We start from the raw sequence: 55002 nt of genomic DNA, 5'->3' as shown, positions 1-55002 counted from the left end.
AGCCACCGCCGACCAGGTTGAACAGCCCCTGGGCCCGCGCCACGAGCACCGGGTTCATCGCCGTCTCCTCACTGCCCGCCGCACCGGGCGCGAGACGCCGAAGCGGACCTTGTGGATCCCGTCGGAGAAGTGCACGAGCGGCTCCTGCGCGGGCGGCGGCAGCCCGGCCGCCCGGGTGAGGGTCTCCTCGAGATCTTCCAGGTGCGCAGCCCGCAGCGGCCAGGGTTCGTGCTCGACGGGCGTCTGCCAGAGCACGCCGCAGCCCCGCGTGAAGGCCCGCCATCGCGACGTCAGCCACACGTCCCGGCGGCTCGGCCGGAGCGGCTCACCGGGACGGACCACTACGCGGTACGACGGCCCGCTACGCCCCCGCGCCCCGGTGTAGGTCAATGCCTCACCGCCGTGCGACAGCGTCAGGTTGCCGAGGTGGTAGGGCGCTCCGATCGCACGGGCGGCCAGCATGATCGGGTGGCCCACCTCGATGGACAGGAACCACAGCCCGTCCCGGCCGTCCCGCTCGCGGACGTACGTGCGCAGGTTGGTCTCCGGGAAGGCGGGCAGAGCGGCAGGGACGCCCGGCGGGCGCACGCCGACCATCACGAACGGTGTCAGGCTGACCCACGCCCGCTGATCACAGGTGTCCACCGTCAGCCCCTCCGGCAGCAGGCGCTGGACCTGGTCGGCCGAGTAGGCCCAGTGCACGAACGTCTGGGTGAGCCAGCGGGCGTGCAGTTCCGGCAGGTACACGCGCTGCTCGGGTCCATACGACACCACGCGCACCGACTCCCCAGGACGTCCGCGCCGAAACTTGGCATGACACCGAGCGGTCCTCGCCCTGTGTCTGGGAGCGATGGCCAAGCCGTACGGTGGGCCGGTAGCCGGCCGCCGCATTTCAGATCGTGTTCAGTTCCAGCCGGTGCTGGAACGCATCCGGGTACCGCGCATGGGCGTCGGCAGGCCGCGCTGCCGACCGCACGGGGTCGAGGCCGTCAAGGCCTACGGCTCCCGAGTCAAGCGCGGCCACCTGCGCAGTCGCGGCACCCGCTGCACGATTCCGGCGACAGTGTCCTGCCAGGCCAGCGGATCCCACCAGACGACGGGCTGTCCCTGAGGTTTCCGGTGGAGGTGAGCTTTTTCGAGGGCGGGGTCCAGCAGGCCGGCCAGGTGCGGACAACGGTCTGGGACAGCGTGGTGGGCCGGCGGCGTTCTGGACCCGACGGCAGCATCGATTTCAGCGCCCTCGGCCCTCACCATGGCGAACCGGCCGACCTGCCCCTTCCGGCCCCAGACCGGCTCCCGGCCCCGCTGTCCGCGGGCAGCACCCAGTCCCTCTCCAGCGGTACGACCTCGACCCCGGCCACGCCTTGTCACGGGTGTGCGCCCGCACAGGCAGGTCCGGCCGGGGCCCAGCCCAGTGGCAGACGTACGTTCCCGACGCCGCGTACCGGGGGTGTGCGACAGATGAGCCCGGAGGGGGTCGTGCGGACGCCGTAGCTCCGGCCGGCAGTGGTGGACGCGATCCTCCCCGATCACCGCACCGGCGGCGCCGGTCTGCTACTCGCTCACCCTCACGCGCTGCCACGGTGCGCGGGACGGTAGTGCGGACCCGTCCCGCACATCGCGGGATGTCCGGGGCGCAGTCCCGGACGGCTGCTGAGGTGCGGTGGCGTCAGCCGAGTTTCCACTGCTGGTTGCTTTGGCCGGTGCAGGTCCACAGTTCGAGCTTGGCGCCGTCGGCGGTGGACGCCCCGGTCACATCGAGACAGAGCCCTGACTGCTTACCGGTGATCGTGCCGTCGGCGTTGAGGATCCACTGCTGGTTGGCGCCGCCGTTGCAGTCCCAGATCTCCACCGGGGTGCCGGGGGTCGTCTGGTTGTTGGCGGCGTCCAGGCACTTGGCGCCGCCGTAGACCGTGAGCTGGTTGCTCGCGGTGTGCGTCCAGGTTTGGTTGCTGCCGCCGTTGCAGTCCCATGTCTGCGCCACTGTCCCGTTGGTCTGCGTTGCGCCGGGCACGTCCAGGCACTTGTCCGCGCCGACCGCGTGGAGGGGGCCGGTGGTGGCGCCGCCTGCACCGCCTGCGCCCCAGCCGTACTGAAGCCGGTCGAGGCCGGATTGGTTGTTGATGCTGAGCGTGTAGTTCGGCGCGCTGCCCTGGAGGGAGGTGATCGCGCAGGAGGCGTTTTCGCACGGGCCTGGGCCCTGGGTCTGGTCGGCGAACTTCACGCCGGCCCACAGGATCGAGCCCATGCCCTGCTTGCGCACGGTGTCGGTGAGCGCGTAGAGGTAGGACACGTCGTTGACGCCGTCGCGTGGACCGTTGTAGTTCACACCGGTGTTCATCGGGACGCCGAACTCGGTGAGTACGGCGCGGCTGTCGTACCCGCAGACGTTCTTCTCGAAGCTGGTGACCCATTCGGCCTCGGTGGGGTGCGTCTCTCCGCCGAGGGTGTAGTCGTGGAGCGACAGCAGGGTGCCGTCGAGGCGGGAGTCGGCGCCGACGGCGCACAGGTTCCCCTCCCAGGCGCCGGGCACCAGGATCCGCCCGCGGGGTACCTGGGAGAAGTGCGCCACCCAGGCCGCCGCGATGTTGTCCTCGTCGGTGGTGCTGTAGCCCCATGGCTCGTTCATGATGCCGAAGTACACCCGGCTGTTGCCCACGTACTTGCTGATCACTGTGTTCCACATCGCGTAGAACGAGTTGGTGTCGCCGATCACACCGTTCTGCAGCCAGGGGGTGAGCACGACGTTCATGCCCAGCGCGGTGGCCGCGTCGAACGCGGCGGTATAGCTGTTCCACCACTTGCCGTTGACGGTCGCCTGGTTGAACGCCATGCGCACGGTGTTGGCTCCCAGCGCCTGGAAGCCCTTGAGGATGGAGGTGGCCTTCGCGTACGTCGTCGAGTAGCTGTCCGTGTTCGACAGGCCGACCGGCGTGATGTCCCCGGTGACGAAGTTGTCGTTGGGGTCGGCCCAGTTCACGCCGTGGAACTGGTCGGTGGCGGCGTGCGCTGCGGTCCCGGTGGCCGCCTGCAGTCCGAGCAGGCTCAGCAGCATCGCGACGACCAGGCCGACCGGGGTTAAGCGCCGGAGCTGGCTTCCACAGGTTTTCATGCACTCTCCTTCGGAAACAGGGTTCGCATTGCTCGGTGCGGGCTCCACTGAAGGCGCGGCTCACCCACCGTGTCGTCGCAGCGGCCGGGCAGCGGGACCCGGACCCGCCCACGTCACCGCGGCCAGACCTGAGCGCCAGGAGATACTGCTGCCGGAGTGTCGGCGCCTGGGCGGGCCCGGCCGCGGGCCGCGTCGAACGCGCAGAAGTGGGTCTGGCAAGACCCTCGGAGTCGACTGCCCGCAGAGCCACGCTTCCGCAGTTGCGTCATTGCCATCGGGGCGCTGGGAGCCTGCCGTGCCGAAGCGGACAGCGAATGCCCGCGCGGGCCAGGACCCGCGGGATGCCGGTCATGCCTTGCACCGGTCGGCATAGCGCGTAGGTACCCGCCCCATCGCTCGCATCTCCGCCGGCGCCGTGCCGCTCCGATCCGGACTCGCCCCCGGGCCCCGGACCGGGGGGCTGACTCTGTTGAAACTCCTGTTCTGCGCGGGACAGCCGGTTCCGTCGGCGAGGCCCTCGTGGACACTGCGCCCGGACTACTGTCATGTTGTCTCATGTTTGATTTTGTCTGTCGCGTTGCATTGCTTCTTGACTGGCACAGCCGAGATGCATGGCGTGGATGACGAAGTCCGATACATGGGATGAATGCTGCGAGGGCCGCTCGGGCAACCCTCCGTGGGCGGTTCGGCCTGCCAGGCGCTGGGACAGCTGAGAAGCAGGATGAGCATGCCCCGATCAAACGAGACGGTCAAGGGGTGCCGCGCAGACTATGGGACCTATACATGGGGTGTCTCGCTCACTGAGGCGTTCGCGGCTCGTTGTTCGCCCGACACGGAAGAAGGGCTTCCGAGACCCTTGACTGTGCGCTTCTGGAAGCAGTTCCCTGTCCTAGCGTTTGATTGTGAGACATGGTGATCGAATGTGGTTGGCCGTACGGCTTGATCATCGCAACCGCCCAGGTGGTTCCCTGCGATCACCAGCGTGTGTCCGCGTCGTCGGCGAAGGCGTGGGCCGGCAACCGGGTGCCCTTCTGTCGCTGGCACCCGGTGCGCGAGCACCGGGCGCGGTGGCTTGGTCAGGTGGGCTGGGGGCGGCCGAAGAGCAGGTCGTAGCCTGCGGGGAGCTGGAGCAGTACCTGGCCCAGGAGGTCATCGCCTGCGGCGTCCGCGACGGTGCTGAGGACGGCGCTGACATCCCAGGCCGCGGTCTGCTCGGTGGCACCCTCAATCCAGGCTGCCGTCGCCCGTACGAACCTCTCCGGCGACAGCGGCTCCGCGCTCTGCAAGGGGTTGAGCAGGATCAGGGCGAAGTCGTCGGGCAGGCGCGCCGCCAGCTGGGCGCGCACTTCGCCGACCAGATGCGCGCCCAGGAGGGCGAGGACCACGCGCGCCGCGCGCTGTGCCTCCTGCTCGGTTTCGTACTCACCGCGTTCCTTCACCAGGCCGAGGAACGCCTCGCGTCGCAAGGCCACGTCGGCTACCACCCTTCTTCGGCTTCTTGGCTGCGGTGCGTGCGGGCGGGGGGGAATCAGATGCCCGGGCAGGGAAGCCTCTCAGCTCCGTGCGGCAGGCAACGGTGGCTTCTTGGCCGGGGCCGATACCCCCCGCATGCCGCGCTCCGGCGCCGATCCGCTCCTCGCCGGGGAAGCCGGCCCGGTCACCTCCACCGTGGCCGGGCGCAGCAGGCTCTCGCCCAGGCGGTAGCCGGGGCGCAGGACCGTTGAGCACACCAGGCGCTCCGCATCGGGGGCGGCATGGTGCGTCAGGGCCTCGTGGCAGGCCGGGTCGAACTGATCGCCCACCTCACCGAACGCCGTGACGCCCAGCGAGCCGAGCTGCTCCCGCAGGCTGTCGGCGATGCCCCTCAGACCGGGCGTCAGCGGCTCGTTGGCCAACGCCCGGTCGACGGCGTCCAGCACGGGCAGCAGCGCCTTGAGCACATTGGCCACCGCGATCTCGCGCACGGCCAGGCGGTCCCGCCGCACCCGCTTGCGGTAGTTGTCGTACTCGGCCTTGACCCGCTGTAGGTCGGCGGTCCGCTCCTGAACCAGGCGCCGCAGCTGCTCCAGTTCGGCGCTTGGCGGCCCGCTGCTGGTCATATTCAGCCAGCCTCCGGCTTGTCGTCGTCGACGATCTCGGCGTCCACCACTTCGTCCTCGTGCCCGCCGGCCGCACCCCCCGGTGACGCTCCGGGCGTGCCCGCCGGTTGCTCCGCCTGGGACTGCTGATACAGGGCGGTGCCGATCTTCTGCGCGGCCTGCGCGGTGCGGTCGATGGCCTGCCGGATCGCGGCGCTGTCCTCGCCCTTCAGCGTCTCCTTCAGCTCCGTCAGCGCCGTCTCCGTCTCGCTCCTGGCATCGGCCGGAATCTTGCCGTCGTTGTCCTTCAGCAGCTTCTCGGTCGAGTAGACGAGCTGCTCGCCCTGGTTGCGGGTCTCCGCCGCCTCACGCCGCTTGCGGTCTTCCTCGGCGTGCTGCTCGGCCTCGCGAACCATGCGGTCGATGTCGTCCCTGGGCAGCGCGGAACCACCCGTGACGGTCATCTTCTGCTCCTTGCCGGTGCCGAGGTCTTTGGCGGAGACGTGCATGATGCCGTTGGCGTCGATGTCGAACGCGACCTCGATCTGCGGTACCCCGCGAGGCGCCGGCGCGATGCCGGTCAGCTCGAACATGCCGAGCTTCTTGTTGTAGGCGGCGATCTCCCGCTCGCCCTGGTAGACCTGCACGGTCACCGAGGGCTGGTTGTCCTCGGCGGTGGTGAAGATCTCCGAACGCCGGGTCGGGATCGTGGTGTTGCGCTCGATCAGCTTGGTCATGATGCCGCCCTTGGTCTCGATACCCAGGGACAGCGGGGTGACGTCCAGCAGCAGGACGTCCTTGACCTCACCCTTGAGCACACCGGCCTGGAGAGCGGCACCCACGGCGACGACCTCGTCGGGGTTCACGCCCTTGTGCGGGTCCTTGCCGGTCAGGTCCTTCACCAGCTCGGTCACGGCCGGCATCCGGGTCGAGCCTCCCACCAGGACCACGTGGTCGATGTCGGACACCTTGATCCCGGCATCCTTGACCGCGTTGTGGAACGGCGCCTTGCACCGCTCCAGCAGATCGGAGGTCAGCTGCTGGAACTGGGCCCGGGTCAGCTTCTCGTCCAGGTGCAGCGGCCCTTCGGCCGAGGCGGTGATGTAGGGCAGGTTGATGGTCGTCTCGGTGGACGACGACAGCTCGACCTTCGCCTTCTCCGCCGCCTCCCTCAGGCGCTGGACGGCCATCTTGTCCTTGGCCAGGTCTACGCCGTAGTGGTTCTTGAACTGCTTCACCAGGTGGTCGACGATCCGCTGGTCCCAGTCGTCGCCGCCCAGATGTGTGTCGCCGTTGGTGGCCTTCACCTCGATGACGCCCTCGCCCATCTCCAGCAGCGACACGTCGAACGTGCCGCCGCCCAGGTCGAAGACGAGGACCGTCTGGTCGTTCTCCTTGTCCAGGCCGTAGGCCAGTGCGGCCGCCGTCGGCTCGTTGATGATCCGCAGCACGTTCAGGCCCGCGATCTCACCAGCCTCCTTGGTGGCCTGCCGCTGAGCGTCGTCGAAATACGCGGGCACAGTGATCACCGCGTCGGTGACGTCCTCGCCCAGGTAGGACTCCGCGTCCCGCTTCAGCTTCTGCAACACCCGCGCGGAGATCTCCTGCGCGGTGTACCGCTTGCCGTCGACGTCCCCGGAGTCCGGGAACCGCCAGGCGTGGTCGCCGATGTGCCGCTTCACGGACCGCGCGGTGCGCTCCACGTTCGTCACGGCCTGCCGCTTGGCCACCTCGCCGACCAGCACCTCGCCATTCTTGGAGAACGCCACCACCGACGGGGTCGTCCGCGCGCCCTCGGTATTGGTGATGACGGTGGGCTCGCCGCCCTCCAGGACCGAGACCACCGAGTTCGTCGTACCCAGGTCGATGCCAACCGCGCGTGCCATCTTTGGTCTCCCTCCTCGCCCTCACCTCGTTCTTCGTCTCACCGGCCCGGAATCCACCGGACCGGACCCGCACGCAGCGGCGGCTCGGGGCGGACGTCCCCGAACACCGCGGCGTGCCTCCACGCGGGACGCGCGGCCTCCGAGGGGGCCTCGTCCCGGCAGGACACCGGCGCCGGCTGGTGCTCGTCGCGCTGGTCGTAGGCCGCCCGCAGGACCGGATCGCGCAGTGTCTCGTACGCCGCCCGCACCTCGCCGAACCGGGCTGCGGTGGCCGCGTCCACGTGGGTGTCGGGACGCAGTTCCCGCACGCGGGCGCGGAAAGCGGAGGTGATCTTCTCGGCCGTCGCCGAAGACTGCACCCCAAGCACTGCGTAGAGGTCGGGTTCCGGTTCCCGCACCGACACGTCCGGCCACCTCCTCGCCCAGGGTGAGCTGTGGTTTCTCCCCTGACTTGCCTGTCTTCTGAGATAAAACCTGAGCCTTGTCCTGTCAAGTCGGGGCGAGGTATATCGGGAGGTGCCCGGAGTGCTCCGAGCACCCGGGACTGACCGGGGGCCATACCGGTGGACGCCGGGGTCGGACGAGACAGCCGGCCGCGGGCGTGGGCGGTCCGCGCGGGTACGGAAAGAGGGGGTGCGGGTGATATGGAGCGGATGCTGCGCGACAGCGGCGTCGCTTCCGCCGTGCCCGTTTACCCCTCTCTGGACGCAGCCCTCTCAACCGCCCCGGACCGCGCCCGTAGACCGGATGGGAGGTGCAGTGCAGTGATCACCGAACTCGCTGTCGAACGCGTGGAGTTCACCTGCGGCTCGTGCTGGCACAGCTGGAGCGTCGACTACGACGTACAGCGCTACCGAGACGCTCTCGACGCCGAATGGGAGGTCTTCTACCGCGACATCACCGCCGTACCCTCCCCCTACACCCCGCAGGGCGCACCACCGTGCGAGCACTGCGGCCGCCGCTGGGTGGGGCGCCTGGTGGCGCGCCGACCCGTGCCGCTGCCCGGTGACACCGAGGCGCCCCGCAGCCGTGTCCCGGCCGAGGGCGGCCACCGTCACGAGCGGCACACCGCGCCGATGCTGCACGCCGACGGTCACCCACAGCCTCCGTCCGGTGCGCAGGCATCCCAGGCGACTGAGCCGCCCGGTTGATCGGCGTGGCCACGCGCCCTCCTTGCCGGGCGTGCGCGCACTGTGTGCCAGAAGGCGGAGCGCGGCGTTGTACGGCCCGCGGCGCCATGGCGCCGCGGGCCTTTTCGGACAATGGCGGACATCACGATCGACCCTGGTGTGAGCTGCGACATTGTCGGCTCCCATGACCGGCCCCACCATGACCCGATCAGCAACGTGAGAGAAAGCAGCTCCTCATGGGTGAACATGTGCACGTGCGGCTCAGCCAGGGGTTGAGTGTGTCGGCCGACGGAGAACTGATCGAGCACTCCCGCTGCCAGTGCGGGGCCACCTTCACCAAGGTGTTCGATGCCGACAGTGGGGAGCCCGAACGCCCTGCCGGCTCGTGATGCGATGTGCGTCCGCTGCGGCGGGCCTGCCGGACGGCGTCCTCGGTGGCCAGGCTGGAGCCGGGCGCGCCAAGAAGGCCAGGGGCGGCTTTCAGGGCCCCGGGCTGATGCCCGAGGCCCTGGAGCAATGGTGTCGCTGTGGGGTCAGCCGCCCAGTTCCTTGCGGTCGCTGCCGCCGCTGATGGCGATCTTGCGGGGCTTGGCCTTCTCCGCGACCGGGATGCGCAGCTTCAGCACACCGGCCTCGTAGGAGGCTTCGATCTTCTCGGTGTCGAGAGTCTCGCCGAGGAACAGCTGCCGGCTGAACGTCCCCGCGGGCCGCTCGGTGACCACCGTCTCGGTGTTCTCGCCGTACGCCGGCTTGCGGTCGGCCTTCACCGTCAGGACGTTCCGCTCGACATCGAGATCGATGGACTCCGGATCCACACCGGGCAGGTCCAGCTCCACGAAGAACGTCTCACCCTCACGCCAGGCGTCCAACGGCATGCCCGCCGGATGTGCGGCCGTGCCCCAGACCCGCTCGACGAGCCGGTCAAGCTCGCGGAAGGGATCCGTACGCATCAGCATCTGTCGTCCCTCCTTCACGTCGTTCCCGCATCGCATTTCGCTGCTCTTCTGATGTACCACTACGCCGGAAAGTTGACAACCACCGACTCAAGCTTTTGGCGCGCTTCGGACGCGCGCGACGGCGAAGCCGGGCACGACCGCGGCGCGGGAGTTGGGTGTGGCGAGGAGGCGGTCGGTGATCGTCGTGACCGCTCGACGACGGAGCCAGCGTGCTCCGCACCCCACGCCACGCTGAAGACCTAGAGCTCGTAACGCGATGACGAGGCTTCGGCCACCAGACCTGTCGGCGCCGATGATTCCCGGCCCGTGCGGGAGTCTGTCGTTCGACAGCAATCTTCTGGAAGGCGGCCTCATGACGACCCTGCACGACTTGCTCGAAGCCCACGTCCGTGCCGGTGCGCTGCCGGGAGCAGTTGGCCTCGTGGCCCGGGGTGACCAGGTCGAGGTGGCGGCCGTGGGCGCGCAGGACGCCGGCGACGGCGCCCCCATGGCGAGGGACTCCATCTTCCGGGTCGCCTCGATCACCAAGTCCGTCACCGCCGCCGCACTGCTGATCCTCGTGGAGGAAGGCAGGATCGCACTGGACGACCCGATCGGGACGTGGCTGCCGGAGCTGGCGAAGCCGGTGGTCGTACGCACGCCGGCGAGCCCGGTGGACGACGTGGTGCCGGCCGACCGGCCCATCACCGTATTCGACGTGCTGGCCTCCCAGGCCGGGTACGGATTCCCCTCCGACTTCACACTGCCGGCGGTGCAGGAGTTGTTCACGGTGCAAAAGGACGGCCGGGTGCCGAGCAACTTCCCGCCGGCCGACGAGTGGATGGCGGCGCTCGGCCGCATCCCGCTGCTGTACCAACCGGGCGCCGCCTGGCTGTACGACACCTGCTCCGTCCTGCAAGGGGTACTGATTTCGCGGGTCACCGGTCAGCCGCTGCCGGGGTTCCTGACGGAGCGGATCTTCGAGCCGCTGGGCATGGTGGACACCGGTTTCGAGGTGCCGGCCGCCAAGCGGGGCCGGTTCACCAGCTTCTACAGGCCAGGGGACGACGGCAGCCTGGAGCTCGCCGACGGCCCGGACGGCGAGTGGAGCAGCCTGCCCGCGCTACCGCTCGGCAATGGCGGGCTGGCCTCGACCGCCGACGACTGGCTGGCCTTCTGCCGGATGTTGCTGGCCGGCGGGGTGGCGGCCGACGGCCGCCGGGTGCTGTCGGCCGACTCCGTGCGCATGATGACGACCGACCACACGAATCCGGCGCAGCGCGACATCGGCCGGCTGTTCCTGGAGGGTCAGGGCTGGGGCTTCGGCGGCTCGGTTGACATCGTCCGGACCAACCCGTGGAGCGCACCCGGCCGTTACGGCTGGGTCGGCGGCACGGGCACAGCGGCGCACGTCGTCCCGGCCACGGGTGCGGTCACCATTCTGCTGACTCAGGTGGCAGCGATGGGTCCCGTGCCGGCACCGGTGATCAGGGAGTTCTGGCGGTACGCGGCGAACGCCTGACACACGCATCTCACGCCCTAGATCGGCAGGTGAAGGGCTGGCCGAGCCTGGTGGCGCGGGTCGTGGCCGTCAGCGGTGACCTGCCGGGACACTCTCGCGCCCGTCGAGGGTTCAGGCAGGCCAGACCCGATTCGCCGTCATCCGCCAGAACCCGGTGCCCTGCCGATACAGGGTCCGTCGCTTACCCGTCATCATGCCAACACGCCATCCGCCGCCCTGACCTGGTCCTCGCACAGGCCACGGGCGGCCGAGGGGCCCACTTCACCCTGGCCCCAAGTGTCCCTGCCGCGCACCGACTCGGTGGCTTAGCCTGGCCCCGGATCAGGTCAACGCCGACGCGATGCGAGGAGAGGTATGCCGGAGCCTGTCATCGAGGTCCTTGCGGACGCCGACGACGCCGTGGTCGGGGCGTTCCGGCGGCTGCTGCCCCAACTGGGGAAGGAACTGCCCGAGTTGACTGCGGAGTACGTCCGGGGTGTCGTGACGCATCCGGCGAACCTCGTGCTCGCGGCGCGTACCGGAGAAGGTGTGGTCGGGCTGCTCACCCTGGTCGTTCTCGCCCTGCCGACCGGGATCACCGCCCGCTTCGAGGACGTGGTCGTCGACGAGTCGGCGCGCGGCGCAGGCATCGGTCTCGCCCTCGTACGGCGGGGACTGGACCTGGCGCGGTCACAGGGGGCCCGGCAGGTCGACCTGACGTCCCGGCCGAGCCGTGCGGCCGCCCACCGTCTGTACGAGAAGGCCGGTTTCGTGCGGCGGGAGACCCATGTGTTCCGCCATCACCTCGAGCTCACCGCCGCCGCGGTTCAGTCCGTCACGGGAGTCAGTTCGAACAGGTAGCCGTTGGGCGGAACGGTGGTCGGCCGGACCGTCCGGCACTCCCAGCCGGACTCCTGGAAGGCCTCCCGCCACTGGTCGAGGGTGGGGAGGTAGTCGCCCATCAGCGCGTGTACGGCCTCGAAGCCGAGGGTGAAGAGGGTCGTGTCGGGACCGGGCAGTTCGCTGGTCCGTACGACGTCGCAGATGAACAGGCGGCGGGCCGCCGGAAACGCGGTGCGCAGCCTGCGCAGGGTGCGCACGCAGCTCTCGTACGGCCAGAAGTCGTGTCCCATGAAGACGCAGGTGACGGTGTCCACGTCGGCGAACTCGGGGCGCGGTTCGAGATCGAGGACGTCGCCCTGGAGCAGGGTGATCCGGTCGGTGAGGCCGGCGGCCTCGACGGACTCGCCGGCCAGTTGCACCGCCGCGGGGGATATGTCGACGCCGACTCCGCGGGCGCCGGGGTGGTTGCCGAGGATCCGGATGAGCCGCTGCCCGGAACCGCAGCCGAGGTCGGCGACCTTGCCGACGGGCGGGTCGGCCAGGATGCGGTCGAACAGCGGCTCGACCTCCTCGTCCCCGATCAGCCGGGAGCCGATGGCCACGGCCCGCATGTCGCGTTGGTAGAAGTCGCCGGTCCTGCGCTCCGTGCGGGCCACGTCCGGGGCGATGCTGAAGAGTTCGCCGCAGCCTTTGACCAGCCAGTAGAAGTAGCCGCGGGCCGCGTACGCCTCGGCGAAGAGCGCGCCGGGGATCACCACCTCGTCGTCCTTGACCTCGACGACCCGCGCCCAGTGCAGGGTGCGGTGCACGGCGCGGACCACGGTGTCGGAGAGGCTCTCGTCGCCGCCGTTGCCGAACGGCGCCTGGCCGTGCTCGGCGAGTCGGTCGAGGATGCCGAGCTGGTGGGCGGCGGACAGGGCGGCGGTGGCGACGTAGGACGAGAAGAGATCGGCGACCGGTCCGCGGACCCAGTCCGCAGCACCGCGCCAAGTACGGCCGCCGCCCCGACCCCTCAGGCGAGCGGGACCAACTGACCGTGCTGCGAAATCACTTCGGTGAAAGGGCGGAGGTCGTGGCTGCGCTGGCCGACGACCGGATCATCGGGTTCTGTCTGTTCCTCGATGCCGGAGACGTACGGCACGCGTGGTCGAACGGCACCGACTACACCGACAGCCGTTCCAAGGACACCCACTTCGAGGTGTGTTACTACCGGCCGGTCGAGGACGCCTATCGCACCGGCCGCAAGGAGCTGTCCTTCAGCTACGGCGCGGAGAGCACCAAACTGGAGCGGGGCTGCCGCCTCGACGAGGTGAGCGGCTTCGTCCTCCCACTGGACGACGGCGGCTTGGAGGCGGCGCACCGCGCGGCGCAGGCCCTCGCCGGGGGGCTCGCCCGTCCGGGCACGGGGACGCACCGTACGACGACAGGAGAGTGATGGACGCCGACGCCGGCAACGCCCGCAAGCGGCTGGGCATCTTGCGGGAGCGGGGCTTCCGGTACTACTGGACGGCCCGCGCCCTGTCCCTGATCGGGGACTACGCCTTCCGCACCGCCTTCGCCACGTACATCATCAGCGTCAGCGGCTCGGCGTCCACGCTGGCCACCGCGACGGCCGTGCTGCTGGTGCCCTCACTGGTGTTCTACCTGGTGGGCGGCGCCGTCGGAGACCGTACGGGGTCCCGGCGGGCGGTCATGGTCGGGGCCGACCTCGCCCGGTTCGTGATTCTCCTGCTCATCGCGGGGGTGACCTACTGGACGTCCGGCGTGACGCTGCTCGTCGTCCTCGCGGTGCTGATCGGCGTGGCGGACGGCTTCTTCCAGCCCGTGTCCTTCGCGTACATGCTGGAGATCACGCCCAAGGAGAAGCTCGTCGCCGCGAACTCGGCACTCTCCGTCGGCCAGCAGATCGGACTCATCGGCGGCCCGCTCGTCGGCGGGTTCATGGTGAGCATGGCGGGTGCCTCCGCGACGTTCGCGTTCGACGCCGCCACCTTCCTGCTCTCGGCGGTCCTGCTCCTGCTCGTCCGCACGTCCCGGCAGACCGGCGGGGAACGCGGCTCCGGCACCGCGCGGCCGGACCCCGTGGCCGAGGACGGCGCGGCTGGCGAACCGGTGACCGGTGTCCACCGGCTACGGCAGGTCGGCGCGGACGTCGCCCAGGCGGGCCGGTATGTGGCCGGGCTGCGCTGGCTGCTGGTCTCCCTGGTGGTCGGCGCCTGCACCAACGCCGTGTACGCGGGCGTCCTCGATGTGTCGGTGCCGCTGATCATGGCACCGGGTGGGACGTCCGAGGGCCGGTCGCTGGGCATGTTCTACGCGCTCCAGGGCATCGGCGCGCTGGCCGGGGCGGTGGTACTGGTCAGGCTGACGGTGCGCAGGGCGGGTCCGGCCCTGTTCCTCATGCTGGCCCTCATGGCGCTGTCCCTCGCGGCGACCGGCGTGCTCGGCGCCGGGGGCGCGCTGGCGATGGCCTTCGTCTACGGCATCGGCCTGCACTTCTTCAACTCGCTCTTCCCCAGCCTGTTGCAGGAACAGGTGCCGGAGTCCCTGCTCAGCCGCGTGGGCAGCCTGGCGTTTCTCGGCTTCAACGGCCTGATGCCGCTCGGCGCCCTGCTGATGGGCCCGCTGGTGGCCGCACTCGACGCCCGTGGCGCGGCCACCGCGGCGGGTCTCGCCGCCGCTGTCGCGAGTCTTGCCGCCCTGCTGTCCGGAGATGTACGCAGCCTCACCGCACGCGGCGCGAAGCCGGACACGGATGCGCGGCCGGGCCCTGCCGACGGCGACAAGGACGCCGTCGGCAGGGTCTGAGCCCTCCGTCCTCAGCTGCCGAACCCAACGAGAACAGGAAGATCATGCACAGGACGGAAGTGACCCCGCTGTCCGGGCCGTTCGACGGCGCCGGATGGGACCGGCTGGGCCCGGGCGCTGCGGTCCAGGGCAGCCGCTGGCTGCGGTCGATGATCAGCCGGCTGCCGGGCGAGCCGGTGACGGTGCGGTACGACGGCCCGAACGGCGCCCTCGCCTTCACCGGTGCCGTGGTCCGCGACGGCGACGCGTACGAGGCGTACAACCCCTGGGCGATCCTGCGCCGCAAGGATCCCGTCTTCCCCGAGGCGGAGTGCTCCGCCCGACGCGTCCTGCCGCAGCTCGGCGACGGACAGGAGGAGATACTGCCGGGACTGCTGCTGGTGGCACCCGGCTACCTCGGGGATCCGGTGGGGCCGGCCGCGCACCACCCCGAGAGCATGCAGCAGTGCCTCGCCGACGTCTGCGCCTGGGCACGCGGGGCGGGCCTGGCCACCGTGTCGGTGCTGTACACCACACCGGCCGCCTCCCGGGTCCTGGCCCCGGCGGTCGGCGCCCTGGGCGGCGACAGCTTCGATCTGACGACGCGTTCGATGATGCCCGTGACATGGGACGACGAGGAGGGCCTCGCAGCCGTCCGCTCCAAGCGGCGGCGCTTCGAGGTGCAGCGTCAGCTACGCCGCCTCGCGGAACACGGTTGCGTCATCGGGACGGGAGACCCCGACGAACTGTTCGACGAGGTGGTCGAGGGCAGGTGTGCCCTCCTGCGCTGGTACGGGCAGCCTGCCGACGAAGCGGCCGAGCGGCGCCGACTGCGCACCCTCATCGACTCCTTCGGCAAGGACCTGTTGCTCTACACCGCCCACCATGACGGCCGGCTGATCGCCCACGCGCTGTTCGTGTCCGACATGAGGACGTTGCAGAACGTGTACACCGGCACCACCGAGGCCGGCCGCACCATCCCGTACGCGCCGCTGGCCGTGACCTATCACGAACCGATGCGGTGCGCTACGCGGGAGCGCTACGACTGGATCGACTACGGGGTCGGCCATGGAGACACCAAGCGGTTGCAGGGCTGTGGCGCCGTACCGCTGACGGGACATGTGATCCCGCTGTAGTGGCGACCGTCAAGGTGGTGGACGTTCACACACCGACAGAGCTGCCCCCGCGGGCGAGTTCCCCGACCGGCGCCAGCACGTGTCCACCGTTGCCGGCGCACCACCACACAACCTCGCCGTCCCGCTCCGCGCCATGGGCTCCGAGGCCATGCCGGGGGCACACCGGCCAGACCTGCCATGTCAGTTCGAGCAGACTCTCCTGAACCAGGATCGTCAGGCTGGTCAGTGCCGTGGTCAGGTCGTCGCACATGTTCGGCAGGATGTGGCCGCCCCAGTTGAGCCTCGTACCATCGGCGAGTCGGACACCGGCTCCCGCCGGAAACAGATCATCCAGGACCTCGATCTCCGGTTCGCCTTCGATGCCACGTGTGGGCAGGTCGCGGGCGACGATCCGCAGCGCGTCGCGCAGCGTCTCCAACCGCTCGGGGGCGAGGTCGAAGCCCGGCTCGAAGCCCACGTCGTCCAGGATGCGCCAGGCCAGCGCCGTCATCTCCGTGCGGGACACCTCGGCCGGATCCCGCTCGACGACCTCCAGGATGGCGTCGGTGCAGTGGAACCGGTCGAGCAGTTCGCAGGCGAGAGCGACGACGTGGTGTGGATCGAGGCGGTTCTCACGCAGGCCGAGATAGACCCTTTGCATCAACTGCTGTGTATTCGCTTCGTGCTCGGCCATGGTGTCGCTCATCGGCCCAGTATGGAGGCGGCATCCTTGCGCGCGGTCGTCGGCGGAGGGGTGGACCACGACCTCCACCCCCGGCCCTCAGATCTCCACCCGATGATCAGCCCAGGGCCGAGGTCGGGGCACCGCGTCGCGGCGAAGGTGGATGCATGACAGCGAACATCGTGATCATGCAGTTGGCGATCCTGGCCGTGGTGCTCGAGTCGGATCTCGGCCGCCGCAAGATCGGCTGGTTCCGGGTGGGACGTCCGATCATCGGCGTCGCCCTGATCGTGCCCTTCTTCTTCACCTCGCTTCCCACCGGCGGCAACGACCTGCTGCTGCAAGGTGCCGGCGCGGTGGCCGGAGCGGCGCTCGGCCTCTTCTCGGTCTGCCCGCTGCTGGTGTCCGTCGACTACGCCCCGGAGTGGCGGCGCCGTTGGCCGCGCACCTCGCCCGCCCCGGGCAAGCCCGTCGCGATCAGCCGCTCGGGGGCCGGTTACGCCACGGTCTGGATCGCCGTGACCGCCGCACGGCTCGGCTTCGCCTACAGCGCTCAGCACGTTTTTCCAGTAGGGCTCGGCGTGTTCCTGACCACCCATCACCTCAGTGGCACCGGTCTGTCGAACGGCTTCATCTTCCTCTCCGTGAGCATGAGTCTGTGCCGCAGCCTGGGGCTGTGGATGCGAGGCCGCGCGCGCCTGGCCCGGACCATGACAGTCCTGGACACCACGCGGGCGACGGAAGCCGCGCGGTGATCCTCATCGCGCTGCTCCCCCCGGTCACCCGAACCCTCCGCAGCCCCGCGCCAACCCCGTCCTTCGTGCCGAAGCTTCTGGCACGCGTCCTGGATAATCAGAGCCGATGAGCATCGTCAGAAGGTTCAGCCCGACTGCGGACCACCCAGGGGTCGGCCTGAGCGGCATGATCCAAGCCCCCCGGGCGCGCGCAGTGGCCATGCTGGTAGGCCTGGGCGTGACCGTCCTCATCAACGTTGCCGCGCTCCCCACCGACCCCGGAATCGTGGCGCCTGTGGCCCTGGCCGCCGCCGCGCTGGCCTGGCTGGGCACGATCGCCGGCATCAGAGGTACCCGGGTGGCCGGGGTCGTCGCCGTGATGGGCGCGGCCGGGGCTGTGCTCACCGTCACGGATACCAACGGGCTGATCTTCACCGGCGTCGCGGCGAGCACGGCCGCCGTCGCATTTGATCCCGTGGCCGCCCTCGTGCTCTCCACCGCCGGCCCCTTGGCCTACTGCCTCGCAGCGATCCCTCGCGGGCCCTTCCCTGGGCACCTACTCGCCACCGCCACCGTGGCCCTCGCCGGACTGGCGGCCGGTGCGAGCCGACGCGAGATCGATTTACGAGCCCGGCACAGGACCCTGGTCGCCACCGAACGCCGGCGTGCCGAGCTCGCCCGAGCCGAGACAGCACTCGCCAGTGAACGCAACCGCCTCGGCCGCGAGCTGCACGATGTGCTTGCCCATACCCTGGGCGCCCTGTCCATCCAGCTCACCGCGATCGACACCCTCGCCCGCACCGACGCGCCGCGCGAGACGCTCCTCACCCAGATCGAAGTCGGTCACGAACTGGTCGGCACCGGCCTGGACGAGGCGCGCCAGGCGGTGCGCGCGCTGCGCGGTGAAGGCGAACCACTGGCCCAGCGGCTCGGCCGCCTCTGCGCACTGCACCAGGCTGAATTCGCGTTGAAGGGTGACAGTCAGGAACTCGATGCCGACACGACGCTCACCCTCTACCGACTCGCCCAGGAAGCGCTGACCAACGCGGCCAAACACGCCCCCGGCGCACACGTGAGCGTGCACATTGGCTTCGGCCCCGAAGAGGTGACCGTGAAGGTTGCCAACACCCGCCCCGCACCGGCCCCGTGTCCGGATGCCCCGGTGCCGCACGCCTCGGACCCGGAGACTGCCGCGGCGCCGCGCACGAGCGGAGGGCGGTTCGGGATCCAGGGCATGAGGGAACGCGTCCAGCAGGCGGGCGGCGACCTCCAGATCGGCCCCACGCCCGACGGCGGCTGGCTGGTCGCCGCACGCGTTCCCTACCGACACGGCAACCGGGCCCACCACAACGCCGAGAGTGACGGGAGTGACCGATGAACCCCACGCCGATCTCGGTGATCATCGCTGACGACCACCGCGTCGTACGCGAAGGCCTGGCCACCATCCTCGGCGCCGTCGAAACCGTACACGTAGCCGGGTTGGCAGCGGACGGCGCCCAGGCCGTCGACCTCGCCGTGGCGCACGACGCGGACGTGGTCCTGATGGACCTGCACATGCCCGGCGCCGACGGCGTCGAGGCCACGCGCCGGCTCAGGACCGAACGCCCGGCCACGGCCGTCGTCGTCCTCACCACCTATACCGACGACGACTCCATCCTCGCCGCACTCGAGGCCGGCGCCACCGGCTACCTCACCAAAAACGCCTCCGCCGCCGACATCCACCGCGCCATCGAGGCCGCCGTCTCCGGCCACGCCATGCTCGACCCGCTCGCCGCCGACCGCCTGATCCACGCCAGCCGCCGCAACGACCCAGGCCACCGCGAGAAGGACGCCCGCCTCCCGGACGGCCTCACCGAACGCGAGGGCCAAGTACTCGGCTTGATCGCCCAAGGGCTCTCCAACGCCGAGATCGCCTCCAGGCTGTACCTGAGCCGCTCCACCGTGAAGACGCACATCAACCAGATCTTCACCAAGACCGGCAGCCGCGACCGCCCACAGGCCATTGTGTACGCCCACCGTCACGGTATCCACGCCGAGGACGACCCACACCGGGCAGACAGCTGATACGCCGAGCCTCTCGAGGGCCGCCGGTCCGAGGAAGTCAGGCGGTGGCGAGGCCGGCGTGTAGCAGCAGCAGTTCCTGAGAACCGGAGGCCCAGGCGGTCAGGCCGCCCCGGATCACGCCGCGCTCCATCCTTGCCCGCCAGTCACGGCTTTTCCGCCAACCGTTGGATCTCCCTCCACCGCGGGGCGTCGTCGTCAGGGACATCCGGAGACGCGAAGTGGAAGGGCACGTGCAGGTGTTCGGCCAGCTCCCGGCCGGCCGTGGCGGCGGCAACGCCCGGTGGAGGGCCGTCACGTCGGTGGTGGACGGTCGCCAGGTGGCCCTGCCCCTCGGGGGCATCCAGGACCGCGACCAGGAGTACGAACCAGTCGTGGACCGTATCGCCGTCCCAGAACGCTTCCACGGCTGCCACACGGCCGGGGAGAGCCGTGGCGCGGGCTGCGAGCGAGGGGAGGTCCAGCGGATCGGGCGGCGTGCGCTGCACCCGGTCGCCCAGAGCCTCGTATCGCGCCTGGACCACGCGTTCTGCGTCGTGCAGGCCCACCCCCAGCGGTCGCAGCGCCTCCACAACGGTCCTGATCGCAGGCAGCCGGCGGTCGCGCAGCACGTCGGCATCGACCTCTCGGCAGGTTCGTTCCTCCAAGTAGTCCCACCAGCCGCTCACTCGGCCACCAGCCAGGACTTCAGGGTGCGCGTCATAGGTGCGAACGTACGTCATGGGTGTTGGCCGTAGACCAGCTGGTTGTGCATCACATTTTCAGCGGCAATCCCGCACGCCGAGGCTCTCCACTGGAAGTGGACATTCCGGTCCCTGTGGCGAAGGCGTTACATCTCCGTGACGCCCATAACGAACGAAACCGGCAGGTTTTGTGGCGTCAGTTATTCGGGGCGCGGCCCCACCGACCACAGCCAGACACGGAGAGTCGACCATGGGTAAGGCCACCACGTTCATGATGTCAGTTGCCGGCGTCGTACTGGCGGGAGTCGCCGGTGCGGGTGTCGCACAGGCATCCACCATCGCGCATCCGGCCGGCTCCGGCGCACCGTCCTCATGTCGCCCCGCCAACCTCACGACGAAGATCACGCCGGACGCCGGCAGCGCCGGGCACCGCCACTATCGGGTCACGCTGACCGCCGCCCCCAGGACCAGCGCCTGCCAGCTGGCCGGCTCTCCCCGCGATGTGAAGTTCTACAACCACAGCTCTCTGAAGGGCATCACCGCGAAGCCCTACGGCTCGCAGGGCACCAAGGTGACGTTCGGCCCCGGCCACCCCGTCCACTTCGACATCCAGGTGCCCAGTGCGTCCAAGGGCACGGCCGCCAACCGGGTCGTCTTCACCCTCAGGACCCCCGGCGGCGGGATCATCCCCGGTGACCAGGAAGCCGACGGCAAGCTGTCCGTGGGCTCCGGCACCCGAATCGGCCCCGTACAGCCCGGCGCCTGACCAACGCCTCAGAGCGAGGACGTGCCGGCCGAGGGGGCGGTGACGGGCGCCTGTGGCCGTAGCAGGTAGCACGGACTCGGCCAACGCCTCGGAGCACCCGGCAGCACACCCGGAAATCCGCCAGAGATTTTCCTTCTGCCAGCGGCAGAACACTGGTTCCACCGGGCTCGACGATCACTAGAGTCCAAGCTCATGACGACGGTGACAACGCGCACGATCGAATACGCGGCCGACGGTCTGACAATGGTCGGGCACCTCGCGCTCCCGGCCGGTGTCGACCGCCGGCCCGCGGTTCTGGTCGGGCCCGAGGGGACAGGGCTCAGCGACGTCGAGCGCCGCCGGGCCGATGCGCTCGCCGAACTGGGATACGTGGCGCTGGCCTTCGACCTCCACGGCGGACGCTATGTGGATGACCCCGAGGAGATGCTGGCCCGTTGCATGCCGCTACTCGCCGACCCCGACCGAATGCGAGGCATCGGCCACGCGGCGCTCGACGTGCTCCGCGCCGAGCCGCGGACCGACCCCGACCGGATCGCCGCCATCGGCTACGGCACCGGAGGCGCAATCGCGCTGGAACTCGGGCGCGACGGCGTCGACCTGCGCGCGATCGGGACAGTCAACGCACTGACCACGGGCCGGCCAGGCGAGGCGGCGCGCATTCGCTGCCCAGTGTGGGCCGGGGTCGGATCGGAAGACCCCATCATGCCGCCCGCTCAACGGAGCGCATTCACCGCCGAGATGCAGGCTGCGGGCGTCGACTGGCGCCTCGTGGTCTACGGCGGCGCCTTGCACGCCTTCCATCACCCACCGGTCGACCACACCGTGCGCCCCGGCGTCGGCTACCACGCCCGGCACGCGCAGCGAGCTTGGCGTGACATCGTCGACCTGCTCGCCGAGTGCCTGCCGATAACGGAGTGATCCGGTCAGCAACGGGGATCTCGGACCGCAGACATGCTTGCTCGGCTACGGCCGCTCCACGCACGAGTTTCGACGGCGGCAAGGTCGGCAGGACAGCGGGCGGGCGCTCGGGGCCGTGTAGGGTGGTTGTGTTCGTATTTGATCAGGGACTGGAGAGGGGAGGTGAGGTTGATGACCGCGTTCATGGCCACCGTGCGTAGCGTCCAGGTCTTCCTCACGTCCCGGGCCGTGGCCTGACTCTCTGTCCTGCCCTCGCTGAGAGCGTGAGCTCGCGGGGCCACCACACGAACGTCTCCCGAAACGGATCTTTCATCGTCATGGGCACTATGTGGTTCTCGCGCGCCGAAACCAGCGCCGACATCCCCATCATCCGCGACATCAACATCGCCGCTTTCCCCACCACTGCCGAGGCTGACCTCGTCGACAGCCTGCGCGCCGACCCAACCGCCTGGATCGAGGGCCTCTCCCTCGTCGCAGCGGACGAGACCGGCCGCCCGGTGGGCCACGCGCTGCTGACCCGCTGCCACATCGACAGCACGCCGGCCCTGTGCCTGGCCCCGTGCGCCGTCCGACCGGAGCAGCAGCAGAGGGGTGCGGGTACGGCGGCGATCCGCGCCGCCCTGGCCGCAGCACGCTCCCTGGGAGAGCGCCACGTGGTCGTCCTCGGCCATCCCGCCTACTACCCCCGGTTCGGGTTCACCCGTGCCTCCAGTCACGGCATCGGCCTGACCATCGATGTCCCCGACGACGCCCTGATGGCACTCAGCCTCGACGCCGGCCATCCGCTCCCCAGCGGGACCGTCCACTACGCCGCCGCGTTCGGTATCTGACCCAGCCCGTGCCGCGCGGGGCAATCTCCCGCGCGGCGCGCGCACCGGGCGCTGATCTCAGGGCTGCTCAGGGCTCCGCAGGGCTCCTCACCGTGAGGCTGCCCGTTCTCATGAACATCGAAGACGGCTCGATGATGGTGCCTCCCGAAGCCGGATTCGCTCGTCCTTACCGCGCCTGGCATGGGCGGACAGCGCTGGTCTGCCTTGCAGGCGTCACGCGGCGGCTGCCGCGGCGATCTGCTCGATCTCGGCGGGGGTGCCCGCCATGATGGTGCGCAGGTGTTCGGTGACCAGTTCCACCGGCCAGTCCCACCATGCCGCGCGCAGGAGCCGCTCGATGTCCGCGTCGTCGTAGCGGCGGCGGATCGGGCGGGCGGGGTTGCCGCCGACCACGGTGTACGGCTCGACGTCGGTGGTGACGACCGCGCCGGCCGCGATGATCGCGCCGTCGCCGATCCGCACGCCTGGCATGATCAGCGCCTGGTAGCCGATCCAGACGTCGTTGCCGATCACGGTGTCGCCCCGGCTGGGCATGCCGGTGACCAGGTCGAGGGTCCGTTCCGTCCAGCTGCCGCCGAACATGGTGAACGGGAAGGTGGAGACACCCAAGGTGGGGTGGGCGGCGCCCGCCATCAGAAAGCGGGTGCCGGCGGCGACCGCGCAGTACTTGCCGATCACCAGCCGCTCGGGCCCGTAGCCGTAGAGCACGTTCCTGCGCTCGAAGTCCGTGGCGCCGTCGGGGTCGTCGTAGTAGGTGTACTCGCCGACCTCGATCCGCGGGTCGGTGACCAGCGGGCGGAGCAGGACCACCCGGTCATGCCCGGGCAACGGGTGCAGCGCCTCGGGGTTCGGGATCGACACGGTCATGGCTGGGGTCCTTCCTGTCACCACACCACCTAATGCGACCGGAGTCGCGTTAATATCCTGGCAGTAGATCCACACCCCTGGCAAGCCTTAACGCGACTGGAGTCGACTTTGACTGGGAATCCGGAGACACCGCAGAGCAGGACGACGGGCACCAGGCCGGGAGGGCGAAGCGCGCGGGTCCGTGCCGACGTCGTCGCCGCGACCCTCGCCGAACTCACCGAGCATGGATACGACCAGCTCACGGTCGAGGCGATCTGCCACCGCGCCGGCGTCCACAAGGCCACCGTCTACCGACGCTGGGGCGGCATCGACGGCCTGATCGCCGACGCCCTCGCCCTCTCCGCCGACCAGCCCTGGCCCATCCCCGACACCGGAGACGTCGACGAGGACATCCAGTCGCTGGCCCACGAGGTGTACGCCACCTTCACCGACCCCGAACAGGGCGCCACCCCGACGGCCCTCATCAGCGCCGCGCTCCGCTCCGACCAGGGCGCGAAAGCACTCCACACCTTCTTCACCGCCCGCCACCAGCAGGCCGCCGAGGTCGTCACCCGCGCCATGGCACGGGGCCAGCTCCCCGACGACGTCGACCCGGCAGAACTGATCCGGGCCGCCACCGCCCCGCTCTACCACCGCCTCTTCATCACCGGAGAACCCCTCGACGAGCACGCCGCCCACCGCTCGGCCGCCGCAGCCCTCCTCGCCGCCCGCGCCGGCCTGTTCCGTGCGCCGGCACCCTGACCCCTCCCACCAGGACCAGCGACCGATGGCGATGCCGCCGGCGGCGACCGCGTCTCCGGCCGATCCCGGCACCCGGCCGGCACCGCAGGACGATCGACAGGCCTTGCGGGACGGCGGCGCCCGGCGCATACATTGGTCGCCCGCGAGGTGAACTCGCGCGCACCGCACGAGGGGGGAACGGATGATCGGAACCGTATTCCGCAGCCAGGACGTACCCGCGGCCGACCGGCTGGAGCACTGGCGGCGGACGCTCGACCGTATCCGCCCCAGTGACGTCACCAGCCCCCACGGCGCCGACTTCCGGGCAGAGGGCCGCCTCATGGAGATGGGGCCGGTGACCGTGCTGCCCGTGTCCTTCATGTCGTCGCGCTACCGGCGCAGCGCAAAGGCGGTACGCAGGTCCGATCCCCAGCACTACCACCTCACCCTGCTGCTCCAGGGGGAGATGGGCCTCGAGCACGCCGGGCACAGCGCGACCATCCGTCCGGACAGCCTGCACCTGGTCGACAGCTCACAGCCGTTCAACCTGTCGGTGACGGGTGCCGGACCGGACGGCCACGCCAAGGGAATCGGGGTGGACCTGCCGAAATCCCTCCTGCCGCTGCCACCGCACCGAATGCGCGACGTGCTGGGCCAGGCACTGCCGGGCAGGGAAGGCGCCGGGGCCCTGCTCACGGAGTTCCTCCTCAGCCTGCACCGGCAGGCCGACACTCTCCGGCCGGCCGATGCCCCGCGCCTGGGGACGGTCGTACTGGATCTTCTCTCCACCTGGCTCACGCACCTGCTGGACGCCCGGTCGTCCCTTCCCGCGCAGAGCCGCCGTACAGCGCTGCTGCGGTCGGTGCTGACGTTCGCCCAGCAGAACCTGCACGACCCGGAACTGTCCCCCTCCGTGATCGCCGCCGCGCACCACATCTCCCTGAGCTACCTTCACAAGGTCTTCCAGGAGCAGCTGCCGGGCCAGACGGTGGCCGCCTGGATCCGCGACCGGCGGCTGGACGGCGCCCGCCGAGACCTGGCCGACCCGGCGCTGCGCCACACACCCGTGCACTCCATCGCCCTGCGGTGGGGACTCCCGGACGCCTCCGGCTTCAGCCGGGCGTTCCGCACCGCCTACGGCCTGCCTCCCGGCCAGTACCGACGCCGGGCCCTGTCCGGCGGCGACTGAAAGCACGCCGCCGGCGCGCGCTGGAGTGTGGACGCACCGACAAGAGGATGTGCACTCCATGCCTATGGCCGGCGCGCCATCTCAGGGCATTCTCGATCACGCAGCAGACCGGGAGACCGGGCGCGCTCAGCCGGTACGGACCATACGGCGGTGCAAGGCCCCGGAGCCACGAGCGGCCTCGGCCACCGGGGCACGCGATCGGCGTCCCACAGATGCGAACGATGGGGGCAACAGCATGAACAAGCACCTCAGGCTAGGTGCCGTCACCACGGTCACCACAGCCGCTCCGGCACTCGGCGCGACACGTCGACAGCCGCCCCCTCGCCGGCACTTCGGAAGCAAACTCCAGGCGTACTGACGTACCGCCTTCTGCCACCCTGCGGAGCGACCGACACCCGGCCGTGGTGCTGGCTCCACTCCTCCGACGGTGGCACATGTGACTGTCTTCTCGCCCGGACCCGCGCAACCGGACGAGAGGTGAAGCTGACCGGCGGGACCAAGGGGATGTGACATCCCGTCCCGGCCTCACGGGGGTGGGCCAGGAAGACGTCCCGCCGGTCACCGGAACACATCCGACCGTTGGGGGCCCAACTCGTGGGCGCCGATCCGGTCTTCCAGGCGCTCGGTCGGGCGAGGTCGGTCCGGCCGCGGGCGGTGTCCGGGAAGGCGACGTGGTCGGCCGTGCGGTTGCCTTTTCCGGGCCGCCCGGGGGTCAGCCGTTGAGGTTCCGCATGAGCTCGGGGGCGTAGCGGTCGCCGGAGACGATGCCGCGCGGGGCGACGGCTTCGAGGGCGGCCACGTCCTCATCGGTGATCGTTACGGTGGTGGCGGCGATGTTCTCCTCCAGGTAGCGGCGGCGCTTGGTGCCGGGGATGGCGACCGCGCCCTGGTGCAGGACCCAGGCGAGGGCCAGCTGGGAGGGCGATACCTGCTTGGCGGCGGCGATGCGGCGGACCTCGTCGACCACGGCCAGGTTGCGGGCGAAGTTCTCGCCCTGGAAGCGCGGGTCGGTACGGCGGAAGTCATCGGCGGCGAAGTCGTCCGGGCTGGTGATCGCACCGGACAGGAACCCGCGTCCGAGCGGCGAGTAGGCGACCAGGCCGATCCCGAGCTCGTTCAGGGTGGCCATGACCCCGTCGTCCTCGATGCCGCGCTCGAAGAGCGAGTACTCGGTCTGGACCGCCGTGATCGGGTGGACGGAGTGGGCGCGGCGGATGGTCTGCGGGGCGACTTCGGACAGGCCGAGGTAGCGGACCTTGCCGGCGGCCACCAGCTCGCCCATGGCGCCGACGGTCTCCTCGATCGGCACCTGTGGGTCGACCCGGTGCAGGTAGTAGAGGTCGACGTGGTCGGTGTCCAGGTGGCGCAGGGAGCGGTCCAGGGAACGACGGATGTACTCCGGGCGCCCGTTGTGGCCGACGAGCGTGCCGTCGTCGGTGAACTCGATGCCGGTCTTGGTGGCGACGACGGCCTGCTCGCGGCGGCCGGCGAGGGCCTTGCCGAGGAGCTGCTCGTTGATGAAGGGGCCGTAGCTCTCGGCGGTGTCGAGCAGGGTCACGCCCAGTTCCAGGGCGCGGTCGATGGTGGCGAGGGATTCGGCCTCGTCGGTGCTGCCGTAGAAGGCGCTCATGCCCATGCAGCCGAGTCCTTCGGCGGAGACGGTCAGGCCCTGGCTGCCAAGGGTGCGGAGTTCCATGGTGATCTTCCTTGCTGGTGCGGGTCGTCCCGCGGGGTGTGGCTGGTTGGCTGTGTGTCCGGTCCGCTGCGTGGCCCTCTGCCCGGGACCGGGTACGGCCCGACGCCGGGTGCGGTGGCGGTGGGGCCGGGCAGTCAGGGTGCTGGTGCGGTCGCCGCGCCCGGCGTCGGCGGTGCACCCGGTGCGGGCCGCGGGGCGAGGCGGTCAGCGCACCCAGGAGCCGGTGAGGGCCTGGACGGCGGAGCCGTCGAGGTCGGCGAGGGTGGTGGCGACGAAGTCGCGGGCCCACTGCGAGGTCTGGATGCGGAAGGGCGGGTGGGCGACGGTCAGGGCGTCGACGATCGGGGCGGCTGCCTCGGTGGGGGTCTGGGCGTCGGCGAACGACTTCTGGGTGCGGGTGATGTAGGCCTCGAGCGCCGGGCCGTAGGGACCGGCGGCGGAGAGCAGCGCCGGGACGTCCAGGCCGAGATTGGCGACGAACTCGCTGGCCACCGCACCCGGCTCCACCACGGTGACATCGACGCCGACGGTGGCGGCGACCGGCGCGAGAGACTGCATGAAGCCCTCGACGGCGAACTTGGCCGCGCAGTAGGCCTCGTTGAAGGGCTGGCCGACGACGCCGCCGACGCTGGTGACGGTGATCACCCGGCCCTTCGACGCGCGCAGGTGCGGCAGGGCGGCCCGCGTCACCGCCACCACGCCGAAGAAGTTGACCTCCATGGCCGCGCGGACGTCGTCGACGCTGCTCTGCTCGATGGTGCCGACCTGGGCGGCGCCGGCGTTGTTGACCAGTGCGTCCAGGCGGCCGTGCTCGGCGACGACCTCGTCCAGGCAGGCGGAGACGCCGGCGGCGTCGGTCACGTCCAGGCGCTTGACCTGGATCCGGTCCGCGACACCCGCCTCGGCGGCGGCCTGGAGCAGGGCCTCGGCCTTGCCGGTGTCACGCATGGTGGCGATGGTCGTCCAGCCGGCCCGGGCGGTGCCGATGGCGGCGGCCAGCCCGATGCCGGAGGACGTACCGGTGATCAGAACCGTCTTCGGGGAGGTCATGCGGGTCTTCCTTGCCTGGGGAGGAGAACGGGTCCACACCCGTAACCGGGGAGTTCCCCGGTTATCTGGGGACGGTAACCGGGGAACTCCCCGGTTGTCCAGCTAGACTGGTCCCCGATGAAGGGAGCAGCCTTGACCAGCAAGCCGAGCGTGTTGCGCGCCGATGCCCGCCGCAACCGGGAGCGCATCCTCGAAGCGGCCGCGCGTGCCTTCTCCGAGAAGGGCCCGGACGTCGCGATCGACACCATCGCCAAGGCCGCCGGCGTCGGCTCGGCCACGCTCTACCGCCACTTCCCCACACGCGAGGCGCTCGTCGAGGCGGCCTACCGCAACGAGCTGGCCAGGGTCTGCGACAGCGCCGCGAAGCTGCTCGCCGACAACCCGCCCGACCGGGCCATCCGCCTGTGGATGGACGACTTCATCGACTATGTGGCTGCCAAGCAGGGCATGGCGGACGCGCTTCGGGCCGCGGTCGCATCGGGCGCGGACCCCTTCGCCGAGACCCTTGACAAGCTCGCCAACGCGATCGGCACCCTGCTGCGCGCCGGCGCCGACGCCGGTCTCCTGCGCCCGGACGTCGACCCCATCGATGTCGGCTTCAGCCTGGCGGGTGTCGCGCTGATCACCAGCGCTCCCGACCAACGCGAACGGGCCGGCCGCCTCCTCGACCTGCTCCTCGACGGCCTCCGGTACGGAGCGGACGGACCGACGTCCAGCTCGTGACCCGACTCCGGCCGTATTCACCAGCCGCACCATTGCGCAGCATCGAGTGCCGTGACCGGGAAGGTTCAGCGCCCCCAGTCACGGCTCTGGCAGGAGCGCCCGCCCCTGGGCAGCCCGCGCGAACGGCTTCCGGGGCGACGGACGTACGACCCCGGCCCCACGTCGCCCCGGTGTTCCAGCCGCCCCGGAACCACCTCACTCGTTCGCCCGCCGGAGAATCGGTTCTGCCTGAGCTGGGCCGGTGACGCTACGGGACTCCGTCGAGGGGCGGGGAAGAGGTCCGGTGCCACCCCACCTGAGCACTGGAGTCGACATGAAGCGTTTGGGGTTCTCCGTCCTGGCCACCGCCGCCGCCCTTGTTGTGGGCGGAGCCACGCTCGCGACGGCGCAAGGCGGTGACGCCGACAAGCCCGGCACGTCCGGCTCGCACGTCTCCGGCCGCGCGAAGCAGGCGACCGTCGGGCGCTACTGGGGTGACGACGTGATCGTCCAGCCTGGCAAGTACGGGACGGCGAGTGCGTCCTGCCCCGCGGGAATGGTGAGCACCGGCGGGGGCGGCTCCGAGGGCAACGCCAGCCAGAGCGGCGGCGAACCGTTCATGCTCGCCTCCTATGGCGGTCCCAACGGCTGGACGGTCGGTGTGAAGAACACAGACACTGTGGCGCGGCCGATCATCGCCTTCGTCGTCTGCATCACCCCCTGAGCCGCCCGGCGGCTGTACAGCACACGGCGGGGGTCTACCGAACTCTCGCGACATCCGGTGCGGCGCCTCGCAAGACGCCGGATCGGCCTCGTACTGGGCCCACTCGGTCGATACCCCGACGCCGCAACGCGTCCTGTCGGACCTCCCGCGATGAGTACGCCTTGTCCGCGATGACCGTGTCGGGTCTTGGCCGCGGCCGCCCGGCGCCGGTCCGAGGCACCCGCGCAGATTCCAGCACCGCTTTGAACACGGTGCAGTCACTGACGTTTCCGGGGGTGAGGACGACAGCCAGGGGCAGGCCCCGGCCGTCCCAGGCGAGATGGACTTTGGTAGTGGGCCCAGGTCCCGTTTTGCTCCCAACGGGCGAACCGCTCATGAACCGTCTGCCACGGCCCGTAGCGTTCCGGCAGGTCACATAACGCGCCGTTGATCACCGTCCGGTGGTCGCGCCACGGACGGCCGGGTCCATCGGCAGCCGGCAGCAGGGGCTCAGCGCCTCCCACGCCGCGTCCGTCAGCTCGCCGCGTCGTGTCACGTGATCGGTCACGAACTGGGCCTCATGCAGCCGTGGGCGTCTGCGTCTTGGCCTGGCGCACCCCGCGCAGGGCGCCGGACCAGGCGATCACTTGGTCGAGCATGGTGTCCACGGCGGTGTCGAGGCCCTCCTGAGGGACGAAGGTGCCGGTATGGAACGAGGGGTGTGTCGAGATGGTGGGCTGGGCGCGGACCGTGGCCACCTGGAGTTCGGCGAGGACGAGCCGCAGCGCTTCGGCGGCCCGGGCCCCGGCGACCCAGCCGCCGTAGCTGATGATCCCGGCGGCCTTGTCGTTCCACTCCCGGTAGACGTAGTCCAGGGCGTTCTTCAGGGCTCCGGGGAAGGAGTGGTTGTACTCGGGGACGAGGAAGACATAGCCGTCGAAGCTGTCGATCAGTGCGCCCCAGGCGCGGGTGTGGTCGTGCTGATACTGCTGGAAGTTCGGGTTGCCAGGCTCGTCGAGGTTGCCGAGGTCGTGGTCAGCGAGGTCGATGAGTTCGTAGTCGGCACCACCATGGGCACGGGCGGCCTCCAGTGCCCAGGCGGCGATCTGGTCGCCGCGGCGTCCGGGGCGGGTGCTTCCGAGGATGACTGCGATGCGAAGCGGCATAGTCTTCCTTCCCAGAGAGTTGTCACGTCAACTCTAGGTCGGAGTGAGTTGAAGTGACAACTCTGCTGGTCGCGGTATCCTCGGCGACATGACGGAGATGCGGTCGCTGGAACCCGAGGAATGGGAGTTCTGGAATACCTGGATGCGCGCGCAGCGCCTGCTCACCAGGGAGCTGGAGCGCGGTCTGCAGCGTGACTGCGACATCTCGAAGGCCGAGTTCAGCGTGCTGGTGACACTGTGGCAGGCCGCCGGCCGCGAGATGCGTGTCGGCGAGCTCTCCGCATCGCTCGACTGGGACAAGAGCCGCGTCTCACATCAGCTGACGCGCATGGAAAAACGCGGCTTCGTCAAGCGCACCCAGTACGGGGCCGATGGTCGCCGCGCGGGGATCGGGCTGACCGCCGAGGGGCGCCGCGCCGCCCAGAGTGCCATCCTCGTGCACGGCGGCAACATCCGCCGCCACTTCCTCGACTCCCTGACCCCCGAGCAGGCATCAGTCATCCGGGCATGGAGCGAGCAAGCAGTCGATCGCCTCGAGCCGCACCGCAGCGAGGCTGCCGGCGGCGGCGCGTCCTAGACCGCGCCCCGCGCCGCCAGCTCCGCACGAGCAACGGGGAACGCCGCACCGTCAGATCTGTGCCGGCGAGCAGTGCGGCGTGGCTGGGACGCCCAGTGTCGGCAGCAGGCAGGCTTGCCTTGCGCGTCTGTCTCTCTGGGCCATGACTTTCGTGACGCGTTCCCCATCTCACAAGCGCGCGACCAGATCCGGACCGGTCTGGGTGTTGACGTGGGCTTCGACCTGGCGGGCGGTGCGGACGGCCGGACGGCCGACCCCGGGTCGAGAGCGGTCGGTGCGCGGTTCCTTGGGGGGACCGGACGTACGGCGAAGGCCGCGTGGTGCGGCCCAGGCTCAGGAGAGGAGCAGCACACGGTCCCAGACGGGTTCGTGCCGTTCGCTGTCCGGCCCGCCCGGGCCGGGCAGTACCGAGAGCAGTGCGGCGGCCACGCCCGCCGCGCCCTCCAGGATGCCCGGGTTGTCCTCGGCCGGCGGTCGGCCGTACTGCGGGCCGGTGGCGCCGCGGGGGCCGGTCAGGTGCCGGTAGCCGTAGTCGGTCTGCTCGTCCCAGGCTGCGGCGAGCCGGCCGGCCAGCCGGTCGCAGTGGTCGAGCAGCGTCCGGTCGGCGGTCTGCTGCCCGAGTCTCCACAGACTCTGGAGGAAGCCCGCCTCGCCGTGGCAGACGGTGGGGCCCCTCAAACCGTCCAGGCTGTCCGGGCGGGCCAGTACCGCGTGGGTGCTCGCCAGCGCGAGCCGGCTCCAGGTCTCCTCGCCCGTCACCCGGGCGGCGCGCAGCAGGGCACCTGCGATGCCCACCGTGCCGTAGCACCAGGCGGCCCCCGCGGCGCCGGTGCGGGGCGAGGAGGGCGGGAGGCGCTCGCCGCGGGCCCGGGCCAGTTCGTCGTCCAGCGGGAGCCGGCGCTCCCAGTACGGCCCGTAGGCGTCGCGGTCGGCCCGCTCGGCCAGCCAGCCGCCGATCCGGCGCAGGGCGGCCGGCTGTCCGTCGACCGCCACTCCCAGCTCGGTACTGCGGGCGAGCAACGCCAGCGGGCCTGCGATGCCGTGGGCCGTCCCGAGGCTCAGGTCACCCCGTGGAAAGCGGGCCCGGTCCGCCTCGGTCGCCTGGCGGTGGCCGGGCACCCACCAGCCGGGCACCTCACGGCCGTCCACCCGCACCGGCCGGCTGACCGCGACGAGGTGGGCGAGGGTGGCGCGCAGTGCGGGCTCGGCCGTGGCGCGCTCCTCGGCGTCGCCGTCGGTGACCGCACTGAGCAGCACCCGGCCGACGCCGGCGGCGCCGGTGATGGCGTCGTAACCGGACCAGGACACTCCTGGTCCAGCGGGCTGGGCGGCGAGGCGGGCGATCTGCTCGGCCGCGACGTGTGCGGTCAGGGTGTGGCGCAGGCCCGGATAGTGTCCACCGGCCCGGGCCGCCGCCTGAACGGCCGTCAGTACCGCGGCCGGGCCGTGATGCACACCGAACGAGGCCGTCTTGGCCAGGGCCCGGGCCGCCGCCGCCAGCCGGCCGTGTACGGCGGGCAACCGGCCCGGATCGCGGCGCGCCAGTTCGGCAAGGAGCAGGGCGACGCCGGAACCGCCCTCGAGTGCGACGGCGGGGCCGGTCGGGCGCGGCTCGTCGGTGAGGGCGGCGGCCACCCGGTCGACGACGGCCGCGATCCGCTCGGTGCTGCCGGGCACTGCTGCTGTGGTCACCGCTGGTGCCTCCTTCGGTCGGCGTTGCCGGTCACGCAGGCGCGGGCGAGGGCGTGGACGCGCAGCTCGGCTTCCCGGTCGGGTCCGAGCAGCCGGTTGCAGGCCATGTGGAGCAGGCTCGCCAGCACCCCGGGCAGTGGCGACCAGCCGGCGCCGCGGGCGGCGAGCGCGTCCAGTTGCCGGCGATAGGCGCGCAGATGTACGGCCTGGTCGGCCAGGGCCTGCGCCAGTTGGTCGCCCAGCGGATGCCCGGCCAGAGCGGGCCAGCCGGCGGCCGGGTCGATCAGCCGCAGCCACTGCGTCCGGTGGGCCCGGAAGCCGGGGGGCGGCTGCTCGCCGGCGGCGCTGCCTGCCAGCCAGGCTGCGCCCGGCTCCTGGTAGCGGGTCGGTGTGTCCACCGCGGGGGGCGGCCCGAAGGCCTGCGCGATGGCGGCGAGCGACAGCGCGGCCAGCGTCTCCTTGTCCCACGGCACATCACCGCCTGCGCCGTGCCGGGCGATCCGCAGCATAGTGAGCGCGGTACGGCTGTCCGCGGCGAAGAAGCGTTCGACGGCCGCCTGGGCCTCGGGACCGCCGTAGCGCTCCCACTCGGGGTCGTAGCCGTCCAGCACGAACCGCCCGACGAGACCCTGGGACGTCCACTGCCGGACCGCAGTGTGCAGCGGCGGCAGCAGTGCGGGCCACAGGCCGTCGGCGGGTCCGTGGAAGCGCAGCCGGAGGTGGTCGTCCGGGTCCCGGTACCGGATGAAGAACCATCGGTCGACCAACTCGCGGGTTGCTTCCGGGAGTTCGCCGAGGAACGGGGCGAGATGGGCAGTCAGGAAGGAGTCCGTCTGCCGGCCGGCGAGGTAGAGCTTGGCGTACAGCCACTCGCCGCCGGGCTCGGCCAGCCGCGGCTCGGCCGTGCGGTGCTGGGTCGGGCGCGGCTGGGCCGGGTGCACCGCTGGGAGACGGGGTGCGGCCGTCGGCAGCCGGACGGGGGGTACGGCGGGGGCGAGCGGCGCGGCCATCGGTTCCCGGACGAAGGCCAGCGCCAGTTCGCAGTGGTGTGCCCGCTCCTCGGCGTCCCGCAGCCAGCCATCGGACCGTTTTTCCCCGCCGGGCAGCTCGACGGCGAGCAGATGGGGGTCCTTGGAGAGCGCGTCGCGCAGCAGCTCGCGGTGCCAGGACTCGGACAGGTCGACCGGCAGCCTGAGGTCGGCGCGGGTCAGCACCAGCTGCTGCGGTGCCCGCCAGCGCTCACGCCAGTGCCGTACGGCCTCGGCCCAGCCGGCCGGATCGAGCCCGGTGTGCTCGCTCAGCTCGTCCAGGCGCCAGGTGGCGGGTGCGAGCACCATCCGGCCGTACCGCACTCGGGGCCAGAACGGCGCGCTGCCGGCCGGTCCCCAGTCCCAGGGCACATAGGGGCGGTGAGCGTGACGACCGACCTCGATCAGGAATCGGGCGGCGTTCGGCGCCTGGCCGCGCAGGTCCATCGCGTGGTGGGCGTGCGGCAGCAGCCGGCGCCCGGTCGGCAGGTGCACGAGATACAGGTGTTCGAGGGTGGCGGCCACGCCGATCTCGTCCAGCGGTACGGCGGTCGCGGCGGGGTCCGGCGGCAGCCCGATGGTCACCTCGTGCGTTGCGGTGCGCGGGCTGTTGGCGACGTTGAGCGCCCGGGTGAGGCGCGGCTGGTAGGCGACAGCGAGGTGGATCGCGTCCGGCTGCTCGGGGAAGGCGAAGGCGGCCAGCTCCTCGTTGACCGAGCCGGCCAGTCCGGCGAACCGGCCGTACGTGGCGCCGGCCTCCAGCGCACCCGGTCCGCCACCGCTGACCAGCAGGAAGTCGCCTTCGGCCAGTGCCTGTTCGTCGGCGGCGACCAGGGTGCAGAACAGCTCGCAGGAGCGCGGCAACAGGTCGCGGTCCGGCTCCCCGGGAGCCAGGCGCGCCACCAGGTCGTCGTCCAGCACCACCTCCCGGGCGCCGTCGCGTAGCGCCTCGGCGGCCAGTCGGCCCAGCAGCAGCTCCCGCTCACGCGGCGGCCGCGGCGCGGGATCCTCGCTGCGGGACGAGGCCGGCCAGGTGTAGCCGGCCGGGGCGCCGGGGCCGACCGTGTCGTCCAGCACCTCCGGCACCGGGACGACGCGGTCGGGTCCGTAGCGCTCCAGGAAGTCGCGGTGATAGCCGCGCAGCGGCCCCGGGCCGGGCGCGGACAGCCGCCACAGCACGCCGAGCCCGCGGGCCGCCTCGTCGGCGACCGCGTGCGGCAGCCGCACCTCGGCGGCCAGCGCCAGATCGACGTGGATCAGCCGGTCGGCGGCGGCCAGCTGACGCATCCTCTCCTCCAGCGCGGCCAGCACCGCGCCGCGCTCGCCCCAGGTGGTGGCGGCGTCGTAGCGATCGCGGTCGGCGGCTATCGCGCGCAGGGCGGCCAGCAGCGGCAGCGGACGGCCGGCGGACCGCTCGGCGGCGGTCAGTACGTCGATCACACGGCTGAGCGGGTCACCGCCGTCCAGTACCGGCCGCAGCCCGGTGATCAGGAACTCCTGGCGGACCAGTGTGGCCAGCAGGGCGGCGGCCGCACCGGGTGGTGCGGTGGGGTAGCGGCGCTGAAGCTCCGCGGCGGCCTGCTGGCCGGTTGTGCCGACGGCGGCCAGTTCCAGCGCGGCGGCGACCACCGGCGTGAGCCGGACGGAGACCTCGCTGCGGGTGCTCTCGCCCGCGGTGGCACCGGGGTTGGAGGGCGCGGCCGTCACCAGCCGGCCGCCGCGCGGGATGGTCCCGGCATGGGTGTGCAGGCTCAGGTGCGGGAGCAGGTCACGGTCCTGCTCAAGCTGCTGGACCACGCGCAGCAGCCAGTCGAGGTCGACCCGGGTACGACTGCGGGCCGGGCCCCACCAGGACACCTTCGCCGCCGGGCCGTCGTCCGCGGTGGCGAAGCGGACCGGTGCGACGCCGGCGAAGCGCCCGAACGGGGTGCAACGCGAGCGCAGCCGGATCTCGTAGCGCAGCACGGAGACCACCGCACGACGCAGTTGGGCATCGGTACGACCGGCGAGAGCGGTGGGGTCGATGCTCGCGGCCACGAGGCTCGCCAGGCTGGGGCTGGCGACCCGGAGGGCGTCCATGAAGACGCCGTCGCCGGCCGCGCTGCTCAGCAGTCGCTCGCAGGCCGCGCGGTCGGTGGCAGAGGCGGTGGCCCAGGCGGCGCGGTCCTCGCGGCTGCGGCTCGGGGCCCGCAGCAGGGCGACCGGGGCGGTGCGGAAGAGCGGCTGGGGGGCGGGCGGCAACGGCATCAGTGGCAGTCCCTCGGTGGCGGTCCCTCGGTGGCGGGCCTTCGGTGGCGATCGCGGGCGTGGTCGGCTGGTCGGGCGCGGTCGCGGCTGGATGCACGGATCGCGGCCGGACGCGCGGGGTCGGGGTTCGGGGGTCGGCAGTCTTGGGGCCGCGGCCCGCGGGCCCTCAGCGGCCGGCCCCGTCTGGCATACGCCGTGGACGGAGCCGGCCTGCGACCTTCCCCCTCAGCAGCCGCACTGTGTGGGGAAGGTGGACCAGCAGGTGAGGCTGCTCAACAGCACCAGGTGGGGTAGCAGGAGGCGCAGGTGATGGAGGTGAACGCGGCCTCGGCTGCGTGGGTGTCGTCCAGCTCGATGCGGACGTCCAGGTCGAAGAGGTCATCGACCTCGGTGTCGGCGAGAACCGGAAGGGTGGCAGCGCTCATGTCGATCTCCTCGGAGTCGTTGTCGGAACGGTGAGCCGTGCGGCGGGACGCTAGCTTCGGCCCCCTGAGCGTCGCTTGACCCAAACGCGGCCGGGGCACTCCCCCGTCCCAGGGAGTGCCCCGGCCGCATTCGCCGGCGTGGTCGGTGTCAGTGATAGGTGTGGACGACGGCGTGGCCCTTGCCGCGGCCGATCAGCCACTTGTTGACGGGAGTGGTGAGCAGGAAGGCGATGGCCAAGCCGCCCAGCAGCGAGGTCCAGAACAGCGTCTCGTCCAGGTGAGCGTCCATCGCCCCGGGGACCAGCGCGATGATGCCGTTGTCGACCAGCTCCATCACCCCGATCGAGACGGTGTCCGCGGCCAGCGCGACCTTGATCGCGGTCTTGAGATCCAGGCGGGCGCGTCGTACGGCGAACAGCGTGAACGAGTAGCCGAAGACGAACGCCAGCAGGGTCGCCAGGACCATCGTCTGCACGTTGCCCCACGTCAAGGCGGTGCCGATGGCCATGCCGAGGATCTCGCCGATGGCGCACCCGGTCAGGCAGTGCAGGGTCGCCTTCGCCGCCGTCCCCCACGAGGTGCCTTGGGGCCCGCCGTGATGGTCCTCGTGCACGGCGTGGGCGTGGTGGGCTACGTGGTCGTGAGCGGCACCGGCGTGGTGCGTGCTGTGGTCCATGACCTTCATCCCCAATCCTGTCGAATGAGGTCCGTTCCCGGCCCCCACACCCTCAACCGCATACCCCCCGGGGGTATTCCTCGCATCGCGGAACGCTTCGACGAGACCGGCACACCCAAGGTGGGCTGCGGCCAGATCTCGTCTCGTCCTTCCCAGCTACAGTCCGGCGGGAGTGGTCATGTGCCGTGTCGGGACAGGGCGGCGGCTTCTGCCTCCTCGGGCGTCCAGCCCGGTCAGTTCAGCAGGGCAGCCGTGAACGTGTTGCGGTGGTCCACCAGCCACGTCTGCATGCGGTCCCACCGTTCCCATCCACCACGCTCGGCCAGCGCCTGAAGATAGACGGGGTCACCGTCCGCCACCCGGCGAGTGACAAAGGCTCGGCAAACCTCGGTGGCCTGCTCGATGACGCCGGGCAACTCCGCGCGGTCCCCCGCCGAGAGGCCATAGCTGTCGGCAAGGATCCGCAGCCGTGCGGGCGCATCCAGCCCAGAGGGGTAGTAAGCAGCTGCCGACCCGGGATCGAGCATGGGCACCCAGTAGCGTGCGGCCATGGCGATGTCCCAAAGGGGTCGGCCCGGGGCCGCCAAGTCGAAGTCGATCAGGGCAACGGCACGACCGTCACGGAAGACGACGTTCTCCGGGCACACGTCGTTGTGGCACAGCATCGTTCCCCCCTCCGGGTCAGCCAGGTCCGAGGACCACTCGGCTCGGGTGTCGACCGCCACGGCCGCGCTGGTCTCATGCAAGCGCCGCAGCAGGCTCCCCACCGATGCGAGAGCGGCCTTCGTCATCGCCCAGTCCGGGAACGGCGGCAGAGCCACATCGCCTGGGATGAAGGAAAGCTGCTCGCGGCCATCCGCAGTGAGACCGACAGGGGCCGGCGCCGCGTCGAAGCCGTGGTCCTTCAGCGCGAGGAGATAGGCATGAAGGGCGCGCGCGTTGCGTGGCGCCGGGCGCTCAACGAGCGCACCCTGGCGGAAGACCGCCCCCGCGTTCGCCATCCCGCCGACCAGCGCATCACCCTCAGCCCTCATGACGATCACGGTATCGCCGGATCGACCCCCTGCGGGCCGATCCGAGAACCCGGTGCGACGCGGTCCCCCTTCTCACTGCCCAAGTGGTCCCCTCAGCCCCTGTCGGAAACAGGCGGAGGCAGTGGTGCGGAACGCACGATGCGAAATCCCACGTCGTCGATCCGGAAGGTCGGGTGGCTGCGCCGCCGCACCGACGCCCGGCAGCTCCAGTGCTCGTCGGCCCATCCACCGCCACGGAGCACCCGGTAGGCCCCGTACACCTCGGCGTCGTAGACGTCCCAGCACCAGTCCCACACATTGCCCAGCATGTCGTACAGGCCCCATGCGTTGGGCTGCTTGCCGCCGACGGAGTGGATCCGCCCAGCGGAATTCCCTTGGTACCAGGCGACATCGTCGAGCCGGCCGTATCGCGGGCCCGTAGTGCCCGCACGGCAGGCGTGCTCCCATTCGGCCTCGGTCGGCAAGCGGTACCCGTCCGCGGAGGTGTCCCACTCGGCCGTCTCGGCGTCAACGCGCAGGTGATAGGCGGGCGTCAGCCCCTCATGCCGGGACAAGGCGTTACAGAACTCGACCGCGTCCCACCATGAAACGCCCTCAACCGGCAGCCGCTCACCCTGGGCGGTACTCGGCCGCCGGCCCGTGACGCGCGCGTACCAGGACTGCGTGACCGGGAACGCCGACATGTGAAACGGCGCGACCTCGACCGGCCAACTGCTCTGCGTCCGCCGGTCCGACAGCGTCACCCGTCCCGACGGGACCGCAACCATCTCGTTTCCTGCCCCCGCGTCCACAACAGGCCACCCTACCGGCACCTGCCCCCCCCCCCCCGGCGACGCTAAGGCCGGAACCGGCAACAGGATCGAGGGCGGCGATCGCGGCTCGGATGCGGAGGAGTACGGCCAGCAGCCGCCGCGTTGTCGCCTCGGTGTCCGCGGCCTGTCCGGGGCTGCGGGCCAGCACGTGGTGAGTCGTACCGACGAGCGCTCGTGCTCTGACCGGGAACGTTCGCCGGGGTGTGGCAGGCAGTGCAGGGTTCACGGAAATCCGTTTCGAGCGTTGCCGGGGTGCCTCTACGGTGGCGTGGTGATGACTCAGGTGATCGTTGTCAACGGTGGTTCCAGCTCGGGGAAATCCGGAATCGTTCGGTGTCTTCAGGCAGTCCTGCCGGATCCGTGGCTGGCCCTCGGGACAGACACGCTGGTTGAGGCGATGCCGGCGTCCATGCAGGCGTCGGACGGCGGGATCGAGTTCGCTCCGGACGGAGAGGTGATCGTCGGTCCTGAGTTCCGAACGCTGGAAGCGGCATGGATCGCAGGGGTCGCCGCGATGGCCCGTGCAGGCGCCCGGGTCATCGTCGACGAGGTCTTCCTCGGCGGGGCGTCCTCACAGCAGCGATGGCAGAAAGCCTTGGGTGAACTACAGGTGCTGTGGGTCGGCGTCAGGTGTGACGCGGCGGTGGCCGCAGGCCGTGAAGTCGCACGAGGCGATCGGACCATCGGGATGGCTGCTTCCCAGGCGGAAGTGGTCCACCAGGGCGTGGCCTATGACCTGGAGGTGGACACCACACACGCAGAGGCGATGGAGTGCGCACGGACCATCGCCGGGCATGTCAAGTGATCGACAGCCAGGCTGTCCGCCGCTGTGAGGCCCGGGGCGAGTCGGGCGGCGGGGGTGAGGGGGCGTCCGCACCAGCGGATGCCCTTCTCGCTGCGGATGCGGGCGCGTTCCTTGCGCTGGGTGGCGAGCACGTCGGGGTCCCGCCCACCGAGGGTCCGGACAAGCCGGGCCGATCTCGTTGAACCGGTGGATCACCTCCCGCACCGTGTCCTCGTCGGCCTGCACAGCTGGGCGATCACCGGCACACGGTTTCCGCCGGCGGACGCCAGCAGCATCATCGCCAGCCGGTAGCGCACCGAGCTGGTACGGCCCCGACGCACGATCGGCCCTTGCTGGTCGGCCAGTCGGCGCACCCGCACAGGCTCGGCCACCACACCTCCAGCGCTCGGTACGATCAAGCCCAGCAAGAGGCGTCGCGAGTCGTCGTTCAGCACCGTGTGCGCATCAGGTGGCGGTGCTCAGCGACGGCTGGGCCCGCCGGTCAGTCGACGCCTTCGACGATGCGGAAGTCGCGCTCGACGCCGTCGGGGAGGGCCGCCAGCGCCGTCTGGTACGCCTCGCTGTCGTATGCCGCGACGGCCTGTTCAAGGCTGTCGAACTCGATCAGAACGGCGCGTTGCGTGATCCCGGCCTCGCGGGCGACGACCCGACCGCCACGGGACAGTAGACGCCCACCCCCAGCCTGGACAGCCAGACGAGCCAGCTTGTCGTAGGCAGTCAGACTCTCCGGGTCGGAAATGGTGGGGTAGACACTGACCCAGTAACCCTTAGCCATGGAAACCTCCTGTGTTCGGCCGTTCACGTCCGACTTCGAATTGACACTCGGATCCATCGATCCCGGCGACGGGTACCGCGCTCAGTGGAGTCGCCATATGCGCAGGCTAGGGCTTGATATGCGCTCGAGGGAAAGACCGGTACGGGATAGACTCAGAACGGATCGTTATTAATCGGCAGGGAGGGCGCGTGGCGCCGGATACGGTGAGCCTGCGGTACTTCCTGGTGCTGGCGCAGGAGTTGAACTTCACCCGCGCGGCCGCACGGATCGGTATCGCACAGCCCGCACTCAGCGCCCGGATACGCCGCTTGGAGGCGGAACTCGGTACGGCCCTGCTGGTCCGCAACACGCGCAGCGTCGTATTGACCACGGCCGGTGCGGCTTTGGCGGAGTCCGCGCCGCCCGCACTGGCGGCGCTGGACCGGGCATGGGACACCGCCCGGAGCGCGGCGGCCGGTGAACTGGGCACGCTGCGCATCGGATACAGCCTCAGCACCGGGGCCGAGACGACACCGGCCCTGGTGGACAGGCTGGTGCGCGGCAACAGTGGACTGGAGGTCGGCGCGGTCCCGATGGCGACACCGGAGATCTCCCCCGCGGTCGCCGACGGCCGCATCGATGCCGGGATCACCCGCGGTGAACAGCCGGGCCGTGACGTGCGCCGGTTCTTGCTGCGGCGTGCACGCATCGGGGTGCAGATGGCGCAGCACCATCCGCTGGCCGAACACCAGGAGATCGAGATCGCCGACGCGGCCGCGTATCCGCTGCGCCTCCCGGACCGTGCCGCCAACCCCGTGATCCACGATCAGCTGTCCGCACTGTTCCGAGACACCCGACCACACCCCCGATTCCACACGCCCGCCGTCTCTTTCGACATGTCCCAGCGCGACCTGCGCGACGGGGTCACCCTCGCCCCGGCCGGAGAAGCCGCAGCCACGGCACAACCGGCCGGTCTCACCTGGCGTCCGCTGCGGGGTGCGCCCAGCCTGACGATCCACCTGGTCCTCCCCCGCGAGCAGTCGCCGCTGCACCGCCGTGTCCGTGCCGTCGCCAAAACCCTGGCGCACGAGCTGCACTGGCTGCCGGACTGACGCGCAAGAGGTCAAGCGAGACGGACGGCCGCGGTGGCGAGGCCGACGACCCTGCGTCCGGCGGACTTCACGGTGATGACGACGGCGGCGCACGCACACAGCTCCCGCCGCCACTCAACCACGAGTAATTGTCGTCGGCTTGAAGCATCGGTGCGCCAATGTCCATGAGACCGGAGAAGCAGGGGGACGGTGCGTGCTGCCTCCGTCCGATATCTTGTCGTGCCAGCGATGATGAGCGAATTGGAAACGGCCATGGCCAAGGCGTCGTCTCCGGCATGGACGCAACGTGTCCGTGCCGGGCGTGACCTTGCTTCCTACGTTGATGTTCCTGAGGCTGCGAAAGCTCTGGTGGAGCTGCTGCTGGACGTCGAGGACACGGCAGTGACCCGACGCACGGCAGAGGCCCTCGCACGGGTGGGGACGGCGGCCGCGGTAAGACTCATCGCTCTCGCCGTTGCCGACGCTGACGACAACCACACTGACTGGCTCCAGACCGGGGTACAGGATGCGCTCGTGGGACCGGAGGATGTGCCGGACGTCGCAGCGGCCTGCGGGAAGCTCGCCCAAGACCCGGAAGAAGCTGTCCGTCGGGGTGTCGCAGCCATCTCGGTGTGGACAGAAGGCACAAGGTGTTGATCGCGAGCGGTGACCAGCAGTACGGCGGCGGCCCCTGACCGCCTCCTCCGCCATGGAAGTCAGGACTCGGGGGAGAAAGTGCTCCTCCGGCAGGGCTTCGCTCCGGGCCTCCAGAACGCGGCACTGTTCTCCGGAGACAGAAGTACAGCCACGGTCCTTGCAATCACCCAGCTCGGCTTGATGTCTTCTCCTGGTGACCACAACCTCGCCGAGCCTGGATCCGCCGCCCTGGCCGCACTGCGCCGTCGAGGTGAGCCCGGGCGATCCCGTGGGTTGTCGTGGCCTCATCGTCGGCCCCTACGACGCCTGCCTGGCCCACCTGCCGGAAGCCTCCCGCGCAACGTACCTGGCCGGCCTGGCCCCCGACACCGAGATCAATCACTCCGGCACCACCTTCACCGGTGATCTGCTGCGTCGGCTGCTCAACGCGCTCCGGGACCCTGACAGCGGGCACCTACTGGTCCGCCACGCCCGTTTCGAAGCCGCTACGTTCTCCGAAGCAGCCGACTTCGGCGGAGTGGACTTCGTAGACGTCTGCTTCGACGGAGCGGTGTTCTGCGGCGATGCTGTCTTCCGCGGGGCGACGTTCGCCGGGATCGCCGAATTCAGGAGGGCGACGTTCACGGGGAGCGCCGGGTTCAGCAGGACGGCGTTCTCCCTTGCGGCGGACTTCGGTGGGGCGGAGTTCGCCCTTGACGCCCGCTTCGACAACGCCAGGTTTGCCGACGCCGCGTTCGTCGGAGCAGCCTTCTGCGGTGACGCCTGGTTCGGTACGGCAGCGTTCCTTCATGACGCCCATTTCGACCGTGCCACATTCGCCGAAGCCGACTTCCGCGGTGCGGTGTTCTCCGGAAACGCGGGATTCAGCAGGGTGGCGTTCTCCGGCAGGACTCTCTTCGAGGGGGCGGTGTTCTCCGGCGGTACGAGTATGCGCGGGGCCGTGTTCTCCGGTGATGCCGGTTTCGGCGGAGCCCGGTTCGTCGGTGACGCCCGATTCGGCGCGGCGCAGTTCTCCCGTAGCGCCGACTTTCATGATGTGGCATTCGCCCGCGACGCCTGGTTCGGTGCGGTCGAGTTCGCCGGCGGCGCCCGGTTCGGCTCGGCGACCTTCGCCGGAAGCGCCCGCTTCGACGCTACGACGTTCTCCGGTGAGGCCGCCTTCCAGAAGACGGCGTTCTCCGGTGGCGCCCGCTTCATCCGGGCGGTGTTCTCCGACAACGCCGACTTCAGCGAGGCGGTGTTCTCCGGGGAGGCGGTCTTCCGCGGGGCGGCCTTCTCCGGCAGTGCCGCCTTCGGCGGGGCGACGTTCTCCACCGGCGCCGTCTTCAGCGGCGTGGCCTTCGAGACCGTGTCCCAACTGGGCCCCATGGCCTGCGAGGAAGAGCTGGATCTTTCTGGCGCCCGCTTCGGCAGCCCGGTGACCATCGAGGCGGCAGCCGCCTTCTTCACATGCATAAGGACCCGCTGGGACTCCACGGCCACGCTCCGTCTGCGCTACGCGGCAGTGGATCTCACGAACGCCGTCATCGAGTACCCGCTGAGCGTGAGCACCTGCCCGTCTGCCTTCGGTGACGACCGGCGAGCCGTCGACGAGTCCGGTCTGGCCGGCCTGGACCCGGTTGCCCGGATCACTTCGTTGAGCGGGGTGGACGCGGCGCACGTGGCGCTGACCGACGTGGACTTGTCCGGCTGCCGGCTCACTGGCACCTTCCACCTGGACCAGCTCCGCCTCGAAGGCCGCTGCACCTTCGCGGCGGCGCCCACCGGCCTGCACCGGCACGGCGCCCTCCCGACCCGCTGGACACAGCGTCGTACGCTCGCCGAAGAACACCACTGGCGCGCCGCCACCGGCTCGACCGGCTGGACACCCGCGCGGTGTGGGACGTCCCCCCAGCCGCCTGCCGCTCTCGCCCCCGTATACCGCCAGCTGCGCAAGTCCTTCGAGGACGCCAAGAACGAACCGGACGCAGCAGACTTCTACTACGGTGAGATGGAGATGCGCCGGCACGACGGCGACCGGCCTCCCTCCGAGCGAGCGCTGCTCACTCTGTACTGGGCCCTGTCCGGCTATGGTTTGCGCGCTTCCCGGGCTCTTGTCTGGCTCCTGGGAGCCATGGCCGCGACCGTCCTGATCATGGTCCTGTGGGGCATCCCCAAGGATGACCCGCAGGCCGTGACAACCGGGCACCTGACCGGACAGCACATCTCACTCACCACGGACGACGCCACTCCCGTGAACCCTTCCGGTCCGCTGCGATCCCGACTGACGTCCGAGCGCTGGGAGAAGTCGCTGAGGATCGTGGTGAACTCGGTCGTCTTCCGGTCCTCCGGCCAGAACCTCACGACGACCGGCACCTACACCGAGATGGCTTCTCGCCTGACGGAGCCCGCGCTGTTGGGCCTTGCGGTGCTTGCCGTTCGCGGACGAGTCAAGCGGTAGCGAGGGTCGGCGGAGGCTCGAGACGGTGTCCGGGGCAGGTGCGGTGGCCGGGCGGCAGGGGGACCATGGCTCACGCCAGGGTGACGCACATGCCACCCTCGGCCAGGAGATCGAGGACCACGCCGAACAGGTCGTAGGGCCGGCCATCCGGTGACAGGGCCTGGGACACGTACTCGCGTGCGATCGACGCGTACCGCCAGAGCAGAGTTGCCGGGGCGGCGTAGCCGAAGGTGCCACGCAGACAGTCGTCGAGGGCGGCGAGGCAGCCGCCGAAGTAGCCGCCCGGCCCGTTCACCGCCTCGCCGAGCGCCAGGTAGAGGCCCGGTTCGTCGGTGACATACCGACCATCGAGTTCGTAGGCATGACCGGCCGGCCGGTCACGGTGACCGCGCGGGCGGGACCGTTCTCGTACGAGATCGTGCCAGGCCCAGCGGCGCCGGGTGTCCAGGGCCGCCCAGGCAGCGACCGTGTCCGGCGGCCCGGCGAGCCACCGCTCCCAGATGGGCCGGGCGTGCTCGGGAACGGGCGTGACGAGCTCTCCATCAAGCTCCAGGTCGATCAGATCCTTCCCGTAGGAGGATGGGCGCCAGGCGCTGACTCTGGCCCAGAGCAGGCGTTCGGTGACCAGCTCGCCCTGGTCGTCCTGTATCTCCAGGGCGGCCTGCTCCAGGTCCAGCGCCCGTCGAGTGCCCTTCGTCAGTGCCGCCCTCAGCTGATCCCCAGGGGCGAGCCCCCGCAGGACGAGCGGGTGTGCGCCCTGCTGACGCGGCACGACACGGGCGAATTCCCGGCAGGAGCCCAGCCAACGCCGGCCATCGTGTACGCGAACTCCGCCCCTGTGCCCCTCGGGCGGGCCTTCACAGTCGTCCAGGCCGGTGAGCACAAGACTGCCTGTCCCCCGGAGCTGCCCCGAGCTCTCCGCGTCTTCGAGCAGCCACGGATCGAGGGCCTCGTCGTCCGGCACCAGCCACACTCGGTTGCCGACCCAACCGTGCACGTGCGCGCGTGGAACCCAGCCGAACAGCTCGTAGATCCCGCGTGGGGGTTCTCCGAACAGCCCTTCCACCTCTGCGCAGACGCCCCAGGCATGACCGTGCTCCGTGTCAGCCAGCGTGTACCGCATTCGCCCGCGATGGTCCTTGTCCTCGTGCACGGAGGGAATCATGCCGGAGGCTGTTCCCACGGCGAACCCATATGGCTCGCCGCCCTGGCCGTCGACCACAGCCACTTCCGCACCCCGCCGTCTGTCGAGGACATCAAGGAAGGCCGCGTCCGGACCGTGCTGTCCGGGCGCTCCCTCATCGCCTTGCTGATCGAGCTGTGCAACACCCGCTCCACCGCCGCCCCGCTGGAAGTGGACTGGTCCCCGGCCATGACCACCTACAACCGCATCGCGACCGAACTCACCGACGCCACGCGGGACAAGGCGAGACCATCCGCATCGCCCTGGACGACGGTCTCCCCCACGAGGCCGGAGACCGACCGGCACGCACGCGACAAGCGGACGAGGGCCCCGATCGATCCTGGCGGCTGTCGCGATTCCCTGATCACGGGGGTGGAGAGGACAGGTCGAGGACCGCTGGGGTGGACCGGCCCTGCGCGACGCGCTCGACGCGCGGCTCGTCGCCCGACAGCAGCGCCGCGGCCGCACCGCCGAGTGGTGCGACGACGGGCGGGTCCCGCTCCGGCGGGGGCTCGAATACCGCCGCGACGACCACACCGTGCCCGGCTTCACAGCGCCGGCCCCGGTTCAACGCTGGGCTGGGACGGCGCGCCGCCCGGGAGGGTGGGGCGCCATCGAGGTAGAGCCCGCTGGTGCCGGCCGGCCTTGACTTCTTCCTCCACCCGGGCCGGGCAGAGGCGAGTGGCTGCCCGGCATTCGTCCAGCACCGATCCGCAGACCGGCCGCCGAGCAACACGACGCCGCCGGCGAGCTCGCACAGCGCAGGTCGCCCTTGAGCCAGGCGTGGTCGGATTCGACCGGGGCGCAGCATTGCGCCCCGGCACCGCGGCCGCAGCGCGGAAGCATCTCGCCGACTCACCTACGGCCGCGGCCCGCGCATGAGGTCGACGAGCCATCCAACGGCTCCGCAGATCCAGCCGAGGCCTGGTTGCCGTCCGCGCCCCGCAGCAGGGTCTGACCCACCGGCCAGGCATGATGCGCCCTGCGGACGCGGGAAGAGAGCGCCACGGCCGACCCGCCGACGTCCGCTTCGAGTTGAGGAGCCCTGGCGTGCGGCACGATGACCGTGAACGCGTCGACGGAGATTCGGCCGCAGATGTCGAGAACGGGGTGGCGCCTCCGTCCCAGGAACATGGCGGCCACGAGCGGCCGCACGACAGCAGAGGACGACGATCATGGACCCCAAGCAGATCGCACGGGAACTTGCCGACGCCCACGAGTTGTTGAACCAGGCCTCGATGGCGCGGCTGGCATACAACGGACTCGACGGGCGGCCCCGTGTCATTCCGATCGGGATCTTCTGGACCGGTGACGAAATCGTCATGTCCACCGCGGCCACGGCGCCCAAGGTGAAAGCGCTGACCGCCCGCCCGGAGGTGGCCCTGACCATCGACGCCAGCGACAGCCCCGGCTCGGCCAGGACACTGTCGGTGCGGGGCATCGTGCACCTGACCATCGTCGACGGGGTGGTTCCGGAGTACCTCGCCGCCGCACGGAAGAACTTCGACGTCGAGTACGCGGCCGAGTTCGAGCGGAACTGCCGGGCCATGTACGACAAGATGGCTCGCATCGCGGTCGAGCCGCAGTGGGCGCGGTACTACGACTTCGGCGCCGGCCGGGTGCCGCAGTTCCTCGCGGAACTCGCCAAGAAGCTGGGCTGACCGCGACGCCCGGTCATCGTGCGGAGGCCCGGCTCAACGCCTCAACCGCATCCACTCCCCCACCCGGACGGCCCCGGGCTCACCGGTCATCCGGGGAATTCGCGTCGGATGGGGGCCCGGGAACTCTTGGCCGCCGGCACCTCGTGACCGTCGGCTACGACACTGAGGTCGGCCCGGGCTCGCCGTACCGCCGGATGCCGACCGGTCGCCTGGAAGCCGCCGACCGCCGAGACCCGAGACCTGTGTCCCACACCCCGTTCTGGGCGTAGATCGTCCGGCGGGACGGGGATCCTGCTCAGCATCGGCGTCGACGATGTCGGCAGACGCTCGGCCGGGTGGAGGCGCTGGGCGGCTCGGTCGGCAGCCGCCCCGACGACAGGCCGTGGGGACAGTGTGTCGCCCCGGAGTGCGTTGAGCGTGGATTCCAGGGTGTGCCGCGTGCACCAGCAGGCCGCCGGAGCCCGTCACCGGCCGGCTCGGATTCCGGCACAACGCCGCCGCCTGGCATGACATGTCCCCGATGAGGCGACCGGTCGCTCGTGCGGCGGGCTCACAACGAAGATCCGTCTGGCCAGTGAGGGCGGGTGTCGTCCGCTGGCTGTCCTGGTCACACCTGGGCAGTGGGGTGATGGACCGCAGTTGATCCCGCTCCTGCACCGAATCCGTGTCCCTCGCCCGCTTGGGGCCACCACCTGCGGAAACGACTGGACCCCGTGTGCGGCGCTCAGACGTGCCGTCCTGTCCGCCGCGGTCGGCATGGACCTGCTCCTGTACTCGGCCCGCGACACCGCCCAGGGCGAGGAGGCGGTGACCGCGCTGAGCGATGCGCTGGCGGCCGGAACCCTCGATGCCGCGGCCTTCGACGCACCTTCCGCACGGGTCCACGCCCCTCGTGCGGCTCTGTCCTGACGGCGGATCGCGAGGCAGACGCCTCGCGCCCCTTCATCTCCTGAACGCAACCTGTGCCCTACGAGGCCCCGTTGAGCGCGCTCTGTTCAAAGCCTTGACGCGTACGCGCCGACGCCGCACCATCGGTCCGTCCGGAGAGCGCTCTCTCATTCGGCGACCAACCCGCAGGAGACGCCGTGAGTAGCAGACCCCCGCACCGCTCGCACCGCCGCTCAACGCGAAGGACGCCCCGCGCCCCGCTGTTCGCCCTCGTCACCGCACTGCTGACGACGTGCCTGCTGGCCCTGGTTCAGCCACCCGCCCAAGCCGCGGGCACGCTGCTGTCGCAGGGAAGGCCCGCGACCGCGTCGTCCACCGAGAACGGCAGCACACCCGCGTCCGCCGCTGTCGACGGCGACACCTCGACCCGCTGGTCCAGCGCCGCGTCCGACCCGCAATGGCTCCAGGTCGACCTCGGCTCCAACGTCACCGTCAGCCAGGTGGTCCTCAACTGGGAAGCCGCCTACGCCAAGGCGTACAAGATCCAGGCCTCGGCCGATGGCACCTCGTGGACGGACATCTACTCCACGACCACGGCCACCGGCGGCAGCCAGACCCTGACCGTCAACGGCACCGGCCGCTACGTGCGCCTCTACGGCATCACCCGCGCCACCCAGTACGGTTACTCGCTGTGGGAGTTCCAGGTCTACGGCACCGCGGGCAGCAGCGGCACCGGCTGCTCGACCACGAACGCCGCGCTGAACAAGCCGACCACCGCCTCCTCCACCGAGAACGCCGGCACCCCGGCATCAGCCGCAGTGGACGGGAACAACGGGACCCGCTGGTCCAGCGCCGCGTCCGACCCGCAGTGGCTCCAGATCGACCTCGGCACGCAGCAGAGCATCTGCGGCGTCCAGCTCAGCTGGGAGGCCGCGTACGGGAAGGCGTACCAGATCCAGGTCTCGGACGACGGCACCACCTGGACCACCGTCTACCAGACGTCAACCGGCGCGGGCGCGACCGAACTCCTCACCCTGACCGGCTCCGGCCGCTACGTGCGCATGTACGGCACCACTCGCGCCACGCAGTACGGCTACTCGCTGTGGGAGTTCCAGGTCTTCACCACCGGGACGACGCCACCGGACGGCGGCAACGCGGTGCTGCTCTCCTACAAGAAGCCCGCCACCGCTTCCAGCCAGCAGGACGACGCCCAGTGCGGCGGCTGCACCCCGGCCAAGGCCGTCGACCACGACCCGGCGACCCGCTGGGCCACCGCGGCGGGCAGCGGCTGGAGCGACCCCCAGTGGATCACCGTCGACCTCGGCGCGACCGCCCACGTCACCCAGGTCGTCCTCCAGTGGGACCCGGCCTACGCCAGCGCGTACGAGATCCAGGTGTCGCCCGACAACACGAACTGGACCGACATCTACTCGACCACCACCGGCAAGGGTTTCAAGCAGACCCTGGACGTGAACGGCACCGGACGGTACGTGCGGATGTACGGCACGGCGCGCGGCACCGCCTACGGATACTCCTTGTGGACCTTCGACGTCTTCGGCACCGGAGGCGCCCCGACGGCTCCGCCGGCCGATCCGCCGAACCCTGGCAACCCTGAACACATCGTGTTCCAGGACGAGTTCAACACCGCGGCAGGCACCACGCCGGACACCTCCAAGTGGACCCAGGACACCGGACCCGGCGTCAACGGCGAGCTCGAGTACTACACGAACGGCAGGAACACCACGATGGACGGCGCGGGCAACCTCGTCATCGAGGCCCGCAAGGAGGCCACGCCGGGCTCCAGTTGCCCCACGGACCCGCTGACCGGCTCCACCACCTGCCAGTACACCTCCGGCCGCATCAACACCTCCGACCACTTCAACTTCACGTACGGACACGTCGAGTCCCGGATCAAGGTGACCGGCACCCAGGGCCTGTGGCCCGCGTTCTGGCTTCTCGGCTCCAACTTCAAGACGGGTACTCCGTGGCCCGCCTGCGGCGAGATCGACATCATGGAGCACATCGGCAAGGTCCCCGACACCGTCTACTCGACGATCCACGCCCCCGCGTACTACGGTGCGGGCGGCTACGGCTCGCCGTACCAGGTCGCGGGCAGCGACTTCTCGTCCGCGTTCCACACCTACGCCCTGGACTGGGACTCCAGCCACATGACCTTCACGGTCGACGGCAACGCCTTCTTCACCGTCGCCCGTTCCACCCTGGAGGCCACGAAGGGGCCGTGGGTCTACGACCACCCCTTCTACATCATCCTCAACAACGCGGTGGGCGGTGACTGGCCGGGCGCGCCCGACGCCTCGACCGTCTTCCCGCAGAAGATGCTGGTCGACTACGTGCGCGTCTGGCAGTAGCCACCTGCACCTCGGTTCGGCGGGACATCTCGGATGTCCCGCCGCACCACGTGGCGATCTCAAGGGCGTGCCGCCAGACACGTTTCCTCATGAACGAAGTCGAGCGCACCGTAAACGCACACCCTCACCGCTATCCGGCTATGGCTGCGCCGGTGACCCGCCGGACAGTCCCTAGCCGGGCAATACGAACTTCACCGACCGGAAGGTGACATCATCCGGCTCCTGGTCACTGCCTGGCTTGAGGACGACCTTGGGGGTCCCCGTGCAGTCGTCGGCCGCGAAGATCTGGGCATTGGCCCTGCTGCTGGTGTTCTGAGGCGCGAATGCATCCGCGTGTTCCTGCCCAGGTGCGAGTTCGGCGACTTCCTGGATGAGGATGCATTCGTTCAAGGGAGGCTGTTCCGGCAGGGTCGCGCTGGCTGCGGCCCCGGTTGCGGTGTCGATGTACTTGTAGTTGAGCCCGAGTTCGTCCTGTGCGTGTGCGGCGGTGGCAGATGGAAGGGCCAGGGCGAAGGCGCTCGTGATGGCGAGCAGCGCAGAGCACAGACGCATGGTGGGTTCCCTTCGGCGGGCAGGTGTGGGTGGGATGCCCACATGATGCTGGCATCCGATCGGGAAACACGCCGACGGGGCTGCCCCTGGGATCAATCCACTCGCTGGTGTGAATCAGCGGGCGTCCAGCGGTCGTTGCCATGACAGAGGGCATCTGATCTGACAAACGAGACACCTGGACGACCAGGGGTTCTGGCGGGCCACCATGCCCGGCGTCGACACCGGCACCCACGGCGCGCTGGAGCACCTGCTGGCCGTGGGCGACCCGGTCGACGACACCTGCTGGGCCGCTACAGTTCCACCTCCAGCGTCCCCCGGTGCCTTGCCCGTTGCGCGATCCGGACGCGATCGCGCTGGACGAAGACGACGACGGCGGCGCTGTGCAGGAGTGAGCCGGTGTGCGGCCTTGCCGCTGGGCCGCACGGGAGCCGGAGCCGGAAGCAGACACGGAATCGTCCGGATACAGACGACCATGCCGATGACCGAGCGCCTCAAACGGTTCGGTTGCCGGACCGGCCATGGCCAGGGAGCAGGTCAGTCGTCGATGGCCTGGTAGAGGGTGGTCCAGAAGTCCTGAATGGCCCGCGCCGAGTCCGGGGTGGACATCCCGGTCTGGGTGAGCAAGATGCCGACGAGCTGGTTGTGCGGGTCGGCGTATGTCGTGGTGCCGGCTCCGCCGTCCCAGCCGAACTGGCCAATCGGCGCGTAGTCGCCGCGGTAGGTGCGCACCGTCATCCCGAAGCCCCAGCCACCGGTCTGCCCCTGACCATGTGACAGATGGACGACACTGCGGGCCCAGGACTGCAGAGCGGAAGTCTGCTCCGGGGTGAGGCGGTTGGACGTCATCAGCTCGACCGCGGGCCGGGACAGGATCCGTTCGGTGCCGTGCATTCCGTGGTTGAGCAGCATCCGGAAGTAGGCGTGGTAGTCGTCGACGGTGGAGTCGAGTCCGCCGCCGCCGGACTGGAACGCCGGGGGCTTGCTGTGGTGTCCCCCTTCGGCCGGGTCCTCCACCGTGAACTCCCCGGTCTGCGGATCGGGGGCGTACAGGGGCGGCAGTCGGTCGATCTTGCCGGCGGGCACGTGGAAGCCGGTGTCCTTCATGCCCAGCGGGTCGAAGATGCGCTCGCGCAGGAACGCCTCGAAGGTCTGGCCGGTCACCCGGGCGACGAGCACGCCCAGCACGTCGTCACTGACGTTGTACAGCCACCGCTCTCCGGGCTGGTACATCAGCGGCAGCGTCCCCAGGCGGCGCATCCACTCGTCCGGCTCCACGGCCGGCAGCATCCAGCCGTTCTCGCCGTAGACCCTCTGCTCGAAGTACGCGGCCATCATGGGCGAGCCCATCGCCGTCGTGTCCAGTCCGAGACCGCAGGTCGAGGTGAGCAGGTCGCGTACGGTGATCGGACGCCGCGCCGGTACGGTCTCGTCCAGCGGGCCGTCCGCGCGCTTGAGGACCTGCCGGTCGGCGAGTTCGGGCAGCCACGGGTCTATCGGGTCGTCCAGCCGCAGCCGGCACTCGTCCAGCAGAACCATGGTCGCGGCGACCGCGACGGGCTTGGTGGTGGACGCCATACGGAAGATGGTGTCCCGGCGCATGGGGGTGCCGCCGTCATGGCGCATCGTCCCGATCGCCTCGACGTGGGTCTCCTCGCCCCGGCCGACCAGGGCAACGAGCCCGGGAATCTTCTTGGACTCCACATACCGCTCCAGCACCTCGCGCAGTCTGCGGAGCCCTTTTTCGGAGAGGCCGTTGTTGCCGTTTCCCATCATGTATCTCCTTGCACACTGTGGTCGGTCTCGACGGTGCCGCGGGCATGCACGGGAGGCCGCCGACCGGTCAATCGCCGGCGGCCGCGCGGGGCGGGCTAGTCGATGAAAGTGGTGCTCGGCCCTTGGGGGGCGATGTGCTACGGCGCGATCAGGCCGTCGTGTCCTCGGTTCCGGCCGCGTTACCGGCGGCGACACGCTCGATGTCGTCGGTCAGCCGGGTCCGTGCGCGGGCGGGCGCGTAACCGCCCTCGGAGTAGTTCTGCGCGAACGCCTCGGCGAACTCCACCGGGTCCTCTCCGACGATCTCGCGGATCGGCGTGCCGTCGGCCGCAGCCTGCTCAAACAGGTCGGCGAGGTCTTCGAACATCGACGCGCTGCTGTCTTCATCGATCGGCACGAAGTGCATCAGGTACTTCTCGATCGCCTCGACCGCGGTCCGGTGGTCCGCGGGAAGCGTCCTGACGCGCGCCTTGTACGCCCACCAGCGCTTCTTGGGCCCGATCACCTTGGAGAGGAAACCGCTCTTTTCCACCTCGGACATGGCTACTTTCCCCCTTCGCGGAGCTGTTCCAGTCGTTCTGCGAGGAAGCTCCAGGTCCTCCAGAACTCTTCGAGGTACTCCCGCCCCTGCGCGTTCAGGGAGTGCACCTTGCGCGGCGGGCCCTTCTCGGAAGGCACCTTCTCCACGTCGACCAGGCCGCGCTTTTCCATCCGCAGGAGTAGGGCATAGATGGTGCCTTCGGCAATGTCGGAGAAGCCCTGTTCCCGCAGCCGTGCGGTGATCTCATAGCCGTACGCAGGCCGGCCGGACAGGGACGCGAGGATGAGACCGTCCAGCGTGCCCTTGAGCATCTCCGTCAGCAGCTTGGCCATGGAGCACCTCCTTGCCGAGGTATTCAGTGTTGCTGAGTACCAGTACACCGTAACGCTGACTACCGGTACTGAGCAAGAGGGAGTAGACGGGCCTGGTAGCGGGCGCGCTGCTGGCCGCTGAGGTCGGCGCGTCCTCGGGACTAATCTGTCTCGGTGACGCAGCGATTGAGCACGGTGGTGCTGATGTGTGGTCTTCCGGGAGCGGGCAAGACCACCTACGCGCTGGATCGTGGTGGGACGCGGTTCCGTTCGCCTGTCGATCGACGAGGTGGTGTGGCAGCGACTCGGACGGCGTGACGCCGGCCTGGTGCTGGATGCGGAGGCGTTCGACCAGCTCAAGGAAGAGGTCCGCCGCGAGCAGCGGCAGGAGCTGGTCGAGCTGATGCTGGCCGGGCGCGATGTGGTGATGGACTACACCTTCTGGAGTCGCGCCGCCCGCGATGACTACAAGGCGCTGGTCGAGAAACACGGCTGCCGTTGGGAACTGATTCACCTCAAGGCGGATCGGACGACGCTGGAACGTCGCCTTGAAACACGGAACGCCGAGGAGGGCCCCAACTCCGTCACAGTGGACGAGACGCTGTTCAGTCGCTACCTGACCAAGTTCGAGGAACCGGAGGGAGAGGGTGAGCAGGTCGTCATGCAGCCCTCGACCTGAAGGCCGGAAGACCTGAAGCCGTTCAGCCGAGGGGTGATGCCCTCCCCGGTTCTCGCAGCGGATGCGGGCGCGCTCGCGTCGTTGTGGTGCGTCAGCGCAGGTACGCGTGAAGCGCTCTGGTCTGCACGGTGTGGTGGCGGTGGTTGCAGCCGGCAGTCGTGAACTGACGCAGCGGTCCGAAGCGGACCTCGATCGGGTTGGCCCAGCCACAGCCGGCGGTTGGGCGGACGACGAACGTGCCGGACTCGTCGAACGCGAAGACGCGGTCGGGTAGACGAGCAGGCACCGTAACGCCTCGCTCACGATCCGGATCATGCGACCGTGGATTCCGCAGGCATGCGGCACGTTCGCCGATCGACCACGGGGTGAACAGCTGGCCGAGCTTGGTCGGGCGGGTGGTGGCCGTCTGGACGACGAAGTCCCTCGTCAATGGCTTCTTCCGCCGCGGCGGAACAGCAGACAAAAGGGCCTGCCCTCACCGTCCGGCGATGGACTCCGTACTTCTCCGCCAGAACTCGCTGCGACAGTTCCGGATCAAGACGCTTGTCCCTTCGGATCGCAGCGAACAGCTCCGTCCGCGACAAACCCATCCCGGCCTCCCGACATGACCGTGATCGACACACAAGCCCTGCCGTCGCCGGGCGAACGGAGCA

At 70.2% G+C, this 55002-nt stretch carries 54 protein-coding genes and 4 pseudogenes (1 of these 58 running past the window's edge); 28 read left to right on the top strand and 30 right to left on the bottom strand.

What is annotated here, in order from left to right:
• The 7 genes from ACZ5CZ_RS19175 to ACZ5CZ_RS19145 form a co-directional block, all read right to left on the bottom strand.
• Positions 1-58: the start of a hypothetical protein gene (locus ACZ5CZ_RS19175; RefSeq protein ID WP_468944186.1), read on the bottom strand. It extends 338 nt beyond the left edge of the window; 58 of the gene's 396 nt are visible here — the first part of the coding sequence; it begins with the start codon at positions 56-58; its stop codon lies beyond the left edge, outside the window.
• Positions 55-774, bottom strand: a complete 720-nt coding sequence (locus tag ACZ5CZ_RS19170) for a YqjF family protein (RefSeq protein ID WP_468944184.1) — start codon at positions 772-774, stop codon at positions 55-57. The genes ACZ5CZ_RS19175 and ACZ5CZ_RS19170 overlap by 4 nt, the downstream gene beginning before the upstream one ends.
• Before the next feature lie 895 nt (positions 775-1669).
• Entirely contained in the window at positions 1670-3112 is a 1443-nt protein-coding gene (locus ACZ5CZ_RS19165) for a ricin-type beta-trefoil lectin domain protein (protein ID WP_468944181.1), read from the bottom strand.
• A gap of 1076 nt (positions 3113-4188) precedes the next feature.
• The gene (locus tag ACZ5CZ_RS19160; protein WP_468944178.1) at positions 4189-4584 is read right to left on the bottom strand and encodes a DUF2267 domain-containing protein; all 396 of its coding nucleotides are present in this window, start codon (positions 4582-4584) and stop codon (positions 4189-4191) included.
• Positions 4585-4665: 81 nt separating this feature from the next.
• Positions 4666-5211, bottom strand: coding sequence for a nucleotide exchange factor GrpE (gene grpE / locus ACZ5CZ_RS19155; protein WP_468944175.1), 546 nt, complete (start codon positions 5209-5211; stop codon positions 4666-4668).
• Between the two features lie 2 nt (positions 5212-5213).
• Positions 5214-7076 carry a molecular chaperone DnaK gene (gene dnaK / locus ACZ5CZ_RS19150; protein ID WP_468944172.1) on the bottom strand — a complete coding sequence of 621 codons (1863 nt, stop codon included), beginning with the start codon at positions 7074-7076 and terminating at the stop codon, positions 5214-5216.
• Between the two features lie 38 nt (positions 7077-7114).
• Positions 7115-7474, bottom strand: a complete 360-nt coding sequence (locus ACZ5CZ_RS19145; RefSeq protein ID WP_468944218.1) for a J domain-containing protein — start codon at positions 7472-7474, stop codon at positions 7115-7117.
• Positions 7475-7840: 366 nt separating this feature from the next.
• On the opposite strand from ACZ5CZ_RS19145, the gene ACZ5CZ_RS19140 reads away from it, so the two are divergent.
• Positions 7841-8227, top strand: a complete 387-nt coding sequence (locus tag ACZ5CZ_RS19140) for a hypothetical protein (RefSeq protein ID WP_468944171.1) — start codon at positions 7841-7843, stop codon at positions 8225-8227.
• A gap of 215 nt (positions 8228-8442) precedes the next feature.
• Positions 8443-8595 (top strand): hypothetical protein, encoded by a 153-nt coding sequence (locus tag ACZ5CZ_RS19135; protein WP_385847256.1) that lies wholly within the window; start codon positions 8443-8445, stop codon positions 8593-8595.
• 144 nt (positions 8596-8739) lie between these two features.
• On the opposite strand, the gene ACZ5CZ_RS19130 is transcribed toward ACZ5CZ_RS19135, so the two are convergent.
• Entirely contained in the window at positions 8740-9162 is a 423-nt protein-coding gene (locus tag ACZ5CZ_RS19130) for an Hsp20/alpha crystallin family protein (protein WP_468944169.1), read from the bottom strand.
• Between the two features lie 352 nt (positions 9163-9514).
• Between ACZ5CZ_RS19130 and ACZ5CZ_RS19125 the strand changes: the two genes are divergently transcribed.
• The gene (locus ACZ5CZ_RS19125; RefSeq protein WP_468944166.1) at positions 9515-10663 is read left to right on the top strand and encodes a serine hydrolase domain-containing protein; all 1149 of its coding nucleotides are present in this window, start codon (positions 9515-9517) and stop codon (positions 10661-10663) included.
• A 354-nt stretch (positions 10664-11017) separates the two neighbouring features.
• Entirely contained in the window at positions 11018-11503 is a 486-nt protein-coding gene (locus ACZ5CZ_RS19120; protein WP_468944163.1) for a GNAT family N-acetyltransferase, read from the top strand.
• On the opposite strand, the gene ACZ5CZ_RS19115 is transcribed toward ACZ5CZ_RS19120, so the two are convergent.
• Positions 11470-12294, bottom strand: a complete 825-nt coding sequence (locus tag ACZ5CZ_RS19115) for an SAM-dependent methyltransferase (RefSeq protein WP_468944160.1) — start codon at positions 12292-12294, stop codon at positions 11470-11472. The two genes, ACZ5CZ_RS19120 and ACZ5CZ_RS19115, sit on opposite strands and share 34 nt — an antisense overlap.
• Here ACZ5CZ_RS19115 and ACZ5CZ_RS19110 point away from each other — a divergent pair.
• From ACZ5CZ_RS19110 to ACZ5CZ_RS19095, 4 genes and pseudogenes are all read left to right on the top strand, one after another.
• Positions 12289-12519, top strand: coding sequence for a hypothetical protein (locus ACZ5CZ_RS19110; protein WP_385847263.1), 231 nt, complete (start codon positions 12289-12291; stop codon positions 12517-12519). The two genes, ACZ5CZ_RS19115 and ACZ5CZ_RS19110, sit on opposite strands and share 6 nt — an antisense overlap.
• Positions 12420-12920: pseudogene (locus tag ACZ5CZ_RS19105) on the top strand (GNAT family N-acetyltransferase); the annotation flags it as partial. The gene ACZ5CZ_RS19110 and the pseudogene ACZ5CZ_RS19105, both read left to right, overlap by 100 nt.
• A complete protein-coding gene (locus ACZ5CZ_RS19100; RefSeq protein WP_468944156.1) occupies positions 12920-14293 on the top strand; it encodes an MFS transporter in 1374 nt (457 codons plus the stop codon). The pseudogene ACZ5CZ_RS19105 and the gene ACZ5CZ_RS19100, both read left to right, overlap by 1 nt.
• A 44-nt stretch (positions 14294-14337) precedes the next feature.
• Positions 14338-15408, top strand: coding sequence for a GNAT family N-acetyltransferase (locus tag ACZ5CZ_RS19095; RefSeq protein WP_468944153.1), 1071 nt, complete (start codon positions 14338-14340; stop codon positions 15406-15408).
• A 25-nt stretch (positions 15409-15433) separates the two neighbouring features.
• Here ACZ5CZ_RS19095 and ACZ5CZ_RS19090 read toward each other — a convergent pair whose 3' ends face one another.
• Positions 15434-16093: a hypothetical protein gene (locus ACZ5CZ_RS19090; RefSeq protein ID WP_468944150.1), complete on the bottom strand. Its 660-nt coding sequence runs from the start codon at positions 16091-16093 to the stop codon at positions 15434-15436.
• A 143-nt stretch (positions 16094-16236) separates the two neighbouring features.
• Here ACZ5CZ_RS19090 and ACZ5CZ_RS19085 point away from each other — a divergent pair, with 143 nt between their 5' ends.
• The 3 genes from ACZ5CZ_RS19085 (at position 16237) to ACZ5CZ_RS19075 (ending at position 18867) form a co-directional block, all read left to right on the top strand.
• Positions 16237-16824: a hypothetical protein gene (locus tag ACZ5CZ_RS19085; RefSeq protein ID WP_468944147.1), complete on the top strand. Its 588-nt coding sequence runs from the start codon at positions 16237-16239 to the stop codon at positions 16822-16824.
• A gap of 106 nt (positions 16825-16930) precedes the next feature.
• Positions 16931-18181: a sensor histidine kinase gene (locus tag ACZ5CZ_RS19080; protein ID WP_468944144.1), complete on the top strand. Its 1251-nt coding sequence runs from the start codon at positions 16931-16933 to the stop codon at positions 18179-18181.
• The gene (locus tag ACZ5CZ_RS19075) at positions 18178-18867 is read left to right on the top strand and encodes a response regulator (RefSeq protein WP_468944142.1); all 690 of its coding nucleotides are present in this window, start codon (positions 18178-18180) and stop codon (positions 18865-18867) included. The genes ACZ5CZ_RS19080 and ACZ5CZ_RS19075 overlap by 4 nt, the downstream gene beginning before the upstream one ends.
• 143 nt (positions 18868-19010) lie before the next feature.
• On the opposite strand, the gene ACZ5CZ_RS19070 is transcribed toward ACZ5CZ_RS19075, so the two are convergent.
• Complete coding sequence (locus ACZ5CZ_RS19070; RefSeq protein WP_468944140.1) at positions 19011-19586, bottom strand: hypothetical protein; 576 nt, start codon at positions 19584-19586, stop codon at positions 19011-19013.
• Between the two features lie 211 nt (positions 19587-19797).
• Here ACZ5CZ_RS19070 and ACZ5CZ_RS19065 point away from each other — a divergent pair, with 211 nt between their 5' ends.
• The 3 genes from ACZ5CZ_RS19065 to ACZ5CZ_RS19055 all read left to right on the top strand — a co-directional run bounded on the left by ACZ5CZ_RS19065 (position 19798) and on the right by ACZ5CZ_RS19055 (position 22061).
• Positions 19798-20313 (top strand): DUF4232 domain-containing protein, encoded by a 516-nt coding sequence (locus ACZ5CZ_RS19065; RefSeq protein WP_468944137.1) that lies wholly within the window; start codon positions 19798-19800, stop codon positions 20311-20313.
• Positions 20314-20505: 192 nt separating this feature from the next.
• Positions 20506-21231 carry a dienelactone hydrolase family protein gene (locus ACZ5CZ_RS19060; RefSeq protein ID WP_468944134.1) on the top strand — a complete coding sequence of 242 codons (726 nt, stop codon included), beginning with the start codon at positions 20506-20508 and terminating at the stop codon, positions 21229-21231.
• Between the two features lie 317 nt (positions 21232-21548).
• Complete coding sequence (locus tag ACZ5CZ_RS19055; protein ID WP_468944132.1) at positions 21549-22061, top strand: GNAT family N-acetyltransferase; 513 nt, start codon at positions 21549-21551, stop codon at positions 22059-22061.
• A 213-nt stretch (positions 22062-22274) separates the two neighbouring features.
• Here the strand turns inward: ACZ5CZ_RS19055 and ACZ5CZ_RS19050 are convergent, their stop codons facing one another.
• Positions 22275-22928, bottom strand: a complete 654-nt coding sequence (locus tag ACZ5CZ_RS19050; protein ID WP_385847278.1) for a CatB-related O-acetyltransferase — start codon at positions 22926-22928, stop codon at positions 22275-22277.
• Positions 22929-23036: 108 nt separating this feature from the next.
• Here ACZ5CZ_RS19050 and ACZ5CZ_RS19045 point away from each other — a divergent pair, with 108 nt between their 5' ends.
• Together ACZ5CZ_RS19045 and ACZ5CZ_RS19040 are read left to right on the top strand one after the other, a co-directional pair.
• Positions 23037-23669 (top strand): TetR/AcrR family transcriptional regulator, encoded by a 633-nt coding sequence (locus ACZ5CZ_RS19045; protein WP_385847279.1) that lies wholly within the window; start codon positions 23037-23039, stop codon positions 23667-23669.
• Between the two features lie 181 nt (positions 23670-23850).
• The gene (locus ACZ5CZ_RS19040; protein ID WP_468944128.1) at positions 23851-24837 is read left to right on the top strand and encodes a helix-turn-helix domain-containing protein; all 987 of its coding nucleotides are present in this window, start codon (positions 23851-23853) and stop codon (positions 24835-24837) included.
• Positions 24838-25549: 712 nt separating this feature from the next.
• Here the strand turns inward: ACZ5CZ_RS19040 and ACZ5CZ_RS19035 are convergent.
• Together ACZ5CZ_RS19035 and ACZ5CZ_RS19030 are read right to left on the bottom strand one after the other, a co-directional pair.
• A complete protein-coding gene (locus ACZ5CZ_RS19035; RefSeq protein WP_385847280.1) occupies positions 25550-26533 on the bottom strand; it encodes an aldo/keto reductase in 984 nt (327 codons plus the stop codon).
• Positions 26534-26737: 204 nt separating this feature from the next.
• Positions 26738-27583 (bottom strand): SDR family oxidoreductase, encoded by an 846-nt coding sequence (locus ACZ5CZ_RS19030; RefSeq protein WP_385847281.1) that lies wholly within the window; start codon positions 27581-27583, stop codon positions 26738-26740.
• Positions 27584-27715: 132 nt separating this feature from the next.
• On the opposite strand from ACZ5CZ_RS19030, the gene ACZ5CZ_RS19025 reads away from it, so the two are divergent.
• Both ACZ5CZ_RS19025 and ACZ5CZ_RS19020 read left to right on the top strand, forming a co-directional pair.
• The gene (locus tag ACZ5CZ_RS19025; RefSeq protein ID WP_468944123.1) at positions 27716-28306 is read left to right on the top strand and encodes a TetR/AcrR family transcriptional regulator; all 591 of its coding nucleotides are present in this window, start codon (positions 27716-27718) and stop codon (positions 28304-28306) included.
• A gap of 313 nt (positions 28307-28619) precedes the next feature.
• On the top strand, positions 28620-29009 hold the full coding sequence (locus ACZ5CZ_RS19020) for a hypothetical protein (RefSeq protein WP_385847284.1): 390 nt from the start codon (positions 28620-28622) through the stop codon (positions 29007-29009).
• 34 nt (positions 29010-29043) lie between these two features.
• Here the strand turns inward: ACZ5CZ_RS19020 and ACZ5CZ_RS19015 are convergent.
• Together ACZ5CZ_RS19015 and ACZ5CZ_RS19010 are read right to left on the bottom strand one after the other, a co-directional pair.
• Positions 29044-29544: pseudogene (locus tag ACZ5CZ_RS19015) on the bottom strand (transposase).
• Between the two features lie 22 nt (positions 29545-29566).
• Positions 29567-30154: an NADPH-dependent FMN reductase gene (locus tag ACZ5CZ_RS19010; RefSeq protein ID WP_385847285.1), complete on the bottom strand. Its 588-nt coding sequence runs from the start codon at positions 30152-30154 to the stop codon at positions 29567-29569.
• Positions 30155-30242: 88 nt separating this feature from the next.
• On the opposite strand from ACZ5CZ_RS19010, the gene ACZ5CZ_RS19005 reads away from it, so the two are divergent.
• Complete coding sequence (locus ACZ5CZ_RS19005) at positions 30243-30731, top strand: MarR family winged helix-turn-helix transcriptional regulator (RefSeq protein ID WP_468944121.1); 489 nt, start codon at positions 30243-30245, stop codon at positions 30729-30731.
• A gap of 333 nt (positions 30732-31064) precedes the next feature.
• On the opposite strand, the gene ACZ5CZ_RS19000 is transcribed toward ACZ5CZ_RS19005, so the two are convergent.
• The 6 genes from ACZ5CZ_RS19000 to ACZ5CZ_RS18975 all read right to left on the bottom strand — a co-directional run bounded on the left by ACZ5CZ_RS19000 (position 31065) and on the right by ACZ5CZ_RS18975 (position 38600).
• A complete protein-coding gene (locus ACZ5CZ_RS19000) occupies positions 31065-32423 on the bottom strand; it encodes a lanthionine synthetase C family protein (RefSeq protein WP_468944119.1) in 1359 nt (452 codons plus the stop codon).
• Positions 32420-35698 (bottom strand): lantibiotic dehydratase, encoded by a 3279-nt coding sequence (locus ACZ5CZ_RS18995; protein WP_468944117.1) that lies wholly within the window; start codon positions 35696-35698, stop codon positions 32420-32422. The genes ACZ5CZ_RS19000 and ACZ5CZ_RS18995 overlap by 4 nt, the downstream gene beginning before the upstream one ends.
• A 272-nt stretch (positions 35699-35970) precedes the next feature.
• Complete coding sequence (locus ACZ5CZ_RS18990; protein WP_385847291.1) at positions 35971-36123, bottom strand: FDLD family class I lanthipeptide; 153 nt, start codon at positions 36121-36123, stop codon at positions 35971-35973.
• Between the two features lie 148 nt (positions 36124-36271).
• Positions 36272-36799, bottom strand: coding sequence for a DUF4396 domain-containing protein (locus ACZ5CZ_RS18985; RefSeq protein ID WP_468944114.1), 528 nt, complete (start codon positions 36797-36799; stop codon positions 36272-36274).
• A 233-nt stretch (positions 36800-37032) separates the two neighbouring features.
• The gene (locus ACZ5CZ_RS18980; protein WP_468944111.1) at positions 37033-37833 is read right to left on the bottom strand and encodes a phosphotransferase; all 801 of its coding nucleotides are present in this window, start codon (positions 37831-37833) and stop codon (positions 37033-37035) included.
• 92 nt (positions 37834-37925) lie between these two features.
• Positions 37926-38600, bottom strand: coding sequence for a formylglycine-generating enzyme family protein (locus ACZ5CZ_RS18975; protein WP_468944108.1), 675 nt, complete (start codon positions 38598-38600; stop codon positions 37926-37928).
• 319 nt (positions 38601-38919) lie between these two features.
• Here ACZ5CZ_RS18975 and cpt point away from each other — a divergent pair, with 319 nt between their 5' ends.
• Complete coding sequence (gene cpt, locus ACZ5CZ_RS18970; RefSeq protein WP_468944105.1) at positions 38920-39450, top strand: chloramphenicol phosphotransferase CPT; 531 nt, start codon at positions 38920-38922, stop codon at positions 39448-39450.
• A 132-nt stretch (positions 39451-39582) separates the two neighbouring features.
• Here cpt and ACZ5CZ_RS18965 read toward each other — a convergent pair.
• Together ACZ5CZ_RS18965 and ACZ5CZ_RS18960 are read right to left on the bottom strand one after the other, a co-directional pair.
• Positions 39583-39821 (bottom strand): annotated as a pseudogene (locus ACZ5CZ_RS18965) (helix-turn-helix domain-containing protein); the annotation flags it as partial.
• Between the two features lie 110 nt (positions 39822-39931).
• Positions 39932-40225, bottom strand: coding sequence for a DUF1330 domain-containing protein (locus tag ACZ5CZ_RS18960; RefSeq protein WP_468944103.1), 294 nt, complete (start codon positions 40223-40225; stop codon positions 39932-39934).
• Positions 40226-40413: 188 nt separating this feature from the next.
• On the opposite strand from ACZ5CZ_RS18960, the gene ACZ5CZ_RS18955 reads away from it, so the two are divergent.
• The 3 genes from ACZ5CZ_RS18955 (at position 40414) to ACZ5CZ_RS18945 (ending at position 44392) form a co-directional block, all read left to right on the top strand.
• Positions 40414-41316 carry a LysR family transcriptional regulator gene (locus tag ACZ5CZ_RS18955; RefSeq protein ID WP_468944101.1) on the top strand — a complete coding sequence of 301 codons (903 nt, stop codon included), beginning with the start codon at positions 40414-40416 and terminating at the stop codon, positions 41314-41316.
• A 228-nt stretch (positions 41317-41544) separates the two neighbouring features.
• Positions 41545-41952 (top strand): HEAT repeat domain-containing protein, encoded by a 408-nt coding sequence (locus ACZ5CZ_RS18950; RefSeq protein WP_468944099.1) that lies wholly within the window; start codon positions 41545-41547, stop codon positions 41950-41952.
• Positions 41953-42145: 193 nt separating this feature from the next.
• Positions 42146-44392 carry a pentapeptide repeat-containing protein gene (locus ACZ5CZ_RS18945; RefSeq protein WP_468944096.1) on the top strand — a complete coding sequence of 749 codons (2247 nt, stop codon included), beginning with the start codon at positions 42146-42148 and terminating at the stop codon, positions 44390-44392.
• Positions 44393-44462: 70 nt separating this feature from the next.
• On the opposite strand, the gene ACZ5CZ_RS18940 is transcribed toward ACZ5CZ_RS18945, so the two are convergent.
• A complete protein-coding gene (locus ACZ5CZ_RS18940) occupies positions 44463-45557 on the bottom strand; it encodes a barstar family protein (protein WP_468944216.1) in 1095 nt (364 codons plus the stop codon).
• A gap of 1193 nt (positions 45558-46750) precedes the next feature.
• Between ACZ5CZ_RS18940 and ACZ5CZ_RS18935 the strand changes: the two genes are divergently transcribed.
• From ACZ5CZ_RS18935 to ACZ5CZ_RS18920, 4 genes and pseudogenes are all read left to right on the top strand, one after another.
• The gene (locus tag ACZ5CZ_RS18935) at positions 46751-47236 is read left to right on the top strand and encodes a pyridoxamine 5'-phosphate oxidase family protein (RefSeq protein ID WP_468944093.1); all 486 of its coding nucleotides are present in this window, start codon (positions 46751-46753) and stop codon (positions 47234-47236) included.
• Between the two features lie 339 nt (positions 47237-47575).
• Positions 47576-47958 (top strand): annotated as a pseudogene (locus tag ACZ5CZ_RS18930) (IS5/IS1182 family transposase); the annotation flags it as partial.
• Between the two features lie 34 nt (positions 47959-47992).
• Complete coding sequence (locus ACZ5CZ_RS18925) at positions 47993-48145, top strand: hypothetical protein (RefSeq protein WP_385846482.1); 153 nt, start codon at positions 47993-47995, stop codon at positions 48143-48145.
• A gap of 239 nt (positions 48146-48384) precedes the next feature.
• Positions 48385-50493, top strand: coding sequence for a discoidin domain-containing protein (locus ACZ5CZ_RS18920; RefSeq protein WP_468944213.1), 2109 nt, complete (start codon positions 48385-48387; stop codon positions 50491-50493).
• 171 nt (positions 50494-50664) lie between these two features.
• Here the strand turns inward: ACZ5CZ_RS18920 and ACZ5CZ_RS18915 are convergent, their stop codons facing one another.
• The 4 genes from ACZ5CZ_RS18915 to ACZ5CZ_RS18900 all read right to left on the bottom strand — a co-directional run bounded on the left by ACZ5CZ_RS18915 (position 50665) and on the right by ACZ5CZ_RS18900 (position 53691).
• Positions 50665-51045, bottom strand: coding sequence for a hypothetical protein (locus tag ACZ5CZ_RS18915; RefSeq protein ID WP_468944091.1), 381 nt, complete (start codon positions 51043-51045; stop codon positions 50665-50667).
• 534 nt (positions 51046-51579) lie between these two features.
• A complete protein-coding gene (locus ACZ5CZ_RS18910; RefSeq protein ID WP_385846487.1) occupies positions 51580-52815 on the bottom strand; it encodes a serine hydrolase domain-containing protein in 1236 nt (411 codons plus the stop codon).
• A gap of 151 nt (positions 52816-52966) precedes the next feature.
• Positions 52967-53359 carry a DUF1048 domain-containing protein gene (locus ACZ5CZ_RS18905; RefSeq protein WP_385846480.1) on the bottom strand — a complete coding sequence of 131 codons (393 nt, stop codon included), beginning with the start codon at positions 53357-53359 and terminating at the stop codon, positions 52967-52969.
• Between the two features lie 2 nt (positions 53360-53361).
• Positions 53362-53691: a PadR family transcriptional regulator gene (locus ACZ5CZ_RS18900; RefSeq protein ID WP_385846479.1), complete on the bottom strand. Its 330-nt coding sequence runs from the start codon at positions 53689-53691 to the stop codon at positions 53362-53364.
• A 229-nt stretch (positions 53692-53920) separates the two neighbouring features.
• On the opposite strand from ACZ5CZ_RS18900, the gene ACZ5CZ_RS18895 reads away from it, so the two are divergent.
• Positions 53921-54349: a P-loop nucleotide/nucleoside kinase family protein gene (locus ACZ5CZ_RS18895; RefSeq protein ID WP_385846477.1), complete on the top strand. Its 429-nt coding sequence runs from the start codon at positions 53921-53923 to the stop codon at positions 54347-54349.
• Between the two features lie 91 nt (positions 54350-54440).
• On the opposite strand, the gene ACZ5CZ_RS18890 is transcribed toward ACZ5CZ_RS18895, so the two are convergent.
• Positions 54441-54779, bottom strand: a complete 339-nt coding sequence (locus ACZ5CZ_RS18890; RefSeq protein ID WP_468944087.1) for a hypothetical protein — start codon at positions 54777-54779, stop codon at positions 54441-54443.
• Positions 54780-55002: the final 223 nt, after the last annotated feature.

The organism is Streptomyces sp. NPDC031418 (assembly GCF_055581605.1).
This window is presented reverse-complemented; position numbering and strand designations above follow the sequence as displayed.

Excerpts from the sequence above, each read along its gene's own strand:
- ACZ5CZ_RS19165 (WP_468944181.1), bottom strand. The coding sequence starts at position 3,112 with ATGAAAACCTGTGGAAGCCAGCTCCGGCGCTTAACCCCGGTCGGCCTG.
- grpE (WP_468944175.1), bottom strand. The coding sequence starts at position 5,211 with ATGACCAGCAGCGGGCCGCCAAGCGCCGAACTGGAGCAGCTGCGGCGC.
- dnaK (WP_468944172.1), bottom strand. The coding sequence starts at position 7,076 with ATGGCACGCGCGGTTGGCATCGACCTGGGTACGACGAACTCGGTGGTC.
- ACZ5CZ_RS19135 (WP_385847256.1), top strand. The coding sequence starts at position 8,443 with ATGGGTGAACATGTGCACGTGCGGCTCAGCCAGGGGTTGAGTGTGTCG.
- ACZ5CZ_RS19130 (WP_468944169.1), bottom strand. The coding sequence starts at position 9,162 with ATGCTGATGCGTACGGATCCCTTCCGCGAGCTTGACCGGCTCGTCGAG.
- ACZ5CZ_RS19125 (WP_468944166.1), top strand. The coding sequence starts at position 9,515 with ATGACGACCCTGCACGACTTGCTCGAAGCCCACGTCCGTGCCGGTGCG.
- ACZ5CZ_RS19120 (WP_468944163.1), top strand. The coding sequence starts at position 11,018 with ATGCCGGAGCCTGTCATCGAGGTCCTTGCGGACGCCGACGACGCCGTG.
- ACZ5CZ_RS19100 (WP_468944156.1), top strand. The coding sequence starts at position 12,920 with ATGGACGCCGACGCCGGCAACGCCCGCAAGCGGCTGGGCATCTTGCGG.
- ACZ5CZ_RS19095 (WP_468944153.1), top strand. The coding sequence starts at position 14,338 with ATGCACAGGACGGAAGTGACCCCGCTGTCCGGGCCGTTCGACGGCGCC.
- ACZ5CZ_RS19090 (WP_468944150.1), bottom strand. The coding sequence starts at position 16,093 with ATGAGCGACACCATGGCCGAGCACGAAGCGAATACACAGCAGTTGATG.
- ACZ5CZ_RS19085 (WP_468944147.1), top strand. The coding sequence starts at position 16,237 with ATGACAGCGAACATCGTGATCATGCAGTTGGCGATCCTGGCCGTGGTG.
- ACZ5CZ_RS19080 (WP_468944144.1), top strand. The coding sequence starts at position 16,931 with ATGAGCATCGTCAGAAGGTTCAGCCCGACTGCGGACCACCCAGGGGTC.
- ACZ5CZ_RS19075 (WP_468944142.1), top strand. The coding sequence starts at position 18,178 with ATGAACCCCACGCCGATCTCGGTGATCATCGCTGACGACCACCGCGTC.
- ACZ5CZ_RS19070 (WP_468944140.1), bottom strand. The coding sequence starts at position 19,586 with ATGACGTACGTTCGCACCTATGACGCGCACCCTGAAGTCCTGGCTGGT.
- ACZ5CZ_RS19065 (WP_468944137.1), top strand. The coding sequence starts at position 19,798 with ATGGGTAAGGCCACCACGTTCATGATGTCAGTTGCCGGCGTCGTACTG.
- ACZ5CZ_RS19060 (WP_468944134.1), top strand. The coding sequence starts at position 20,506 with ATGACGACGGTGACAACGCGCACGATCGAATACGCGGCCGACGGTCTG.
- ACZ5CZ_RS19055 (WP_468944132.1), top strand. The coding sequence starts at position 21,549 with ATGGGCACTATGTGGTTCTCGCGCGCCGAAACCAGCGCCGACATCCCC.
- ACZ5CZ_RS19050 (WP_385847278.1), bottom strand. The coding sequence starts at position 22,928 with ATGACCGTGTCGATCCCGAACCCCGAGGCGCTGCACCCGTTGCCCGGG.
- ACZ5CZ_RS19040 (WP_468944128.1), top strand. The coding sequence starts at position 23,851 with ATGATCGGAACCGTATTCCGCAGCCAGGACGTACCCGCGGCCGACCGG.
- ACZ5CZ_RS19035 (WP_385847280.1), bottom strand. The coding sequence starts at position 26,533 with ATGGAACTCCGCACCCTTGGCAGCCAGGGCCTGACCGTCTCCGCCGAA.
- ACZ5CZ_RS19030 (WP_385847281.1), bottom strand. The coding sequence starts at position 27,583 with ATGACCTCCCCGAAGACGGTTCTGATCACCGGTACGTCCTCCGGCATC.
- ACZ5CZ_RS19020 (WP_385847284.1), top strand. The coding sequence starts at position 28,620 with ATGAAGCGTTTGGGGTTCTCCGTCCTGGCCACCGCCGCCGCCCTTGTT.
- ACZ5CZ_RS19010 (WP_385847285.1), bottom strand. The coding sequence starts at position 30,154 with ATGCCGCTTCGCATCGCAGTCATCCTCGGAAGCACCCGCCCCGGACGC.
- ACZ5CZ_RS19005 (WP_468944121.1), top strand. The coding sequence starts at position 30,243 with ATGACGGAGATGCGGTCGCTGGAACCCGAGGAATGGGAGTTCTGGAAT.
- ACZ5CZ_RS18995 (WP_468944117.1), bottom strand. The coding sequence starts at position 35,698 with ATGCCGTTGCCGCCCGCCCCCCAGCCGCTCTTCCGCACCGCCCCGGTC.
- ACZ5CZ_RS18990 (WP_385847291.1), bottom strand. The coding sequence starts at position 36,123 with ATGAGCGCTGCCACCCTTCCGGTTCTCGCCGACACCGAGGTCGATGAC.
- ACZ5CZ_RS18985 (WP_468944114.1), bottom strand. The coding sequence starts at position 36,799 with ATGGACCACAGCACGCACCACGCCGGTGCCGCTCACGACCACGTAGCC.
- ACZ5CZ_RS18980 (WP_468944111.1), bottom strand. The coding sequence starts at position 37,833 with ATGAGGGCTGAGGGTGATGCGCTGGTCGGCGGGATGGCGAACGCGGGG.
- ACZ5CZ_RS18975 (WP_468944108.1), bottom strand. The coding sequence starts at position 38,600 with ATGGTTGCGGTCCCGTCGGGACGGGTGACGCTGTCGGACCGGCGGACG.
- cpt (WP_468944105.1), top strand. The coding sequence starts at position 38,920 with ATGACTCAGGTGATCGTTGTCAACGGTGGTTCCAGCTCGGGGAAATCC.
- ACZ5CZ_RS18960 (WP_468944103.1), bottom strand. The coding sequence starts at position 40,225 with ATGGCTAAGGGTTACTGGGTCAGTGTCTACCCCACCATTTCCGACCCG.
- ACZ5CZ_RS18950 (WP_468944099.1), top strand. The coding sequence starts at position 41,545 with ATGATGAGCGAATTGGAAACGGCCATGGCCAAGGCGTCGTCTCCGGCA.
- ACZ5CZ_RS18940 (WP_468944216.1), bottom strand. The coding sequence starts at position 45,557 with ATGATTCCCTCCGTGCACGAGGACAAGGACCATCGCGGGCGAATGCGG.
- ACZ5CZ_RS18935 (WP_468944093.1), top strand. The coding sequence starts at position 46,751 with ATGGACCCCAAGCAGATCGCACGGGAACTTGCCGACGCCCACGAGTTG.
- ACZ5CZ_RS18925 (WP_385846482.1), top strand. The coding sequence starts at position 47,993 with ATGGACCTGCTCCTGTACTCGGCCCGCGACACCGCCCAGGGCGAGGAG.
- ACZ5CZ_RS18915 (WP_468944091.1), bottom strand. The coding sequence starts at position 51,045 with ATGCGTCTGTGCTCTGCGCTGCTCGCCATCACGAGCGCCTTCGCCCTG.
- ACZ5CZ_RS18910 (WP_385846487.1), bottom strand. The coding sequence starts at position 52,815 with ATGGGAAACGGCAACAACGGCCTCTCCGAAAAAGGGCTCCGCAGACTG.
- ACZ5CZ_RS18905 (WP_385846480.1), bottom strand. The coding sequence starts at position 53,359 with ATGTCCGAGGTGGAAAAGAGCGGTTTCCTCTCCAAGGTGATCGGGCCC.
- ACZ5CZ_RS18900 (WP_385846479.1), bottom strand. The coding sequence starts at position 53,691 with ATGGCCAAGCTGCTGACGGAGATGCTCAAGGGCACGCTGGACGGTCTC.